Below are 48502 nucleotides of genomic sequence, written 5' to 3' on the forward strand. Positions count from 1 at the left end.
AAAGGAAGCCCCCCTTCTTCCTCATGTAGTCAGGTACGCGCCTAAGCGGGAGGTCCTGTATGTGGAGCGGGTCCTTGCCAAGTATGGTTTCACTAATTCCTCTCTTGGGTATGTCCATCTATCGATTCACCTCACGAAGACGGGGGGGTTCCCAGGTCAGTGACCGTTGTGGTTGTCGTACCCACCGGAAACGGAGTGCCGCCACTCAGGTCTGAGGGCTTGCCGTATATTGTTGGCCCAACCATTGATTTCACGTAAAGGGTATCACTCACAGGGTCCCACTCAAGCACTACGTTGGGCAAAGGCTTGGCCGTGGGCCCGGTCACCACGCAAAGCCGTGCAGTGGGTCGTATGTGCTACCGTGGCAGTTGCAGTGTATCAGGCCGTTCTTGTATGTGTTCACCAGGCCGGGGGGGTGTCCCGGGATGGGCGTACCCGGTGTGTAATAATGTATGATTGGTGGCACGCAGCCGAGGTGCTCGCAGATTGCACTTGATGCAACGATGTTCTGGTCTGGCCCCCACGCCGTGCTGACATGAACTTCGCACCCGTCGCAGGTATGGTCACCTCCGTGCTCTCGATCTTTATGGGCTTCCCGCTGGCATCTGCCAGCTTAAGCAGGAAATTTGGCTCACCCTGGAGCGGGTAATCAAAGACGAATATGCTGGGTGAGTTTGTCGGGAAGTCTGCTGTCTTCAGAGGTACAGGGATGGAGCTGGTTGAATTCGGAGGCACCCAGTAGAGCTGCATCGTCGGGAACGAGGTTATGCCAGCCACCGGTGTCTTCACGTTCTGCAGCACTGCCTTAACAGCTCCGCCTGCCGCTGCAATCACGGATACAGCAACCATTACCTTGAGAAAATTCCTCTTGCCCTCGTCAACAGGTTCATCATCCGACGGCATCGTCTAGAGATTGTAACACTACTTATAATAATTTTCCAGATTGTGCCTTGCCCGACTATGGAGCGCAACGGGGGGGGCAGGCCAGGGCTGGAGCACTTTCTCCCCCCCTCCTATCACAGGCAAAGGTATTTTAAAAGCATAACTATGCAGCATCCAGGTAAAGGGCCTGTAGTCTAGTGGTCATGATGTCGCCCTTACAAGGCGGAGGTCACCGGTTCGAACCCGGTCAGGCCCATTGGGTTCACTGGTCTCAGTTTCTAATCAAAGGTACCGAACCTTCCAGGTGGCTTGGCGAAGAAGAGGTTCTCCATAACTGAATCCCTAGGCAGTGAGCTTATCCTGTCATCCAGTTCCCTAAGGAACCTGTCCCTGGTGGCTCTATCCACATCCAGGCCGAGGTTCTGCATCATCCTCATGAGACCACCAACGGCCACCTGGTAGCCGTAAAAGTAATGCAGTGCCCTTCCGACCCTCTTCCTTATCTTCTTCAGGTAGGCCTCTCCGGCAAGCATAGTACCGCCCAGGACACTCACGTCTCCGCTTCCTTGCACCCCCCCGGAGGAGTGCAGTAGCGACGCTATGTATCCAGAGGCCTCCTCGAGCACCTTGTCAGCCTCCCTGTTCCCCCCCATCCTGGCGATGTCCACAAGGCCCGGGGGCAAGAGCAGCTATCCTTCTCTTAGAAAAGTTCCTCTGGGCCTCCGATATGGCGTCCCTCAGTGGCAGGCCATAGTGGCCCTCGACGAGCCTCACGAAGTCCCGGCTCTCCATTATCCCGTCTGCCTCCCTGGTCGCCAGGTTAAGTGCCCTCAGGCCGAACCAGTACCCGGAGGCCTCGTCACCGCACAGCCAGCCCCCCCAACCTGCGAGCCTTTTGAGCTCCCCATCCTTTTGCACAAAGCAGACGCTGCCTGTGCCACCGGCGAAGACAAAACCGTCGCTGCTCATGTTGGCCAGGAAGTACGCGGCTGACCCGTCATTCTCGACAATGAAAGGCCTTCCTCCTGAGACCCTGCTGCATATCCTTTTCCCTGTCTCCGTGTCCTTCTGGGAATCACCAACACCCGCGAGGCCGAAATAAAAATGCCTGACCGGATTCGAACTAATACCGGCCATTTCCAGGGCCTTTAATATGTTCTGTACTGCAACCTCTTCCGGAACGCTCGTGAAGTTAGACGGCCCGGATACGCCGCATGAGACTATGCTGTCCTCAGATTCGTCATAGAGAATGGCAACGGTTTTTGTGGCCCCCGCCATCCACAGAAACAAGCATGGGGGGGTGGGTAAGGTATAGTGTTTATTGATTTTTTCACTTCTGGACAACGAGGCTCACATGGGTCAGTGCATTCAGGTTCGTGTACTCATTCTCAACCACAATGGTCAGGTTGTACGTCCCGTTGGAGGCAAAGGCGTAAGCCTCAGGGTTGACACTGAAAGTGAGTATGTACGAGTAGCTGTCTGGAGCCCTCAGTGGGACCGAGGAGGACTTGGGGGGGTAGATCGTTGTGGATGTGGACGATGTCAGGTTTATCAGCTGAGTCACGGTGAAGTTTCCTGAGCCGTTTGCCTGCGCCTCTATCGCTGGCGGAAGGTCGTAGATGTAAACTGTTGCGTCGGTGGTCGTGAAGTTGACCGTTATGTTGAAAGTGTCCTTGTAGTCTGTGCTGTTGATCGTGATATTGGTGGGGGCTAACTGCAGTGATGTTGAGCACTTGCTGCTGTGAGCTGTAGTTGATGGCTGAGGCAGCGGCATGCCCTATTCCTATACCCACGGCCACCACAACAATAGCCAGAATGGCAGCCAACCATCCCTTCAATCACACCACCTCAGCGTCTCATTCGGAATGCGGCCCTGCATCGTGATCTGGACATGATTGAAAAAGTGGTTAAAAAATTTCTCCACCCCCCCGCATCTCACATAGGCTTCCTGATCACGTGGAAAGAATCCTTCTTCTTCACGAAGTCTGCGATTGCATGGGCAGCCGCCACCGCCTCGACGCCGCCGGATATGTATATGAGCGGAATCACCAGGGCGTTGTACCACCACTCTATCCTCATGTGCTTCGTGACGTACCTGTTGATCCTGAAGCCTTCCAGGTACATCCACAGCTGGTACGCCATAGTGAACGCCCACAGAGGCACGAGCCACGGTATGTCAGGCACAACCTGGACACCGAACAGCATGGAGGCCACAACCACTATGACCGCATACTGGAAAGGACTCACAGCGTAGGATATTGTGTAGAGCACCATGGGTATCTTGACCTTGGGCCTCAGCTTGTTCGAGAATACAAGCTGCAGGAAACCGGAGTACCAGCGCCTCCTCTGTTTTATGAAGTCGTAGATCGTTGGAGGCGAGGCCCCCGTAGACAAAGGAGTTGAGGAACTTGCTCTTTCCAGGGTATAACTGTGAGAATACCAGGCCAAAGTAAGAGTCTTCGAGCCTGTTGACACCGAAGTCCCACCCGATCCTGTTCTCCACAGACGACCTCACAAGGAGGTGTTCACCGTGCAGTCCGGCCAGGGGCCTACCCAGTATGCCGGTGAAGAAGTGGAACCTGGTCAGGTCGTCAGAGGGCCTTATAGAATCAGCGACCCTTGCTATCCATGACTTTGAGAGGTCGTATGGGAAGCTCAGGACACCCTGTGCCAGGTGATAACTTACTCCGTCGTCCTCGCTTATGAACTGCGCTATGGACTTTATGGTATCTGCCCCCCCAACAGCGGTGTCGTCGTCGAGGTGGTATATGAACACATCGTCCCTGGCCAGCCCCCCCTCTCTTTCCCTTACAATCCTTGCGTATTCCAGTGCCCTGGCCTTATTCTTTGCCCCCCCGTTCCTGCACCTGAACCCTGAAGGCACGGTGACAAGGTTGATCGAATCCCCCCCGAAAGTCCTGAGGAGCGTCGGAATTCCCTCTGATCCCTCATCCACGACCACATCGATCCTGAACCTATCCAGGTGGAGCGGCGCGAATGTGAGGATCGACTGTATCACCCTGGAAAGTGCGGGGAGCACATCCATGCTCCCGACGGATGGTATGGTGAACACCACCAGTTTCGAGACCCTACCTTCGAACCTCGGTGTGGCATAGCGGCTCGCACCGAATGCCCCCCCCACGGTTCCTATGACAGCGGCAGGGAAGTAGAGGGACCATATGAACCCTACAAAGTAGCTCCCCCCCTACCTATGAAAGCGTGCTGAACGGAGTAGTAGAGCACAGGGACACTTACCAGGAAGATTATGAGGAGGTGTAGCATGTTCCCCCCCTTCTTGAAGTCCCTGTTCCCTCTCCTTCTATTACCAAACATCTCTCCGGTCGATGTCTTTGATTCGGAGGTTATTAATAACAATTTATGCCTAGGTGGTGATATAATCCAAACTGTGTATATGTCACGATAAATTATTTTTAGTTTAATTTTTATACATTTCCCGAGGTTACCACAGCCCTTCTCCTGTTTTTACACATTGAAAAAGTATTTTATTGGGAAGAATTACAGGCTAGATCGAGTTGCAACCGGACTGGGATACATATTTCATGAGGATGGCCTTCTTGGCCGCATCCAGGTCAAACTGTGTGCGGAGGAAGGTCGGGGGGGCAGTGATCGTGAAGGACCGGAACGTTCTGGCCACAGGGTACAACGGGCCGCCATCAGGGTCTGCCCACTGCGATGTTGCTGGGTGTGTCAGGAACATAATGGACATAAAATCGGGGGGGGAGCGGCATGAGCTCTGCCGCGGACTGCATGCAGAGCAGAACGCGATAATACAGGCTGCGGTGCATGGGGGGGTGAGCATAAAGGATGCCGTGATATATGTCACCACGCATCCCTGCGTGGTATGTGCGAAGATGCTCATCAACGCCCACATCAGGGAGATCGTTTACGCTGAGGGGGGGTACCCTGACGACCTCTCGGAGCTCATGCTGATAGAGAGCGATATGTCGACCAGGCAGTTCAGCCTTCCAAAGAGTGAAGTGCGTGCCATGCTGGGTGAGATCCCTCCAGAACTGAGTGGTGAGGACTGATGGGGGGGATAGTCGTTGAGGTTGTGAACCTGATCCTCTCGATAATCCAGACGATAGGATACCCGGGGGGGATATTTGGCCTGATGCTGCTCGAGGGCATGCTGCTCCCGATACCCTCGGAGGTTGTGATGCTATTCGGAGGCTACCTGGTGGTTTCGGGCGGGCTGCCCGCTTACATGAACGTGCCGGCCTTTGCCCTGCTTGTCCTTGCGGGTACTCTGGGCAACCTGGTGGGAGCCTACATAGCCTATGCCATCGGGAGGTACGGCGGGATACCTCTGATAATGAAGTTCGGAAAATACGTGGCGCTGGACGAGAAATCTGTAAGGAGGACGGAGGAGTGGTTCAGGAAGTACGGGCCTGCGTCTGTTTTCTTCACAAGGCTCGTGCCGGTGTTCAGGACATTCATATCCATACCTGCGGGAATAGGTGAGATGGATCTGAAGAAGTTCCTCGGGCTGAGCTTTGCCGGTTCACTCATCTGGGACATAGTGCTGGTATACCTGGGCATGAAGCTCGGGAGGAGCTGGGAAGTGGCTGTGAACTTCTTTGACAAGTACACATACGTTGCTGTGGTGGCAGCTGTCCTTGTGATACTCTATATAGCCTACACCAAGTACAGGTCTCTGAGGAGGGGTGCTGGAAACTAGTTCCAGTACCTTAAACAATGCTTCACCCGCTACTTTCTTCGCAGGAGTACCTGCTCCTCGCAGTTCCCTGGTATGTGAAACCAAAGCAACAGCGCACTTACTTCCTTTCCTGGCTTGCACCATCGTAGGTGGCTGCCACCCTGCAATTCCGAACCGGGCTTGCATGCCCGTGGTGCCCGGAAGGGAGACGCTATAATGGGCCAACCCTGCGCTTTCCACCGGTCAATTAGCTACATTGCTATTTTTAGATCACGCCGAGGAGGCACATCAGGCAATTGGTGCCAAAATGTGGGTTTTTAAAATATGTTTTAGGGGACAATGAAGGAAAGCAGAAAGATTACGAAACCTATCCCGGCCATCACCTCAACGGTCAGTTCAGTTATGTGTGCAAACTTGAGGAGCAGGCCTGCGAGCTCTATGACAAAGAGGCCCGTGAAGAATAGTGGGTATCTTGCCCTGCTGTTCATTATGCTCTTCATTCACCTCACCTCAGTGTATCAGGATTATGTTGGGGAACATGTGGACGCCCAGTGCCCTTATGTAAAGGTCCACGAATATCAGGAGCGAAAGGCTCGTCCAGGCCAGTGCCTCGTGGTGCCTGTTGAGGGCTGACTGGAACCTGAAGAATCCCCCCCACCTTGCGGAGCTCCTCGGCTGGGACTGGTTGAACACGCAACCGAAGCACTCAGCCCCCCCTCCTGCAGTCACGTGCCTGAGAGAGTGGCAAGAGAACGTGTAGAGTGTGACGAAGATCGCGTTTATTAGCAGTATGATTGAGCCGAGGGACAGCTCTGCGAAGCCCTTGTAGGTTATCGATACGTAGACGTCGTAGAAGAAGAATGGTATTATGGGCCATGAGGCGTACATGAAATACCTGTGCACGTTCTCAACCCTGAAGAACCTGGTCTCCCCCCCGTTGTACTTCCTCTTTGTGTTCTCGTGCCTCACGTCTGCCCTGCAGGCCATGGGGTGGCTGAATATGTGCCTGTGGTAGTCCTTCCTGTAAGCGTAGCATGTGAGCCTGAAGAGACCCACAATGGGGGGAGCACCAGAACGGTTGGGGAATAGAAGGGATCGATGAGGCCATCAGTCTCCCTTACGGGGGGGAACTGCGTGAGCAGGTAAATGGCCAGTATGACGACAAGGATAAAGGACCATATCCTCCAGTTGGGCTCCCTGAATTCGGCAGGTATCAGGCTCGTGTCGTGGGTTTCAGCGTTTATCGTCACCACGCTTTCCTTTCCCTCTTTGTTGGCTATCATGCTACAGTCTCACCTCTCTTCTTCATCAACCTCCTCTTTATGGCGTGCATGAGGGGGTCATACTGCAGGTCCACTGCCCTCTCCTTCTCTGGTATTATTGCATTGTCGGTGATATGTATGTGCTCAGGGCACACCTCCTGGCAGCACTTTGTTATGTTGCAGTACCCCAGGCCTCCCTCCTCGTTCAGGAACTTCGCCCTGTTCACTATGTCAAGTGGGTGCATGTCAAGGGATGCCGCCTTCACTATGTGCCTGGGGGGGCCGAAGTAGCCGGACTTGTGCTCCCTCACCACGTGGCAGACGTCCTGGCACAGGAAGCACTCTATGCACTTCTTGAACTCCTTTGCCCTCTCCACGTTGATCTGCTGTATCCTCCACACATCCTGGTGCTTCTTTCCCTCGGCCTCAGGGTTCATTAATTCCTTCCTGACGGTGAACTTCGGTATCTTGCTCATTATCCTGTAGTTCTCGTCCACGTCTGTAACGAGGTCTCTTATCACGGGAAACGCCCTCATGGGAGCAACGGTTATCCTGTCTCCGAGTGTGTCGATCCTGGTCTTGCACATGAGGGCGGGCCTGTTGTTGATCTCCGCAGAGCACGAGCCACACCTGGCCGCCTTGCAGTTCCACCTTATGGCCAGCGTTGTGTCTATCTTCTCCTGGACGTACCTGACAGCATCGAGGACAACCATCCCCCCCTCAACCGTTGGCACCTTGTAGTCCACGAACCTGCCCTCTTTGTCCTTTTCAGGGTCGAACCTGAAAATGGACAGCGTCACCTCTCTGTCCGCCATTACTGGTACACCTCCGGCTTCACCAGCTTCTTCAGCTCCTCTGGCATTTCAGGAACCGGCACAGTGTCCATCTTCATGGTATCGCCCTCCTTCCACAGGATTATGTTCTTGAGCCAGTTCCTGTCCTTCTTCGGGTAGTCCTTCCTGGTGTGTGCGCCGCGGCTCTCTGTCCTCATTATTGCGCTCCTCACTATGGCCTCGGCAGCTATGAGCATGTTGCCTAACTCCAGGGCCGTGAAGAGACCGTGGTTGTACTTGCGCCCGCCTGGCACAGAGACCTTCTTGTACTCCTCCTTGAGCTCCAGTATCTTCTGGAGGGCACTTTCCAGGTCCGGCCCATTCCTCACTATGCCGACCTTGTTGGACATGGTCTCCGTGAGCTCGTCCACCAGGAGGTACGGGTTCACGCCTCCGGGCTTTAGGTAGGAGAGGACCCTGTTGATCTCCTCCTGCACCTCAGAGTCTTCTATTTCTGCAATCTTCTTGTCGCTTGCATACTTGGCCGCAGCCTCTCCGCTCCTTTTCCCGAAGACAAGGATATCGGCCAGTGAATTACCGCCGAGCCTGTTTGCCCCCCCGTGCAGCCCGCATGCGACCTCTCCGGCAGCAAAGAGGCCAGGCACGTTGGTTGCGGTTGTGTCCGGGTCGACCCTTACACCCCCCCATCTGGTAGTGCACCGTCGGCGCTACCTCCATCTTCTCCTTCGTTATGTCGACGCCGGCAAAGTCCAGGAACTGCTGGTACATTCCTGGGAGCTTCTGCTTTATGAACGCAGCGCCCTTGTAGGATATGTCCAGGTAGACGCCGCCGTGGGGGGGTGTCCCCCCTGCCCTCGATGATCTCGTTGTAATTTGCCCTGGCCACCACATCCCTGGCGTCCAGCTCTTTCTTCTCAGGCGAGTACCTGAGCATGAACCTCTCTCCCTTGGAGTTGTAGAGGATACCACCCTCTCCCCCTGACACCCTCTGTGACCAGCAGTCCCCTAACGCCAGGGGGGGGATAGACCATGCCTGTCGGGTGGAACTGTATCATCTCCATGTCCTGGAGTATGGCGCCTGCGTTGTAGGCCAGACCTATGCCATCGCCTGTGGACTCCCAGGAGTTGGAGGTGACCTTGTAGACCCTGCCACAGCCGCCCGTGGCCAGTATTGTGGCCTTGGCCCTGAAGAGTATGAACTCCCCCCCTGTGTGCATCTCTATTCCTATCGCTCCCACCACAGCATTGTCCTTCTTCACAAGCTTCGTTATGTATATCTCGTCAAGCGCGGTGACGTCCCTGTGCAGTATCTGATCTTCCAGTGTCCTGAGCATCTCCAGGCCAGTCTTGTCACCCACGTGGCATAGCCTTCTCTTGCTGTGGCCTCCAAAGGCCCTTTGCAGTATCCTGCCATCAGGGTCCTGTCGAAGAGCGCCCCCCCGTAGCTCTCCAGCTCGTAGACCCTATCTGGCGCCTCCTTTGCCAGGATCTCTGCCATCCTCCAGTTCGACAGGTACACGCCCTCCTCTATTATGTCTGCGAAGTGCACCTGCCAGTTGTCGTCTGGATCGACGTTGCCCAGCGCAGCGGCAATGCCCCCCCCTCTGCCATCACCGTGTGGGCCTTGCCCAGCAGGGACTTGGACACCATTATGACCTTTGCGCCCATCTCACTGGCGGCAAGCGCTGCCCTCATTCCAGCGCCACCGGCACCTATTACAAGGACATCACAGTCCATCTTCTTGTAGTCCATAAAAAAGACCTCCAGCAACACACATCCGACCCGTCACCGGATGGATTGACCGGAACCCAAGGTGGGATCCATTCCAGGATCCGGATCCTGACTGTATCATTGACTGGTGGGTATCCCCCTATTTTTTAAAAAGTTTTCATGGACGGACATACGGGGGGGTACATAAACATGAGAAATGTTTATATAGTGGTAGGCAATATCAGGTTGGTAACTGAAGGTTACAACTGGAGGTGGTAAAGATGGTTGGAAGGAGGAACAGGGACATGGACGACTGGGACGACGACTTCTTCGACGACTTCTTCAGCGACTTCGGCATCGACATAAACAAGATAAATGAGAGGATGAAGAGGATATGGGACAGGCTGCTCAGGGACCCGGATGTCAGGACTTACGGCCCCCCCTATGTGTACGGCTTCACGTACAAGGTAGGGCCAGACGGCAGGCCTGTGTTCGAGGAGTTCGGCAACCTCCCGGGGATGAGGGTACCTGGCTAGGCCAGCCAGTTGAGAAGGACGTCAGGGAGCCTATAACTGACCTGAACGTGGACAGGGACAAGGTCTATGTGACTTACGAGCTGCCCGGGGGGGTAGCCAAGGAGAACATCAAGCTCAATGTGACGGAGAACAACATAACGCTCGATGTCAGGGAGGGCCCGAGGAAGTACTTCAAGAGCATGGACTTCGACTTCAAGCTGAAGCCCAACACTGCCAGGGCAAAGTTCACCAACGGCATACTGGACGTGACTGTGGAGAAGGAAGGCGGCTCCACAGGCAGCGGCAGGACAGTGACCATAGAGTGATCCTGTATGATCGGTGACGGCGTGGACGACTTCATAGCCGCACTGGAGAACGAGACCAGGAGGCAGATAATAAAGCGCCTCCTGGAAACAGAGTCATACGCGCTCGAGATCAGCAGGATCGTTGGTGTGTCACAGCAGGCAATAATGAAGCATTTCGACATCCTGGAGAGGGCCAACCTGGTGATACCCGTGGGCGTAGTCCCAAGCCCCCTCGGGTGCCCCCAGGAAGGTCTACAGGCCCACCGGGTTTTCAACCCTCGTCATCGATTACTCCAGGAGCTTCTTCGATATGAAGCGCTATCCACTGGAAAACGGAGAGGAGGTGGAGGGGGGGGAAGCATAGACGAACTCCTGGAGAGGCTCAGGGACGTGAACAGCAGGCTTGACAGCCTCATGAAGGAGAGGGAGAAGCTGATATCCCTCAAGGACTCGATAATCAGGAGGGCAAAAAGGCTGATAGAGGAGGATTTCCCAGATCCCTTCACCCGTGAAGTCCTGACCACATACATCTCCAGCATGGACGCCGAAACTGCTGCACAGGAGCTGGGGGGGTTGCCCGTGGAGATCGTGAGGAGCATGGTGGGCCAGTATCTTGGCAAGCACTCAGACTGACTGGCAGAAGGCTGAAAGCATCTCCTCTTCGCTGAAGTCCAGGCTGGCTAATATGGCTATGCTCACCGGGCTCCTGAACCCGATCTCCGTTTGCAGGAGGTCGCTGATCTTCCCACAGACAACCTTCTCCCACGGCTGGCCGAGGCCGGATAGGACGCATGCCATGGTCCCTTCGTTAGGGTTATCGTAGTTTCTTCTCTGTGCCATGGCCAGGAGTGTCCTGAGCGCTGTGTGAGGGTCCAGGTTCTCCCTGTTGCGGTCCAGGTCCAGCAGAAGGAGTGTGTGGAGGCCATTCTCAAGGTTCCTCCTGACCTTGTCCGCAACACTCAGGGGGGGAAAGAACCTCTCGTCGGTGAAGGGCATTGAGACCGGCGGGCCCACCTTGTAAGAAAGCAGGCCGAGCCTCCCGTGCCAGGTGTTCAGGATCGATGCGTTTTCTAGAACCTCTACATCCACGCCCGCCCTTACCGCGCTCATCCTGACCTGGTTGTGTGTGGTCGCTGACAGTGCGTCTCCTGGGACTAGGAGGCACACAAGCCTGTTTCTGCTCATCTCTATGAGCCATCCGTGCTCCTCAAGTTCTGTCCTTCCGCAGAGCCTCACCTCCTTGCCCGTGAGCTCCCTGATCCTTTCAACAGTCCCAGGGGGGGTATGAAGGAGGTGTATGTATCAAGGAGCACTTCGTCTGCTCTCCTAAGCCTCTCCACTTCCAGGAGGGTCAGTGAATCGGCCCCCCCTGAGGCCCATGCCCATTATGCAGAGCGTCAATCTGTGCTCAGTTCCTCCTCTATCCTTATGAGTTCGTTCAGCTTTGCCAGCCTCTCGCCTCCGATCGTGCCCGACTTGATGAACCTGGAGCTGAACGCCACCCCCCCCAGGTGTGCTATGAAGTCGTCTGTGGTCTCGCCGCTCCTGTGTGATATGGTGTTGAGCATTCCAGCCCTTGTTGCCAGCTTCACGGATTCCACTGTATCGGAGAGAGTGCCGATCTGGTTCACCTTTATCAGCACGCCGTTGGTGGCCTTCTTCTCTATGCCTTCCGCAATCCTCCTCGGGTTTGTGGTGTAGAGGTCATCACCCACGACAAGGGCAGAGCCGCCGACCTTTTTTGTTATTTCAGCAAAGCCCTCAAAGTCCCTCTCGTCCATTGGGTCCTCTATGTAGTAGAAGCCGTATTCCCTTGCGAGCGAAACAGCGAAGTCTATCTGCTCGTCCCTGCTCAGCTTCCTGTCCCTGTAAACGTAGTGCTTCCCATCAAAGAACTCGCTGGCGGCCAGGTCTGTCCCTGTCAGGATCCTGACGCCGCGCTCCTTCGAGACCTCATCCACGCTCTCCCTCAGTATTTCCATGGCCTTCTCGTCGGTGATGCTTGCAGTCCAGGCCTTTTCGTCCCCCCCGAGACCAACACTGCACCCCCCCGGCAGCTCCTGGCTCAGCTTCTCCCCCCCTACCCTCCTGTGCACCATCGCGTTCGTGATCATGGATTCGAGGGTGCTCCCACCCTGGGCAGAGACCAGGAACTCCTGTATGGTAGTGCCGTTCCTGGTGTGCTTGCCACCACCTATGACGTTTCCAAGCGGGCTGGGCGGCCTCCCGTATGCCGTCCCCCCCCTACGTACCTGTAGAGCGGGATACCGAGGTACGAGGAAGCCAGCTTTGCCGCACATATTGATAGGGCAGTGGAGACGTTTCCGCCCATGTTGCTGAAGTTCTCAGTCCCATCTATCTCGTGGAGGAGGGAATCGAAGCCCCCCCTCTGGTCCAGGGCATTGAAGCCGAGTATGTAGTTCTTCACCCTCCTGTTGAAGAAATCGAACGCTTCATCTATGCCTGACTTTGAGAAAGCCACAACCTCGGTCTCACCGGTGCTTGCGCCCGAGGGGGGGCCGATGCGGTTGCCCTTACCTTCCCGGAAACAAGCTCTGCCTCCACCGTGAGGTTTCCCCCCCTGGAATCAAGTATCTTCCTCAACCTGGCCTGCTCGATGGGTAGCGATGGCATGGCGGAATATCTCCTCACACTGTTTAACTTTACCGTAAAGGCATGAGTGCGTGGCACAGCACCATATACCTGCATGCCTCTGGCAGCCCAGACATCTCCCATTGCATACAGTGACACCAGGGTGCCGAAACACCACTCTGAATATTCCTTACCTTGCCCCCCCGCCATCCAGTATAGAGGCGATCCTGTCCATGTCACTACTGGTAACCTGGAACTCACCCTGCCTGTGAGAAACCCACTTGGATGCCACGTAGTTCCCCAGGAGGACCGAGGACTGGAGCTTGCCCCCCCTCTGCAGGCCCAGGTGGAATCCGGCACGGAAGGCGTCACCCGCGCCCACGGTGTCGAAGGGCCTTTCCACCGGAAATGCCCCAATATGTTCCCTCCGCCCGTCAGAGAGTATGGTCGCACCCCTATCGCCCTCGGTCACTATCACTGAGGTGACCTCCCTTGAGATCTCATCCTCGCTCATGCCAGATATACGCACCATGTGTGCGAGCTCGGCCCTGTTCACGAGCACGAAGGTCGAAAGCCCCCAGGAATTCCCTGACGGTGTCCCTGTCGTAGCCGTACGATATCTCCTGCGAAGGGTCGAATATTATGGCCTTGCCACTCCAATTCCTCGCTATCTTCAGGTACTCCGCTGGGGGGGACCGGTTGTGAAGTGCAGGTATGCCTCCCCCACCTTCACTGTACCTGGGTGCCAGTTTGCCATTCCGCCCTGGTATATGTAGGCCACCTGCTTCTTACCGTCAGACGCTATGGTGCAGACGGGCCACTCACCGTCTGAGGCATCGACCCTTAGCTCCACACAGTCCCCCCCACCTTCTCCTTAAGCCTCCCCCCCAGGACGCTGGACGAGCATGAAGAATATACTGTGGCCCTCAGGCCTATCCTCGAAGCTGCTATGGCAAAATTCCCTGCGGTGCCACCAACGGTCTCCCTAACACTGACCACCGGGACTGAACCCTCGTCAGGATGAAGCCAACGCTCAGGACCCTGTCCAGGTTCACATGGCCGAAGTAAGCCACACTCATACCTGGAGATTCATCTCTGCCCTACATATCTTTGCAAATGCTTCCCTGTCCCTCTCCCTTGCGTCCTCCGGTATCTCAGCAATGGGCCTCAGGCACGGAAACTCCCTCAGGGCCTCTTCCCTCGAGGCATCGGTGAACACAACAGCCCTATCACCTGGTGGCCTAGCGGCTTCAAGGGCCACCCTTGCCTGCCTCTCGCCGGTCAGGAGTGCACAGAACAGTGCGTGCCTGTTCTTAATACGCGTGTTCTGGAACCTCGGGAGCAGGGAGAAAGCCACTTCGAGGTGGAACCTCGAGACGACGATGCCGGGATTCAGAAAAATTGTGAAGTGATTCAGTGAACCGGATCTCTGGACGAGATCCTCAAACCTGCACCCGGAGATGTCTGCCAGGAACGAATCAGGCAACGTTACCTCCAGCCCTGGCCTTCTTGTTGGGCATGACCGCCTTCGTCCCCCCCTCGGCCACGGGCCCGCCCATCTTTGACAGGAGCTCTGTTTTCGCAGGGCAGTCGACAAGGGCGTTCTCCAGGACCTCCCTGATGGTCGTTACTGGCACGATCTCTATCCTGTCTTTGTGCGCGTGGTCAAGTACTATATCTCCAAAGTTGGAAGCAGGCACGATGACCTTCTTGAGGCCAGCGTCTATGGCAGCCTCCACCTTGGCTGTCACGCCACCCACAGGGAGCACCTGGCCCCCCCTCACGCTGAGAGAACCTGTCATTGCAACGCTCTGGTCCACCGGAATGTTCTCCATGGCAGATATGACTGCAGTTGCGATGGAGACGCTTGCGGAGTCACCCTCAACACCCTCATAGGTGCCCACGAACTGTATGTGCACGTCCATATTGGTTATGTCCTTGCTGCTGCCGCTTATCTTCTTGAACACAGCAGAAACGTTCTGCACGGCCTCCTTTGCAATCTCTCCCAGTTTGCCTGTGGCTATGACCTCACCCCCCCTGCCCTTCTGAATAGCCGGCGTGACCTCTGCCACTATGGGCATGACTATGCCTGAGAAGTCGGAGAGGCCATTGTTGGCACCAACAACGGCCAGACCGTTAACCGTGCCGACTGCCGATCCCTCGGTGAGGAATGTCTTGTACTGCTTCTTGACCTCTATGGACTTGTCAGCAACCTGCTGCTCCAGGGGGCTTGCTGAGGCGCTTTGCCTTATGACATGGTCTGCTGTCACGATGTCCGCCTTTTCGCTCACCGCTATGTCGCCTGCCACCCTGACAAGCCGCCGAGCTCCCTGAGCCTCAGTGTGAGCTTGCCTTTCCTGCCTGAACGCCTCTGTGCCTCCTTAATGACTTCCACAATGGCGCCGGTGTCGAAGTGCGGTATCTTCTTGTCCTTAACCACCTCCTGGGCAATGAACTGCACCAGCTTCCTCCTGTTCTCGTCTGTATCGTCCATGACGGAGTTCATGTAAACTTCGTATCCGTAGCCCCCCCTGATCCTTGACCTCAGTGCTGGGTGCATACCCTGTATGGCATCAAGGTTGCCTGCAGCCACCAGGATGAAATCGCATGGCACAGGCTCAGTCTGCACCATGGCTCCAGCACTCCTCTCGCTCTGGCCAGATATGGGGAACTTCTTCTCCTGCATTGCAGTGAGGAGCGCCTGCTGGCTCTCTGGCCTCAGCAGGTTTATCTCGTCTATGAACAGCACGCCCTTGTGGGCCTTGTGGATGTTGCCAGCCTCAACCCTCTCGTGTGCCGGCGTTTCCAGGCCACCGGACTGGAACGGGTCGTGCCTGACGTCACCCAGCAGCGCACCGGAGTGCGCTCCTGTCGAATCTACAAACGGGGGGGGCTTGTCGTTGGGGGGGGTGTGCGATACCAGGAGCTTCGGTATCATTGCCCTCTCTGTCCTCATGGCGGGGGGGTTGAAGGCCAGAGCCATCCAGAGTATCGCGGCCGCTATGATGGCGAAGAATAGTATTGTCCAGTTGCTTATCACTATGGATATGATCAGGCCCAGGAACACCACAGAGAAGATGAGGAACAGAACTCCCCCCCTGGACCTGTCCTTCTTTTCCCTCTCCGCCTTTATCTGGTACTGCCTAACAACCTCCTTGCCCTTGCCTGCAGGGAGTGTCTTTATTTTTGGCCTGTTGGAATCCTCAGGGTTTGGAAATACGAGTATATCTTCAAGCTCCTCCTTGGGGAGGAAATCAACCATTGACTGCGCAAGCATTGATTTCCCTGTACCAGGCTCACCTATGAGCAGGACGTGCCTCTTCTGTATGGCAGCCTTCTTGACGACCTCACCTGCCTCGTCCTGCCCGATTACCTGGTCGAAAAGGATCTTCGGAACCTGAACATCCTTCGTGGACTTGATGTTCAGCTTCTTGATCCATTCCTCAACGCTTTCTAGTTCTTCGTCCACAGTACACCATTAAAAATTAGTAATTAAGCCTTTGTATCAAAAATTCTCCCTTTTTCTAGCCTATTTCGACTGCGAATACCTTCCTGTTGTTGAACATGGTCTTGAGCGCCTTTATGTCCTCTATGAGGTCCGGGTTCACTTTGAAGTACCTGAAGCCGTTCTTGGACTGTTCAACCACCACAAGGCCAAGGCCCACAAGGGACTCCTCTCCGGTGTACCTGACTCCCAGTCCCTCTAGGCACCCCCCCTTGACGTTCGAAGGATCGGACCTCACTGCCCTGGATATCTCTGATAGGTATGACCTGTAAGGGTATATGGAGAGGAGGTAGAATAGGACTTTTCTCCTGAGTTCACTGCGGTTCAGTGAACGTATTACGTTTCCATCGGCTACAAGTTCCATAAAGTTCAAACCGGGAGGTTATATATAAATCTTCCCATGGCACCTATTACATGTGGTGTTTCTTGCACACCCACTAGCTGTATCACATACATAGTACCTCTTTATCCTCACTATACATCAGGTCAGCATGGGATTCAGCATAGGTCATCAGCTCAGGCTGACCCTCTTTGGTGAGTCTCACGGCCCAGCCATAGGGTTCGTGCTGGATGGCCTTCCAGCAGGCCTTAAGATCAGCAAAGAAGAGACTGCTGCCTGGATGGAGAGGAGGAGGCCGGCGCAGTCCATATTCACAACCCAGAGGAGGGAGAGGGACGATGTGATTTTCCTCTCTGGCCTGAGGGAGGATCATACAAACGGTGGTGCGGTATCCGGCGTGATATACAACCAGGACGTGATCAGTAAGCACTACGATGAGATCAGGGACAACCCGAGACCAGGCCACGGCGATCTCACCATGTTCCTGAAGTACGGGGAGTGGAGGCCATACGAGGGGGGCGGCTTCCTCTCTGGACGGATGACAGCACCCATCGTTGCTGCCGGGTCAATATGCCTCCAGGTGCTAAACAGAGCCGGCATAGAGATAGTGTCGTGGATAGAGCAGATAGGAGAGGTACGCTGCGATCACGGGCCTCCCCAGGGACAGGACGGCGCTTATGCCTTTGATACGAGGATGCCGGACGGGGGGGAGTGCGATGCCAGGGCCTCACTCCTCCTGAGGGACACGCTATCTGAGGGTGACAGCCTGGGTGCAAGGATAGCCACGGAGGTCAGGGGGGGCGTGCCCGCTGGAGTGGGCGATCCAATATTCGATTCTGTGGAGGGCGAGATCGCAAGGTTCATGTTCTCAATACCTGGCCTGAAGGGCATCGAGTTTGGCCGGGGGGGCTTCGGGTTTGCGGGCTCCAAAGGCAGCGAGGTGGTGGACGAGATCTTCCTGGAGGATGGAATCTTCCGGACGAGATCGAACAACAATGGGGGCATACTGGGTGGCATAACCAACGGCATGCCCATCAGGTTCGATGTTGTGATGAAGCCCACATCCTCCATAAGGAAGCCCCCTCAGGACGGTGAACCTCAAGACCGGTGAGGAGAAGACACTCAGGGTCGTGGGCAGGCACGACCCGTGCATAGGGATAAGGGCTGTACCGGTTGTCCAGACGGCAACGGCAATAGTGCTCCTAGACATCCTCCTCCGGGACCTAGGGCCAGGGTTCCTCAGGGCCTTAGAAGAAGGGCACGAGGAACCTGAAGATTAGGAGTGAGGCTAACACGCTGCTGGGCACGGTGATCATTATGTTTACCTTTGCCCTCTGGAGTGAGTAGAAAACTATGGACTTCAGGCTGTTGAAGGTGTTTTCGTCGCCCATCCTCACCTTCACTTCGGAAGATCCGGCCACGAACCTGCACTTCTCCAGGTTGGACGATGCCGTCCTTATGGCCTCCAGTATGCTCTCCACCACATCCTCAACCCTGTCCCTCATGCCCAGGGGGTTCATGTCAAGAGTGCTCGCGTTCACTATGTGGTTGTCGGTGGTGTAGACCTCTACGCTGTCAAGGCCAGAGCACCTTGCCCTCACGGCCTCTATTGCTCCTTCACTATGTTGTTGGAATCTGTCAGGACGTAAGCGTTGCTCCGCCCACCTGTCCTTATGACCAGGGCCTGGATGCCCATCTTTCCCATGGCGCTGAACTTGGGGGAAACCCTGCAGTACCCCCCCACCTCGGCTTCATACTTAGGCTGCAGCCTCTTGATCTCCCTCTCCAGGGGGCTTCAGGACGCTGCTGCAATCCTCCAGTTCACGGGCCCCCCCTGTGAATAGTTGTTCTGCGCGTCAATCACAGCACTATCAGATAGTCCGGCCTTCTTCAGGTGCGACATGATCTTGAGGCCCTCTTTCAGGGATACGTCATCGAACGGCTCCCTCTCTGGTACCAGGGCCACCATCCCGAAGTCCCCCCCGAACCTTTGCATCGCAACAGTGTACTTCCCGGCGCTGATCTTCTTGAACCTGGAAACGTTCCTGATCTCCACAGAGTTCTGGAGTGCCTCGCGCACGCCCATGGCTATGCTGTCTATGTCCTCCTCTCCTGCACAGTTGTTGCTGTTCGTGGTGGTGGTGTGAAAGACCATCAGGTCGGTGCCTATGTCAGGCAGCTTTTCCTGCAACCTCCTCGGGAGGTCGCTAGAACCGAGTATGCCGAACGGCCCAGGGTGCACGTAAGGGAACACAAGGGTGACCTTTGGCTCCCCCCCGCTCTCCCTGAGGACCTGGAGCACCTTCACGGGCACCTTTCTCCAGCTCCTGTAGAGACGCTCCATGAACCTCTGGCCCACGGTCTGGTCCTTGTCTGGCCTGTAGTTCAGGAAGAAGTTGATTATCTTTATGGGGCTCTCGTTGTACTTCTGCTTGAAAGCCCTCACCGAGGCCCTTGCAAAGAGCACCCCCACCGACGACGTAAATTATGGAGGAGAGCAGGAAGGGGATGACAGTTATCAGGTCACGGTAAACCAGGACCATGGTGAATATGGCGGCATATGTGTAGTTCAGGCTAGGTATTATTGCCTCAGTGTTCTCTCTGAATAGTAGGTGTAGAACATCAGCGATCTCAGGAGGGCCACAGACGAGATGGAGAGCATGAAAGCGTACTCGGGGATCCTTATGAAGCCCGTCCCGTAGACGGCCCAGAAGAATATGTTCCATATGATGAGCGACAGGAAGTTCAGGGCAAATACCCTCCTGGCGGGGAACTCGAACTTCGTGATCCTGGCGAAGGCTATGTCTCCAAGGTTCACTATGACGTAGGAAAGGAGTATGACATCAACAGTGAAGACAAGGTTGCCCAGTGCATGGTAGTCAAGGGCCATTATTGCAGCCGCCGGTGCTGGATAGTAATACCACTGTGGCGATCTCCTTATGTATTTGGAAAGCTCCTCGAAGTTGCGGTGGTGCGCCTGCCTGTCCCTCAATGCAAGACGCATGCTGGGAGTTCTAAAATACTTTTCTACGGGGGGGCGGGGGGGCAGGAGGCCCTTCACTGCGTCAGTATAGGAAGCTCATTTCGTCTTTTGACGAATAGAGGAATATATTGAGAGGAGGCTCTCTATGTGGGCTTCGCTGGAAAAGTTACTCTCAACGAATTGCCTTGCTCCTTCCGAGAGCTGCATGTACGAGGATGGGTTCTCCAGCAGCGCCTGATCCTTCCAGCGGTCTCAGGCGGTTCAGTATGCAGGATCGTGCAGTCCCCCCCTGACCCCCCCGTGAAATCAAGGAGTGGGAAGCCCGGTGTCACCACGGCTGGCAGGCCGGTCGCCATGGCCTCCAGCACGGATATGCCGAACGTGTCAGATGTGGACGGATAGACGAAGAAGTAGCTCTCTCGGAGTATCCTCTGCTTTTCCTCCTCGCTCACGTAGCCCAGGAACTCTATCTCTGCCTCTTTGTATTCAGGCACACTCTCTTTCAGCCTCTCCTCCTCAGGCCCCCCCGTGCCCGCTATCATGAGCCTCGTGCCCCCCCCACACTCCTTCCCAGCTCCCGGGCTATTTCCACCGCCCTCCATACGCCCTTGTCTACAGTCAGCCTCCCGATATAAGCCAGAAAGGCCTAACGCTTTCCCTCCTGCACCATGTGAATCTTGAAAGGTCTGTGAACAGCGGAAGGACACGGACGTTGCCGGCACCATTGGAACGCAGCAGTTCGGCCGCCTTCGGGCTCGGTGCCAGGACAGCATCGCACCTCCTGTAGAGGTACATGTTGTAGCGCCATGAGATCCTGAAGAGCGTCTCCTTCATGGGCAGGCTCACGGCATCCATCATCTTAGAGAAGTCCGTGTGGAACGTTGCTACAATGGGCCTCCTTAGCTCCCTTGCCAGCCTGTACCCGAGCGTCCCCCCCATGTAGAAAGGGTCGTGGATGTGTATCACGTCGGGGTTCACATCCTTCATCTTCTTGTAGAGGATGAACGGGAAGAAGTTCACGGGCCAGCGGTACTGCCTGTACCAGAACATGGGCACCGAGAGTGGCCTCACAACGTTCCTCTCAAGCTGGCCCGTAAGTGTGAAGACGAAGACCTCGTGCCCCCTGGCCTCGAGGCCCCTCTTCACCTCGTGCAGGTAATGGGATACGCCGTCAGGCGTTGGGTAGTATGTTTCCGTGAAGAACGCGATCCTCATCTCATATCTCCGTTACCCTTAACATCCTGAAAAGCCCGTAACCGTAGAGTACCTTCGTGAAGCCATTGAACCCCCCCGGGAGCCCGGCGTACTCCGAATCGATCCTGAGCTGGGGCGTGGAGAGGAGCTTCTGGAGGGTCGAGATCACCAGGACGTTGGGCCAGGTGACCTTCTCCATTACCCTCCTGCTGATCTGCCTGTTCCCCCCCTGCCGAGAATGAACCCCCCCTGCCCGCCTATGGGTGAGAGTATGGCCACGCTCTCCCTCCTTGATACCTCGTTGAAGATCCGCTCCTCCGTTGCATCCCTGACTACGACCCTCCCACCTAGCACTATGTCCACACCGAACTCATTAGTCTCTTCGCCTAGTGCCCTGACCAGCGACTTGCACGTCCTTCCTGTACCGACAACGTATGCAACGCCATCCCTCATGTTGTCAATTATGTATTCCACTATGTCTGAGGAGTCCGGGCTCCCCCCCATGTCGAACTTCGGGCACGCGACGACGCCACCCGAGCCCGGGACAAGGGCCTTTCCGTAGTTCACGAGCCTCAGGCTCCCCCCCCTGCTCATCGATATTTCATCTGCATCCACCACATCGGCCTCCTCCAAAGATATCTGTGAGCTGCTGCCAAAACTGTCCAGCACAGCTGCCGCAGCTTCCGGGCTCGAGGCGAAGACCCCCCCGCTGTACATCTTCATCCCTGCCGGTACGCCCAACACAGGTATGTTCCTGTCCACCACTCCGGTAACATCCCTTGCTGTCCCGTCCCCGCCAACGAAAACGATGATGTCAGCATCCTCCTCCAGCGCCTTTCTGCAGAATTCCTCGGTGTCCCTTGCACTCGTTGGGCTGCCCGGGGGGGAGTGTATGACCTCGTAATCGCTCAGGCCGCACTCAACTATCTCTTGCTCCCCCCCCATGGGCCCGAGCACGTGAGGAGGTGGGGCCTCGACCTGAGGCTCCTGAGGAACGTCAATGCTCTGGTGTGGGCGTAATTGCCCACCTGCTCCCTCATTGTATCGGAACCCCTTAACGACCTGTACAGGCCAGAGCCAGCCACAGGGTTCACAAGGAAGCCCACGCGCATGCACCAACATGGAAAACCACTAACTTATTGTTTCCACTGTTCAGTAAGGAGTGATATCCACCGCTGCCAGTGCGCCCACCATGGTGGAGTTGAAGGCCACCACGTACATCATCCCGGGGTCGCTGAGGGCCTTCAGGTGCATGACAATCGAATCGCCAGCGCCGAGCTTCACCTGGCCTGAGAAGAACATGTGCGTCCCGTTCATGTCAATGGTCAGGTTGTCCGGCATGCCCACCTGGTAGTACATGCCGCTTGGGGGGGCAACGATCATCAGGGAGAGGGTGTAGTTCATCCCACCCGCGTTCTCCAGCGTCATGTTCGTGTCTGTCCCGACTGATGCCTCTTCTGAAAGGGGGGTTTCTGCCGTTGAACAGTATTTCCGGGGGGGTCAGGTTCACCACAATGACCCTGACGCTGCACGCCACCGAGTAGGAGCCGGAATACACACCGATGGAGTATGAGTATTCGCCGGGGGGGTGCGTTGTTGGCGGGAGGCCCAGGCTCAGCGTATAACTAGCTTCGCCCCCCGGGCTCTATCGGGCTCCCACCGCCGTATACGTACATGGGAACACTCGGGCTCACGGAGAACGCGGGCACTATGGGCGCATCCCCAAGGTTGAAGACCGTCACGTTGTAGGAGGCGTTTCCTCCCATGCCGTACGCCATGACGTAGTACTCTTCATTTATGGTCACCCTGAACTGCGTGCTGCCCCCATGGTAGGGCAGTGGTACTATTCCGAGCACTATGAGCACGAGGACTACTACGACAGCTGCATCCCGTAGCCTGGGCAGTGGGGGGGAGACGTTGTTCAGTGACGTCGGGCCCCCTGATTCCGAACACTATTGCGAAGACAGCCAGCAGTATCCAGAACGGGTAGTAAAGGCCAAGCACGACCAGCAGGGCCACCGAGATGTAAGAGAGGTAAACGGACTTCCTGCCGAGTACGGCCGAGAATATCAGGCCGCCGTCAAGGTAGCCGAGGGGGGGAGCGCGTTGAACGCGGTGACAACGATGCCTACCCACCCCCCCGCAAAGCCCAGGATGTTCGGCGCGCTCCCAAGGGGGGAGGAAGTGGTCCAGTATCCCGGTATAGAGGAGGGGGAAAAGTAGTTTCCTGAAGGGCGTGTTTATTGCCCTTGAGTAGTCGATCTGCGGGAGGCCCTTCAGTGTGGAAATGGAAATGAAGAAGAGGGCGATGATGAAACCGGAGAGGAGTGATGAAAGGCCGGAATAGAGCATTACCTTCCTTGACGGGTATGGCCTGTTGGGCGCGTTCACGCTGCCAAGGGTGCCCAGGGTTATGGGGTCAGGTATGAAGATGGAGAGCCCGTACTCCATGCCGTTCATCTTAAGTATCATGGCCTTGGGTATTTCCCTGGCCAGGAGGAAGGTCAGGACAGGTATGAAGAAGAAGATGAGGGCATTCTGGAGGTTGCCCGCGAATGTGCTTGCCTCGTAAGTTGCGCTTGAATAGCTGTAACCGGAATATATGACAGTTGCCAGCGTGGCAGCCAGAAGGATGTACCTGTAAGGGAAGGCCCTGCTGTCCCAGGTCTTCCTCACTATGGTGATTTCAGATCCGCCTGCGGTGGTGAATGCCACGTAACCCTGTTTCTCCAGCTCCCGGACGAGGGAAGTAAAGTGCTCCTCGCCATAGAGGTCGAAGTTCGATACCCTGAAGACGAGGAAGTCGCCGTCCCTCTCTGCACCCTCGACCTCGTAGTACTTCGAGACCCTTGACTGTATCTGCCTTACTTCCTCCTCGTCAAACATTTATTTTGCTATTTAGCGTTAAACTTGCTTATTAACTTTTCAGGGTATTCCTGCGAAACTGCTTCTGCGTACCTCTGCCCTTCTCTGAGTACTTTGAGGCCTTCGACCTGGAGAACGCCGGCGCAGCTGAGCGTGGACGAGGTGCAGACCACCCTGTATTCCCTCCCGTCCCTGTAAAGCATTATCACGCCTGGCACCTTCCTGGAGTTCACCACGGTGGGTATCTTCTTCAGGAGCACGGGTATGTTGGGCACCTCTATGACCCTGAAGCCCCCCCTCCATCCATGCCCTCCAGGTACCTCTCGGCAACAGCACTTGCCAGGCTCTCGACCTCCTTTTCCAGGCCTATCTTCTCCCCCCCCAGCAACCTTGAAACTGCCTCGCTTACGCTGCCCTGTGGCTTCAGCTCCAGCCTTATCCTCTCCATCTCCGCGTGCTCCTTCTGGAAGTGGTCAAGCGCGGCGGGGGGGCCGGCAACGAAAGTGAGCCTCTGGACGCCCTCCTGTATGGTCTCCGTACCTATGATCTTTACCATGCCGATCTGGCCTGTGGAACTCAGGTGCGTGCCCCCCCCGCACCCCTCGGCATCGAGGTCCTCTATCTCAACAACCCTTATTTTGGGCCCCTCTGGTATGCCGCCCTCAAAGAGCCTGAACCCGTACTTGGACAGGCCCTGTTCCATTCCATGTTCGTTACAATTATCTTCCTGTCCTCAGCGATGACACGCATGCACTCCTTCTCGATCCTCCTGATCTCTTCTTCCGTTATCTTGGAATAGTGTGTAATGTCCAGCCTGCTGCTCTCGACGTTCTTCTGCACGCCGCTCTGCCAGACGTGTTCACCGAGGACCTTTCTCAGTACGCCAAGGAGCAGGTGGGTTGCGGAATGGTGAACGGATAGGTACCAGCGCCTCTCACCGTCGACGTGGCCCATTATCCTTGCCCTTTCCGGTATTGGCTCCTCAAGCACGTGTACTATGCATCGCCAACCTTCTTCACATGCATGACCCTTATGTTCCTGCCACCGTACGTGAAGTAACCGGTATCGCAGGGCTGCCCACCCCCCTCAGGGTAAAAGGCAGTCTGGTTCGTTATGATCTCGTTTCCCCCCCTGGAGAAGAGGACAAGTGCGTTGAAATCACGGATTGACCCGTCGTCGTAGTAGAGTGGCCTCGTCTTTATGTCAGGGTAATCCTCCCTCCTCTTCTCCACCCTGGCTTAACTTCGTGCCTCTTCAGCACCATGAGGGTGAAGTTCTCGGGCACGGTGACCTTGACACCGTTTTCCTCCGCTATGGCCTGCACAAGCTCGGGCGGTATACCGTGAGAATCGTATAGAGTGATCAGGTCTTCCTGCCCTATGCCCTTGCCCCCCCTGGATATGAGCCTGCGCACCTCATTTGTGCCAGACCTCACGGTCTCCCTGTACCTCTCAGCCTCCCGCTCCAGCACCACCCTGACGAAGCCCTCCGGGAAATTGGCCACAATGGTGCTGAACTTCATGGCCTGCATCTTCACAATGTCGAAGAGCTGGAGCTTGCACCCGAGCTCCTCCAGGGCCCTCAGGGACCTCCTTATGAGGAGCCTGGCAAGGTAGCCGACCTTCGTGTTTGAAGGTATGACGTAATCGGAAAACATGAAGAACAGCGTCCTTGCGTGGTCTGCCACAATGAAGGCGTCCTTGGTATATTTGTAGAGGTGGAGGTTCTCCTCCGTTGCATCGCTTCCCAGGGCCTCCCTGACAGACGATGTGCCGTACTCATCCCTGCCGGCGAGGTGCTTCACTATCTTCTCCAGGTATTCATCACCCAGCCTCCTCTTGCCAGATGCCTCAAGGATGGCGTCTACAACGTCGCCGTAGAGTGCGTGGTATACGGTCGGAGTCCCCTGGGAGAGCCATGCCAGCCTCTCCAGGCCATAGCCCGTGTCCACTATGTTCATCTCCATGTGCGAATACCTGGTGCCCTCAATCTCTATGTCACCGTTCGGGTCCTCCCTGAGGTCCATGAACACCAGTGTGGCGACCTCGAGCCCCCTGACAAACACCTCGACTGCAGCGCCAGCATTGCCGCCTCCGGACCACGGTTTCTCCTTGTACGTGATTATCTTGCCGTCTATACCGAGCACCTCGGTGAGGAACCTGTGGCAGTATTCCACTGTCTCGCTCCTCCAGTACACGTACCGGCCAGGCCTGTTGAAGGCGTCGTGACACATCATCTCGAAGCTTGTCAGGTGCCTGCCCGTGGCACCCACGCTCTCAACGTCGTTCATCCTCACGCAGGGCTGCGACATGACTATGGGGTTCCCGGGCGGCTCAACCCTGCCTGATGTGACGTGGGGGGGCTGGAAGTCGTATATGGAGGCGTTGACCAGCAGGACGTCATCCCTCCACCTTGGTACTATGGGGGGGTAAGGCTTCAGTACCTTGTGGGTGCTGCTGAAGAAGTTTATGAAGCGTCCCTCATCTCGTCCACGGTGTACCTGTATTTTGTGGGCGGGTTTCCTATGAACTCGTACTCTGAGCACGGAGGGTCACCGCACCTCTCCCTTCCTGCGTCAAGCGTCCAGAAGTAGGAACCGCAGCTGGTGCACTTCTTCCTCATGAAGCCATTCCTTGTGAAGAACTCAAGTTCAAGTGGCCCCGTTTCCTGGGTCATCCGTTGCATATAGGTAGACACTATTTAACGCTATTTTATCTCCTGAGGTGCATCAGGTAGTTGTTCCTGGCGTTCGGGGGGGACAGGTCTATGACATTCAAGACCTTCCAGCCGGAACCTTCGAACTCAGTTATGGCCCTTTCCAGTACCCTCTGGGGGGGCTTCTCCCTGGAGTTGATGGATGTGGCCTTGAGGATGAATATGGCCTCCCGTACGGAATCGAAGTGGTCAGCGTTCCACATGAATATCTGTACCTGGTTCCTCTGTGATATGTCCTGGTAGATTAAGTCCGGAGCCTCCAGGAAGAACGAGTACCTCTCTGGGAAAGACGCGTCGTCCAGCACGGGGGGGTATATGTTGCTCCTCCTCTCTGCTAGCCTGAGTAGCCTGCTGAACGGCTCCAGCGCCACCTCCACTGCGAATATCCTTGACCTGGGGGGGTAGATGTCTGACAGGTGGCTCACAGTTGTGCCAGTGGATGCCCCCCCAAGGTACAGCATCTCGCCCAGGCCTGCAGGCAGGCCCCTGAAACCCTTCAGTATCGCGGTGGCCAGCTTGCTCCTCCTTGCCACCCACTCCCTCATGAGTCTGGATCCGGACCTCCTGAAGGTCTCGCCGTATACGGGCACGGAATCGCTTGTGACGGTGAAAAGCCTGCTGCCAGACCTGATTATGTTTCCGTTCGTCTGTGAACCCCCCCTCTGGAAAGCTGATTAACCTGTAGGTATTATTCTTAGCGGTACCGATGGAATGCGAGATGTGTGGCAGGAAGGTCGAACGCACCAGGAAGGTCAGGGTGGACGCAGCCATCCTGAACGTGTGCGATGCCTGCGCCAGGTTCGGGACTCCACTGGAAGATAACAGGCCGAGGGCCCAGGTGAAGCAGGAGATCGTGGTCAGGGTGCCACAGAAGCCCCCTGAATCTCTTAAGCCAAGGGAGGTGAGGAAGGCCCAGAGGAAGGTGGATGACGTTGAGCGGTTCACGATCGTTGAGGACTATGCAAGGCTGATACAGCAGGCAAGGAACAGGCTCTCCATGACGCAGGAGGACCTGGCCAAGAAGATACTGGAGAGGAAGAATGTGCTTGCGAGCGTGGAGAGGGGCGACCTGATGCCTGACCTGAAGATGGCCAGGAAGCTGGAAAGGGTGCTGGGCATAAAACTGATCGAGGAGGAGTAACCGTCAAAAAGTCTAAAAAACCTGAGTTTGGCGGAATCTAGACTTGACGCGACGGAAAAACGTTAAATATCATTCTTCGGTTATTAACACCAGGTAAGGGAAGTGAAGATAGAGGTCGGGCAGAGGTTTGATCTCGAGATAGACAGGGAGGACGTGGAGGGAGAGAACCCGGGGGGGCCCATAATAGCGACCTGGTACCACATGGGCACTCCGATATATGTTGAGCTCAGCGTCAACAAGTCTCTCCTGAGGGCCCTGAGGGACTTCTTCAGGAAGTACGGGAGGAAGAGCGCGATAGTTTCCATCGCCAGGGTATCAAGGTACAGGTATGAGGTCACGCCCACCGTTGTGCTTCTGAACAGGCAGGGAAACGACGTGAGGCAGATGAAGTTCTAGGGCCATTCACGTCTTCGCAGTTTCTCCCACTTCCATCTAAATGTATGTTTTCGTCACAATCCTTAAATAATGGCTTTGAGTTAATAATATCGGTCATTCATGGGACGCAAAAAGGACTTCAAGGATGACCTAGAAGAAGATGAGGAGCTGGACCTAGACGAGATGGCTTTTGGAGAAAGCAGGGAAAGGAGGAAGGCTTCAAGGAACGACCCTCGTTCTGTCCCTAGGAAATAGAGTTGCCTCCCTTATGTTGGGCAGGTCAAGGAGGATCATGACGAGCCTCTCGAGGCCGAGGCCCCCAGCCTGCGTGTGGAGGCATTCCGTACCTGAAAGCCTTTATGTAAAACTCGAAGTCAGTCGGGTTCAGGCCCTTGGCCCTGAACCTCTGTTCAAGCATTTTTGGGTCGTGCACCCTCTGTGCCCCCCTGACGTTATCTCCTTTTCCCTGAACTGGAGGTCGAAGGAGTTCGTTATCTCAGGCCTCTCCGGGTCAGGCATAGTGTAGAAGGGGGCGGAGGCTTGAGGGCCATTTTGTTATGAAATAGAAGCCGCCCATCCTGTCACCCAGGAGCCTGAGCTGCTCCGGTGACAGGTCTTCTCCGAAGTTCACGTTTATCCCGTCCCTGGAAAGTTCCTCGAGGCACCTCTCGTACGTTATCCTGGGAAACGGTACCCTGGCCTCAGGCATCCTCAGGGACAGCGCCTCCAGTTCACCGCCGAGGTCCTCCTTCACCTGCTTTATTCCCTGTCCTATGGCGTTCTCCAGTATTCCCATCACGTCCTCATGGTCTGCGAAGCTCACCTCGATATCGACGCTCGTGAACTCGTTCAGGTGCCTTGGAGTGTTGTGCTCCTCCGCCCTGAAGGCGGGCCCCCACCTCAAACACCCTGTCAAGTCCCGCTGACATTAGGATCTCCTTGTACAGTTGCGGTGACTGGTTCAGGTACGCCTTCTTCTCAAAGTACTGCACCGGAAAGAGTTCTGCCCCGCCCTCTGTGGCGGCTGCAACTATCTTGGGGGGGCTGTGCACCTCAACGAAGCCCTGCTCCTTCAGGAACTTCCTTATGCCCCCCCAGAGCATGGAGCTCTCGACCCTGAATATCATGGCCTTCTCCGGCTTCCGGAGGTCTATGAACCTGTTGTTCAGCCTGGTCTCGAAGTCTGCCTCCACAGGGTCGTCAACTCCCATGGGCAGGGGGTGCATCGGACCTGTTAAGAATATTTATGCTGTAAGCGTCTATTTCGGCCCCCCCAAGCCTGCTCTTGGGCTCCTCCACGATAGCGCCGGAGACGCTTATTACGCTTTCCCTGGCAAGGTCGGACACAGCATCCCTTAGTTTCTGATCCTTCACATTGACCTGGAGCCTGCCGGTGCTGTCCCTCAAAACTATGAAGGTGACGTTCTTGAGGTTCCTTATGTCCTGCGCCCAGCCGGCAACAGTTACCTCCCTGCCATTCGCTCTGCCTCTGAGAATGTCCCCCCCGATGTAGGTTCTCTGCATCGGGAGATTATGCCAAGCTCATAATAAAACTGTTCCTGGAAGTCGGTACGGTTTCCGCATATTTTTATGTGCTCAAATAATTTAGTCATGTATGTCTCGCTACATTCTGGGCTTCGATGTGGGCGGTACGAAGATCAGCGCGGTGATCGGAGATGAAGGCGGCAACATAATAGCAAAGGTTTCCAGACCCACGGTGCGACACCTGGGCAAGAAGAGGCTAATACAGCAGATGATAGAGATGGGCCACTCCGTGATGGAGAAGGCCGGTTCAGCTGACGTTTCAAAGATAGGCATTATATTCGCAGGCCTGGTGGACAGTGAGAAGGGGATAGTCAAGGTGTCCCCCCCCAACATCCTGGGCCTCAACAACTTTGCAATAACCAGGCCACTGAGCGACGAGTTCGGCGTGGAGGCGGTGCTTGAGAACGACGCAACTGCCGCCACCATCGCGGAGCGGGTTTACGGCTCCGGAAGAAATGTCGACAACTTCGTCTACCTGACCCTCAGCACAGGGATAGGTGGTGGGGGCTTTCGTTAACGGGCGCCTGATGAGGGGGGGGCACATGGAATGGCAGGTGAGATGGGCCACATGGTGATAATGTCCAACGGCCCGGTCTGCGGGTGCGGGAGGAGGGGGGGCTGCCTGGAGGCAATAGCAGGGGGGGGAAGGGGGGGTATCGCCAGGAGGGTGGCTGAGAATATAAGTGCAGTGAGGGACTCGGAACTCTTCTCGAAGGTAAAGCCAAACGAGATAGATGCGCGGACCGTTTTCGAATACAAGAAGAAGGGGGGACATGTTCGCCCAGCTCATCGTCGAGGAGACGATCTACTACCTGGCTGTGGGCATCGTCAACATAGTGAACATCCTGGATCCTGAACTGGTAATAATAGGAGGGGGAATAGCTAACGCGGGCAGAGAGCTCTTCCAGCCACTGAGGGCAGCAGTAAACCAGGAGTTCAAGAGCATGTACAGGCAGGTGAAGATCGTCAGGGGGGGCATGAAGAACGGTCACGACATAGCGCCCATAGCAGTGCCCGTGTACCTTGAGGGTCTGGAGGCAAAGGCCAGCGGATAGACCTGAACTTGTCTAGCCTGGCCATCTCCACTGGGTATCCAAACCTCTTACCCTGTCACGGATCCATAATTTTCAGTGGGGGGGAGGGAAGCCCAGCTGGGCTTCATAGTGTAGGCTTGGCACACCGCGTTGTTGCTTCAGGCTCCAAAAAGCGCCGATGGTATGTATCTATAGCTGTGTGCAGTGTTGGTGTCTAGAAACTGATATAATTGATTGCACAGATACCGAAAAAAAATAGGAGTAACAGTTCTATTTCTTGATGAAAGACAGATGTGGCATCTACATAGGTGTTGCACTGGTGGCATTTGTTCTGCCAGCCTCTTTTAGTTTAACGGCAGTATCCAGCACAGGCACTCACGCAGAGAGGACAGCAGACTCTGCCCCCCCGACCCCCCCAATAATGTATTATTCCATTAATCATCCGGAAAAGTACGGGAATATTTACGTCCAGTACTGGGCTTACCTGGGGCCACACGGTGAACATGTCTACTGGTACGGTATAGTTCACGTTACCGCTGAAAACGGCGCAGTCCTAGACGGAGGTTATCCTTTCTGGAATGAGTATGATGTAATCGGATCACATAGCACTGGAACCATTGACTTCACTTCACCGGATGCTTCTGTGGGCAGCCCCCAGAGCATATATGCCTTTACCCCCCCTGAAAACACGATCAGCAGCGGTTCGGCAGAAACTGTTACCTTTGGTTTTTCAGCATCAGCAGGTTATGCGGGCGTCAGTGCTGGCGGTACAATTCAGTGGCAAGTCAACTATCCTGAATTCGAGGAGGTCGCCACCTCTCTGACGGCGACAGATGGCGCATGGGCATTCTATGACAACCAGGCCTTGAATGGTCCCAACCCAACTGCAGCATCCTTCTCTGCAGGAGTGGCGGTTCCGGTGGTAAAATACAATGCGCAGAGTATAGACAGTTCCTGCTCGATGACAGCCCTGCTTTCGGAGTGGGGCGGCCTGTGGATCACAGCTCATACCTATTCAGTGACCAAATACTTATTTACAGAATACATCAGTTGAAGCGGGGGGGTTGGTGCAGGTTTGAGCGATGAGGCTTCCAGAAGGAAGAGAATCATAGTCATCCTCATAGTCGTTATAGTGGTATATGCGTCTATTTACCTTTACATCCGCATTCAGCAGGACAGGATTTACAATGTGGATATCACAGTGAAACCAGGTAGTCTCGTCGTAAAGCAGGGAGAGGAGCTACCGTTCTACATAAATTCCAATGGTGCCGGTGTACCATTCGATGTTAACGCATACACGTACCTGAGCGGCCTTAGGCTTGATTACCTTGGCCTGAATGACAGTGGAAGTGCCAGTGGCTCTCAGTGCTTTGCCCTTGTCAAATTCAACCTGAGCGGCTCCGACCCTGATGTTACGGCATACTGGAACGGTACAATTGTGTACCTGACGAACAGTGGCCCGAGGTATTACCTGGCGCCGGCAGGATACTATCTCATCGGCCAGATAGTGGAGAGCTCCCCCCCAGACACTCGTGGTAATGTGTTCATGAACTTCACAGTACCGCATGAGACGATTTTCGTATCAGGCCTGTACCTGAACTATTACCTCAACCTGACAAACGACACGCTTGGCTCACGCTCACCCCCATTGGCACTAATTCTTCGGGAAACTTCAGCGCCACGATAGTTTCAGATAACAATGGAACAGCTTCAGCCACCAATGTAGGAATAGGGGGTTCTGAGCAAGACATACATAAAGTTCGAGTACATCATGCAATCACCGGAGGACTCAATCAAAGTGATGGTTCGCATTGGCCATGGAACTCTATACACGGCCATTGGAAATTACGGTGGTCCCATTGCCCAGGATTAGTGTGGAAAACCTGACAAAGACATACGGGCATTTCCGAAGGTTCAATGCCCTTTCTGGCTGCTCCCTGACAATAGACACTCCTGGCTTGTACTCCGTTGTGGGCCCCAACGGAGCTGGCAAGACGACTCTGCTGAAGATAATTGCAGGCCTGATAAGGCCGACGGGAGGCAGCGTGACGGTCCAGGGGGGGAGCACATTCTACGTTCCGGAAAACGCGGCATTCTATGACAACCTAACGGCTCTCGAGCACTTTCAGCTCATCGAAGACTCCTTGGGATCCCATAGCACCTCAATGAAGCCAGAGGATGTCCTGGACCTCATGGGCTTCCGCGCGAAAGGAAGGTCTCAGGATACTCAAAGGGGGGGATGAAGCGCAGGCTCGACATAGGCATGTCACTGGTCGCAGATCGGGACATAATGCTACTCGACGAGCCCTTTGAGGGCCTTGACCCCCCCTCCTTTTCCGAGGCCCTCTCAGCGGACCTTAAGAGGCTGAACGATGGGTCCCGGATCATAATACTGAGCAGCCACGACCTGGCAAGGGTGGAGGACCTCTCTGACGTGATCATCTTCCTCAAGAGGGGGGGCTCCATAGTGACTACGGTGGAAAGGGGGGGAAAGGCGGACAGGGTCACTATAAAGGTACCTGGTGGCCCTAATGTCGAAGATTTCCTGGGAAGCCTGGGGGGGTTCAATATGAAGTGCGCGGGGGGGATGGGATCATCGTGACTGCCGGAAGGGAAAGGTCGCAGGACCTTCTGAGGCAGCTCATTGCAAAGGGAATAGAGGTGGAGGAGATGAAGTCCCCAAGCCTGCTTGAGACGTACCGCAGGATAATGGAGGGAGAGCGGTAATGTACATGATGGCAGTTCTTGCGCACCTACGGAAGGACCTCAGGATCAGCATCAGTCTAACATGTATATAGCCATTATATCACTTTGGAGCTTTGTATCCCTGGTGATGGCCCTGTACATCATTGATAGCAGCAGGCACCTCACCTTCTCAGACCTCGTGGCATACCGTTTCATTGATAACCTGATGGATATGTCAGTTTTCCTCTTTCTGATTCCGGCCATCCTCATTCCCGTTGAACAGGAATCAGGGATGATCGATGTATACAGGGGGGGTGCACCTCCCGTTCAGTGTCATCTTCACATCGAAGCTGGTATCCTGCCTGGTGTATTTCCTGACCCTTGTTCTATCCTCCATTGCTATGTTTTCGATTGCCTACGCCGTTTCCAGGGCCTCAACAGTGACTCTGGCAGTGTTCGGAAGGGGGGGTCCTGGCCTTACTGACTGCCATCCCCCCCTCCTGATATTCATCTTCCTTCCAGCCTTTGGCTACATATCGGCTCTCTCATATGCCTCCTCCAGGAGGTGGGTACCGATACTCTTCTCAGCGCTTATGTTCTTTATGCTGTTGTTTGCCGTCAAGAATATCGACCTGTTCTATGAGGGATACGACTCCATCGGCAACTCCGCTATGTTTCACGTCCCCACCTTCTATTATCCCTTGCTCGTATCGTTCCCGGCATCATCCATCGGCATCCTGGCGGAGGCTTACGGCCTACCGACCGTTAACGAGAAAGACCTTGGGCAGACAACGGTAATAGCAACACCATTCTTTCATGCCTTCCTGGGCGAGAGCGGCTATGCCTCTGGATACTCGCCTTCTTCATAATTTTCATATCTGTGAGTTACCTGGTGGGGGGGAGGTTGAAGTATCAGTATGGATAGCGCGCCATAGCTGTGGCCATAGCGGTTGTGGTGGTTATCGCTCTGTTCGTTTACTTCCACGGTGGTAGGCCTGCACACTCCAGCGAGACCATTGGAAAAAACCCCCCCACAAGCACTCTCACAATTGTGGCAGACTTCAACATCACCGTGCCCGATTTCAACTACACTTTTTCCCTGCAAGAGAATGCCTCCGAGATCTTCCTGAGTGCCTACTCCAACGGTACCATGGGCACCATCAAGGTCTTCAGCCCCCAGGGATACCAGGATATCACTGTGGAGGTGGGACCTGGGAACGATTCTTCCTACGAAGATGCTGCATTTTCCGATCCCCCCCCTTACGTGAACCTCACAGCGGAACATGGCGTTTAGTGGCTTCCCTGAGCGAGGTGAAGTCGGTACATGTCGTGATCTATGCAGCCTTTCTATGAAAATTCCCTGCATTCAAGTATCACCGATGTCCTCACATCACCGGTCGTGAAAGGGAGGATCTAATGGCAGACGCCAGAAAAGTACATCCTCTTGTCATGCTGCTGCCACTGTGGTTATTGTTCAGACAATGGTACTTAGCTCACTGTGCAGTAGGGTCGAGACAGGGTTTGCCACAGGGTTATCACGCGTAGGGTCCTAAACATTGCCCAAGCCTGTGATGCCAATTCTGGTACATCTCCACCATCCTTTCCAAGCATCAATGGAGCCCATCATGGATCTTAAATCAAGCCGTCAGTTCAATTCAGCTGCCATTATCTGGAAGATCTTTACGGCACAGTCTTTCGATGGTACTAAATTTCTGTTCTTGATCCACATCCCTGAACTCATTGTCCGTTGGTTCCATTATTTTAGTTAGGCTTACCGGTCTTCTTATGGTTCTTGGCATTCTTAGTGTTTCAGTATTGAAGGGGGGGCGCCCTACCTCATGCTGTATATGACCTTATGGTATCTGGAGCACCGCTTATCACCGAACTATTGAATTCTTCTCAGTGTATCTCTATTTGGTGCTGAGAGAGACATCCCTGAGAGCTGCTTCCTACGTCCACTTCCTTTCCGTCACGGACATGTATCTGGGGTTCGGAAATCTTGTATGCACCTTTTGTGAATAGTGGCTTGAAAACCTGTCCCTGGGTATATCCACCCCCCCGATGCTAGGTAGCCAATCTGCTATTAATAGAGGGGCTTCTTCAACCCACCTCGGATCGATCGGGACGACATCTGCGCATGCCAGGTGATACCCATTCGTAACACCCACTGAGCCTTTCTTCCGCTCTCCCAGGGGATGCCTTTATCTCCTCCCTTTAACATGCTTCCCATGAATACGCTGACTGTCGTTCGTACCACCTCAGATACATTTTCTTTAGACTGCCCATCAATCATTGACTCTCCCTGTCCGCTCGAGGTGTATTCTTGCACTTTTCTGGGATTTTCAAGGCCCCTCCCATGGTCACCTACCACAGGATCCTTTACACTATGGGGCTCGCACACCTCTAACGTCTTGGTGAAGGACGAAACTAAAGGAGAACATCGCCCTTCAGGGGGGGTGGGAGGAGGTCAGTTAATTCAGAGTTGCTGTTCAATGCTGCCTAACGGGGGGGTTTCCTGGACCTGGGAACATGTGCATCCTTACCTCCCACTTGGTCAATTACTTTAGTTCTATCTTTGGTGCGCACCCTGTGCCGCAATACAACCAAGTAGCTGAGACCAAACACCCATACAAATATCTCAATTCCTATATACCTTAACAGGTAATGACCATAATCCAGTGGTGAAAGCCAAACACTAGTTCCTACCGTGGTCATGTAGAAGCCAAGCGTCCGGACGAGAGTTGTGTTTGCGGAATGGTAAAGTGTGTCTAGGAAATCCGAATTTCCAGAGGCCTGCATGATTACGAGGACGTTTGAGTTTCCGGTTGAGGCGTACTGGTACTCATTGGGAGATCTTAAGGACCCTCCCGTTAGGTATGAACGTGGAACCCCAGAAATATTGAAATTGTAAATTGAGACTGAAACGGGTGAGATCGTTCCTATCTCCCTCGAATATCTTAACAAGGTGGAATTGTTTCCGGAGTAACCTATTGAAAATGAAAACCGGCTAGGGCCAATCACAGATCCAATGAGGCCACCCGGAAGCGGTACAATGGACCCTCTCTCAAGCGAATCGTTGTTCAGAATGGTCCTTACGAATCCGTTTGAAAGTGGATACGTTTCAACAGTATGTTGAACGTACCTAACTATGCCAGGAACAAACATCTGGTCAACGATTTGGACATTCACCTCTTTTCCCTGAATTTTCAGATAAAGTATGCCGGTGGAACTCATTGGAACTGTTGTATTGGAGATGTTAGAGTTGAGAACTTCAGCAGACGGACAGCTGAATTGATAAAGATAAAAAGCACCATCACTGTATGGATCGGAAGTCATTCCAGCTCTTTCTTAAAGTTCATTGGCAAGAGGAGCCGTGGACAGGACTACCGTCAATATAGCTAAAAGAGTCAAAAACAGAAATGAAAATCTCCTGAACCTCATGGGGGGGCACCTAGTCCTTAACTACTTCTGTAACCTGCTTTATTAGTTCCTGCCAGTCCACAACCACATTTCCATTATGCCACATCTCTCCATATACTTGTCCATTTGAATATAATTCCATTGGAATTTGCGCATGTGATTCCCAGTACATGTCAATGAAATACTGCGTTTGGAAAGTCAGACAAATCTGGAGAACTTGTGAACTTACAGTTACACCATTCACGGTTATGTTAGCCCACGAAACCTCAGTCGGCGTTATCTTGTATACTGTATCTGGAATGACCACAAACGGGTTCTGAGCTACGGTAAAGTCCCAAGTCCCTCCTATAAGTTCCTGAAGGTTGGTGTTAGCTGTCGTAGCCTCTGCCGTTACTGTCCATGTAGAGCTGGGGGGGTGAAGTAATAATGATTCCCGATTTGATAGTATCCATAATTAGCGCTCATTTGAAGCCATCCGCCGCCGGCGAAATAGCCAACGAAAGGAATGTTATCTCCCCCCCAACTCTAAATGTACTTCATGCTGTGACCCACAGAAGATACTGAGCCACCACCGCCTGGACCAGGCGCTATCATTATTGGTTGAAATCCTGTGGCCACTGAAACATCGTTTGTCAATGGCGCATTGTTGGCATGCGTAACTTTATCGCCAATCATTTTATTTAGACCAAGCATGACAACGGAGGCCAGACTTACCAAAAAAAGCACTGAACAGTAAATCGCCTACTTCCACATTGTCATTATTTTTCTTAATATTCCGCAATCTCATCATTAATCGAAGTTATACTCATATATCATATATAAATATTAAGTCTGATTTGGGTTATTGCAGGAATCGCAGTTAGGATATCATTTCAAACCGGGCTTAATTCATCTGTCGATCAAATTGACATTTATCTCCCAGTGTGGACTTAGAATGTCACAGCTCTCTAAAATTTTCAGACAAATGCTGAGGATTGTCAGGCTGACTATGTTGTTGCATATATATCAGGCGCAGTTGCCTGCAGACCAATGTCAAGGCCCAAGTCTGGAGGTGGGAAAGGGGGAGAGGACGAGCTGCTAAAACATGGGGGCGCCATATCTATTGCAGGTTAACTCATTCTTTAGAGAACGATGATTTCCATCACCTTCTAGACCTGCTCCCTGTTGTTATCTTTGGTGCCATTATACTGCTGTAAGTAATTGGCTTTAACCTACCTGTGGTATCTAACTCCCTTTACTGACCTAATGGGGTGTCGGTGGGGGGGCCGTAACGTTTCTGTTTGGGATCAGGGCCATCAATCAACCCGTCTTTCTCTCTATAGGATCATACTGATAGTACTGATAGCAGTTTGTCGCCACGAATTTTCCTCAGGAAATAGATTATTCTTACTCTCACTGTGGATTCCAGTAACTACATCACAAACCGTCTGGTACTCTCGGATACTTTAGCTAAGCCAGACAAAGTGTTTGCCATCTACTCCCTGGCCGACCGAAGAAGCATTCTTGTATTCTCCAAGGCATCTCTTCGATCTCTCCAGGTTCAGCAAAAATCGCCTACGCGAACTGCAAAGCGGATCGTTAACACGGCATTAAATACCACATCAGTTGTTATTGAAATGGCATCATGGGTGCCTGAGAAATACCTCCATATATAATGTTAGAAACTCTAAAGGGGGCCGAGGAAGCAGGAGAAGCCGCCGACGGGGTTCGGACCCGCGACCTCGTGCTTACCAAGCACGCGCTCTACCAGGCTGAGCTACGACGGCACCTGATTCACCACCGTAAGGTGTTTGAAGTATTTATTTGTTAGAGTCACCGGTGGCCAATACCACCTGCATTTCCTGCACCTCAAACCCCCCCTCTGGCCACAGTGAAGGTATGGCCAGAAATCCTTGCACACCATGTCCCACGGGCACACCTTAACAGGCCCAGCCTGAAAAACTCCTGGCACTTTCCTCAGAAACTGCAACACAGGCCCAGTGGCAGGAACGTGCCTTCGGAGCACCCCGCTCACTTTGCCGATCTGTTGCTCCGCTGACATGGAAATCGCTTTATCCCCGATAGAAGATGTAAGGGCAATGATCCCCGCCAGCGAGCAGGATACGGAACTTGACCCGAAAGTCGTGATGGAGACCTGGGATAGGTTCTTCCTGAAGTACGGCTACAGGGATCAGATATCGAAGATAGGAAGCGAATATCCCGACACTAAGACGCTCTACGTTTCCTACAGGCACATCTCCGAGTTCGATTCAAACTTCTCGTCCCTCATCCTGGAGTACCCTGAGGTGGTGCTCTCTCTCGGTGAGCAGCTCATCAGGGAAGAGTACATTTCGCCCGGCAAGAAGGTGAAGAACAGGAGGTTCAACATAAGGCTGACCGAGATAAACCTGAGGGAGACGCTCCACGAGATCAGGGACCTCAGGGCCTCGCACGTCGGGAAGCTGGTCAGCGTCACGGGCATAGTGAGGAAGAACACTGAGGTTATGCCCAGGCTCTACTACGCCTCGTTCCAGTGCTCGAACTGTGGCCATGTCATGAGGATAAGGCAGGAGAGGGGGGGCAGGCTGGAGGAACCACAGGTGTGTGAGGGCTGTGGCGAGGACAGGCACAAGGTCAGGTTCAGGCTTGACCTGAGCGATTCGGAGTTCGTGGACAGCCAGAAGATCGAGATCCAGGAGAACCCGGAGACACTAGAGGGTGGAGCACAGCCGCAGAGGATCACGATCATCCTCGAGGACGACATAACGGGAAAGATCTTTCCGGGCGACAGGGTCACCGTGGACGGTATCCTGAAGGCGGAGCAGAAGAGGGCGGGGAACACCCTGCTCACGGAATTCTACACCTACATCTACGCCATCAACTACAGGAAAGAGAGCAAGGAAGTGGAGGACATCCACATAACAGAAGAGGACGAGCAGAAGATAAAGGAGATGGCAAGGGACCCGAACATAATAGAGAAGCTTGCGAAGTCCATCGCCCCCCCGACGATCTATGGCCTCGAGATGGTGAAGACATGCCTTGTCCTCCAGATGTTCGGTGGGGGGGTGAGGAAGACCATGAAGGACGGTACCACCATGAGGGGTGACATACACATCCTGATGGTGGGTGACCCGGGGACAGCAAAGTCCCAGCTCCTCAAGTACATGACAGAGATCTCGCCGAGGAGCGTCTTTGCCTTCGGGAGGGGGGGGTCCAGCGCAGCTGGCCTCACCGCAGCCGCTGTCAGGGACGAGTTCGGTGAAGGGAGGTGGACCCTGGAGGCAGGTGCGCTCGTCCTGGCCGACAACGGCTTTGCCGCAATAGACGAACTGGACAAGATGGATGAGAAGGACACGGCAGCCATGCACGAGGCCATGGAACAGCAGACCGTGACCATTTCCAAGGCGGGTATAATGGCGACCCTGAAGTCGAGGTGCAGTATCCTTGGCGCTGCGAACCCGAAGTTCGGCAGGTACGACCCGAACAGGACAATTGTAGATCAGATAAACTTCCCCCCCGCCCCCCCTCCTCTCGAGGTTCGACGTGATCTTCAAGATCATAGACAGGCCGGACAGGAACACGGACGAGAAGCTGGCTGACCATGTCCTGAGGGCCCACAGGGTGGGAGAGATATACAGGAGCCTGGAGCAGTCAGAGCAGATCGATATGGAGATACCGGAGGAGGAGGGTTTCAAGCCGCCATTCGACAAGGAGATGATCAGGAAGTACGTTGCCTATGCGAAATCGCACATAGTCCCGAGGCTTTCAGACGAGGCAATAGAGCTACTGAGGGAAGAATATGTCAAAACGAGGACGCAGGCCGCTGATTCGATACCCATAACTGCCAGGCAGCTCGAATCAACAATAAGGCTTGCGGAGGCGGCTGCCAAGGCCAGGCTCTCGCCCATAGTAACTGCGCAGGACGCCATGCTGGCGAAGAAGATCGTTGACTTTTACCTCCGGGACGTCTCGGCAAGCAACGGCCAGGTGGACATCGACATATTGCTTAGCGGAACGACGAGCAGGCAGAGGAACGAACTTGAGATGGTCTACGATGCAATAAAGGAGATCAAGTCCCAGAAGAGGGTTGTCGAGGTGGAGGACGTAGTGGCACTCTGCGTATCCAGGGGGGGGATGCAGAGGGAGAAGGTGGAGCAGTCCATTATAAAACTTAAGAACATGGGCCAGATATATGAACCGTCCTACAACAGGCTCGATGTGATAGGTAGAGGCTGATGCCAAACAGGATAACGATGAAGATGAGGCATGTCCACGGTGAGGTGCTCCTTGCAGCTGCGGACTCCGAGCTGGTCGGGAAGGAGTTCAGGGAGGGCAGGCTGCACATCAGGGTAGACCCGAACTTCTACGGAGAGATCAAGGTCTCGGAGGAGATGTTCATAACGTCGCTTGGAATGTGCACAATAGCCAACCTAGTTGGAAAGAGGGTGGTCGGCATAGCCATAGAGAAGGAGTTCGTTGACCCTGAAAACGTGATCTATATCGATGGCATACCGCACGCGCAGTACGCGAAAATGGAAGAATGAAGCGATGGACACTGCTGGCAAGAGGGAACAGGTCAGGAAGGTATTCGAATCGATTTCATCGAAGTACGACCTGATTGATACATTGATAAGCTTTGCACAGGACCAGAGGTGGAGGAGGAAGGCTGTATCCCTCCTTGGCATAGGAGGGAACGAAAGGGTCGTGGACTGCGGCGCCGGCACAGGAAAGGTGACAAGGATGATCAGGGAGGCCTGCCCCGGTTGCCAGGTCTACGCTGTGGACATAACCGAGGGCATGCTATCCAGGGCCAACATACCCGGTGTGAGGTTCATCCTGGCGCCCGCGGAGAATATACCCATAGAGGACAGCTCCATTGATGCAGTGATATCAGCATTCCTCACCAGGAATTTGGAGAGCCTGGAAGGCTATTTCTCTGAGGCGTTCAGGATCCTGAGGCCCGGAGGGCGGTTCGTTAATCTGGACATATTCAACCCCACTGATGGGGGGGCTATGAGGATCCTCTTCCCGCCTTACTTCTACCGCATCGTGCCCGCCATAGGCGACTTGCTCACATCATCCTCTTCCTATTCTTACCTGGCCAGGAGCGTGAGGGGGGGATTCAGGCGGCCGGAAGAGATCGCTGGCATGATATCCTCAGCGGGTTTCAGGAAAGTCGAAACTGTGAGGCTGGCCATGGGCACGGTCTGGATCCACAGGGCCTTCAAGTGAGCACTCCTTTTATACGTTGTCGGAGTACCGAAACCATGTCCGTCAGGACAGTATCCAGGCAGGAACTCTGGGACTTGATGAAGTCCGGCAATGTTGTAGTGGTAAACGTCCTGTCCAGGGTGTCTTACGAGGACATGCACATACCGGGGGGGAGCATATCGATTCCTTTCGACGAACTTGAGAACGGCGGCTGGAGGAAGCTGGACAAATCGAAGCTCATAATCACATACTGCCATAACAGCAACTGTGGCGCATCAAAGCGAGCAGCCGAGCTCATTGCGAGCCATGGCTACAAAGTGGCAGCATATGAGGGCGGGATAAAGGAGTGGTATGAGTCGGGCATGCCTGTGGAGGGGAGGCTTGCAGGAAATAGTAACGCAGAAAGGAACTGAGGGAAACTATGTCATATTAGGAGTTGTATTAATTAATATCTTTTCCCTAGGGAATGGACACGCCACTTGGGCTGTGCGAAGGATGTGGAGCTTGCTATATCAAAAACCTCATTTCTTGGGAGTTTCACTGGTTCCATTGCCATCCCGGTTAAGCAGGCTTCGGCATGAAGTGCTCGTACCCCCCCTGCTGCGTGATCCTCCTCCACGAACCGTTCTCGAATATAATGTTGTCACCGTCCCACGTCTCTCCTATGAACGTTACGCTAATGCCCTCGTCCTCCATGGCCTGGGCGAACTCCCTGTACCTGGCCTGTGGGACTGTGAAGAGGAGCTCATACTCCCCCCCACCGAAGTTGCAGGCGATCTCTGTCCTTGTGAGTCCTGATATGAAGGACGCCTTATCCACGTGCTTGCCGGCAGGTATGTCGTCCCCCCCAACTATCTTGAAGCCAATCCCATAGTCGTGCTTCACCTGCGCGATTGATGAGAACAGCCCGTCTGAGAGGTCCATCATGAACTGCGCCCCCCCGTGCTCGGCGATCTTCAGCGCCTCCTTCACCCTGGGCTCTGCAGAGAAGAGCAGTTTCAGCCCGAGGCTCCTGGAATAGCCGTGCTTGTAGAAGATGTAACCGGAGGCTTGTTCCCCAAGGGTGTTGGTGACGGCCACAAGCTGCCCCTTCCTTATCCTTGACCTCAGCGTCGTCAGGGACTTCCTCTGCCTGCCTATGATGGTGCCAGAGAAGACGTTGCTCTGGCCCTGCTTTAGGTCACCGCCGAGCAGTTCCGTGTGGAAGCGCCTGAGCTGCCTGGACATGGATTCCTCGAACCTCTCCAGGTAGTCCATGTCAACGTCTTCCCTCAGGGTGTAGGCTGTGACGAAGTAGAGCGGAATGCCGGCCATTGCCGCTATGTCACTCAGGTTCACGGTTGCAAAGAACCTGCCCGCCATTTCTGGAGTCGTCCCGTCTGGAAAGTGGCCAGACTCGTTGAGGCTATCGGTGGAGATGAGGAGGTAATCCCTCCCGGCCGGCACAACGGCACAGTCATCCTTGCTCTGCCCCTTCACGTACCTGGAGAATATCCTGTCTATGATGCCCCCTTTCCCCCCAGAGATGAAAGTGCCACCATAGAATCACAACCAGACTGAGGACCTGGCCACCCTGCTTGATAGGAGCCTGAAGTCCACCTGCTCCAGCTGGCTTGCCTCCATCCTTATCTCCCTCCAGTACTTCTCCGGGCACCTCTCCATGTACCGTTCCAGGGCGCTGAAGTCCTGTTCGAGGGAACACCTGTATATCAGCGAAAGAAGTTCCCTACTGTCCTCGTCGTTGTGTGCCCCCCCCTCTCCTTGTTCCCAGCCGTGGGGGGGTACGAGATCACCTGCGTACCGGACTTACGGGTGGAAAGGAGCACCCTGGCGACGCTCCATAGCCTTGGCGGCCTGTACAGCCCACGGGAATAAAGGAACTCCACGAACGTGTTCCTCTGGATGTTCATGGGGTTCACTGATACGTCGTTGCTGTAGGGTGCCGCATCCTGCACGGACTTTATGCAGTCCTGCACTGCCGATTCCTCGTCCATCATGGGAGGCTTCAGGAGCAGGTAGGTTCTGACCTCAAGGCCCAGGGACCTTGCCCTAAGGGCTGCGTCCACGAACTTCCTGAAGCTTGATCCCTTGTTCACAGATCTCCTTATAACCTCATCGCTGGAGCTTTCAAGGCCTATGGCCACCCTTGTGGGCACCCCCCCTGAGGAGATTATCTCACGGAGGTTCTCCTCCCTTATGTATTCTGTCCTGGACTCCACTAGCAGTTTGTCCAGTTTGGCCGCAACGGTATCAACGAAGTACTGCCTCACTGGGGGGGGAGGCACTTCCATGGGGGGGTCAAGGAAGGAGCCGGATGTGAATACCTTGAGGACGCTCACACCACCCAGGGAATTGGCTAGGTAGTCTACCTGCCGCATCAGGTCTTCTTCGGTCACAGTGGGCGATGTGTCGTTGAAGTAACCACACATCGAGCATGACGAGAACCTGTACCAGGAGCAGCCCCTGGTCCTGAATATCACAACCGCTGTGTCCTCCGGAAAGCCCCTGAGCCTGTCCTTCTCCCTCCATATGGACACCGGCCTCTGGTTGTCCCTGTTCCTGTGGCCTTCAGGCATCAGGGATTTTATGAACGCAGCGTAGTCTCTCTCAACCACAGTACGGTGAGTTAACCTGCCCTATTAAGTGTTTTCAGCGCACAACAGTTGCAGGGCATGGCGAGGTTTAAAGATGTGTAGCCATATTACCCATGTATATGCTATCAAGACGCATATCATCGGTCAGGGGATCGGCGACCATATCGCTGTCAAACAGGGCATCCTTAATGGAGAGGCAGGGCAAGAGGGTGCTCAACTTCGGTGTAGGGGGGGAGCCAGACTTCACAACGCCAGAAGGGATCATAGAGGGCGCTTTCCAGTGGGCAAGGAAGGGGGGGAAGACACATTACACACCGTCGGCGGGCATATTCGAACTCAGGGAAGCCATAGCCCAGGACTACGTGGAGAGGGGGGGCTTTGATGTTAAGCCAGAGAACATACTGGTGACTCCCACAAAGTTCGCGATTAACCTTGCGGTCTTCTCGACAATGGATCCCGGAGACGAGATCCTGATACCGGAACCCTATTACCTGTCATATTACGATATAGCGGCCATAAATGGCATCAAGCCCGTGCCCGTAAGGACCGGCGAAGACTTCAGTTTCGACTTCGACCTGATGCAGGAGTACGTCGGCCCGAGGACCAGAGGCGTGATAATAAGCAACCCGTCCAACCCCACCGGGCGTGTCTACGGCAGGGACGAGATCAAGGGGGGGCTCGTGGACTTCTGCGAGGACAACGGGATGCTCCTTCTCTCCGACGAGATCTACAGGTCCCTCGTATACGAGGGCCAGCCAGCCTCCCCCCCGCTCTCCTTTACAGGCCTCGACAGGGCCATAGTGATGGACGGCTTCTCAAAGAGCTACGCGATGACAGGCTGGAGGATCGGTTACCTGGTGGCAGACAGGCAGGTGATCGAGGGGGGGGCCAACAGGCTGCAGCAGCAGACGATAACGTGTGCCCCCCCTTCGGTCGCACAGTACGCCGCTCTCGAAGCGTTGAAGGACAAACAGAGCCCTGTGGAGATGAGGGAGAGGTTCAGGAAGAGGAGGGACCTCGTGCTCAGGGAACTGGGAAAGAGCTCCAGGCTCAAAATCGTAAAGCCGCAGGGCGCGTTCTACGTGTTCCCTGAGTTCTCGGACGCGAGGTCCTCGGAGAAGTTCTGCGAGGACTTACTGGAGGAGAAGGGCGTGATAGTGACACCAGGGAGTGCCTTCGGAGAGCAGGGGGGGGAGAAACACTTCAGGCTCTCGTTCGCCACGTCCGAGAGCGTTATAGAGGAAGGATGCAGGATGATAGTCGACTTCCTGGAAGGGAGCTGAGCATGAAGCGGATAGGCTGGAAGGGCAACTTCCATACCCGTTGGGCCCCGGACCTGGATCCAGTTGCAACGATCGAGAACGGGGGGGAGACCTTCGAGGTGGAAATACCAGATTCTTCCACAGGCCAGGCCTTCCCGGGCATGTCGCCAGAGGACATGGCCACAATGGACCAGTCCATCCTGGACGCGGCTGTTGGCCCATTCCTTGTGGAGGGTGCATCCCCCCCGGGGGGACGCCATATGTGTCGAGATCCTGGACATTAAAACCGCTGACTGGGGCTGGACAGCGATCATAAGGGACTTCGGCCTTCTTAAGAACAGGTTCGAGGAGGCGGTGCTGACATGGGACATAGGGGGGAGAGCGCTGTGGCCAGGGGGTGCCCTGAGCGGTATAAGGGTACAGGTGGAGCCCTTCCTGGGCATAATTGGGGTTGCGCCGGCCAGTGGTGAGTTCCCGATGATACCCCCCCGCAGGCATTCGGAGGCAACATGGACAACAGGCTCAACTGTACCGGTTCTAAGGTATACCTGCCTGTCTTCAGGCCCGGCGCTCTCCTCTCCCTCGGCGACCCACACGCTGCGCAGGGTGACGGGGAGGTGTGCGGCACGGCGATAGAGACCTCTGCCAGGGTGAGGCTCAGGGTGAGCGTTGTCAAGGGGATGGCCATAAGTTCACCCCCCCTCACGGTATCTCCGCAGAGGAGGCAGGAGGCATACGTGTGCACCACCGGGATCGGCGGGGGGGACCTCCACAGGGCAGCCCAGGACGCCGTGCTGTCAATGATAGGCCTGATATCATCTTCTGGCATACCTGGGCCAGAGGCATACATGCTGTGCAGCGTGGCGGGCAACCTAAGGGTGTCGGAGATCGTGGACGAGCCAAACTACGTGGTCTCAATGTGCATGCCATCAGGCATAATGGGAAGCATATTGCCAGGCGGTGGGGGGGAAGGTGCAGATTGAGGGTGACTACGAGGAAATCCTGTCATACTACGCCAACCTCTTCAGCATAAAGAAGCAGAGGGAGATCCAGGTGGACGAGTACACGTTCAATTACCTCGGCTGCAGGATCCTGGACACCGATGGAAAGGAGGTTGAGATGCTTTTCCCACCAAGGGAACTCTCTGACAGGGTCATCGAGATCAGGTTCAGTGTCAGGAGCCTAGGCGGCGTCGAGCCACTGGTCAGTGTGACCTGGGACAGGATAAGGGTGGAGCCGGAGCCGGACCAGAGGGAACTCCGGAGGTTCCTGGACAGGCTGGACACGTCCACATTCCGCTTCTTCTGAAATGTACAGGAAGGGCTACCTCGTAGCGCGGAACCGCATACCGACCAGTGGACCCCTGTTCCTGGGAAGGACAGCGAACGGCATCCAAGTCTGTGCTACAGGTGAGATGCTTGACACACACTGGGCGGTGCTGGGGAGGACGGGGGGGAGCGGAAAGACCACGATCCTCAAGCACGTGTGCGAGGGCCTTGTCAGGGGGTGGCCATAACCTTGTTGTCATAGACCCTCACATGGACCTGGGCTCATTCTGCCTCTCCCTCCTTCCGGAGAGGACACTCTACATATCGCCCCCCCGCCCTGTTGAGGTTGGCGGTGTGCAGAAGGCCCTGGCAATGCCGGTGATCGGGAGCTCCAGGGACCCGGAACTCCAGTCGTCTCTCCTGAAGGACGTGATCGTGTCGTCCCAGGACGGTGTCTGGGGGGGGCCAAGGCTGCAGGTCATAATGCGTGTGCTCCTCTCTAGGTTCATCCAGGCCGGCAGCACAGACCTCGCCGCCTTTGCGAAGACCCTGCTGGACAGGAACGCCCTCATCAGGGCGGTCGGGGGGGACACGGAGGAACCGCTCCTTGCACAGTTCATCAGGGAAATAACGCAGGACTGGAAATCATGGAGGGAGTACTCTTCTTCAACCCTCAACAGGCTCATACCAATAGTGAGCGACAGGGGGGGCATGCTGCACATAGTCTCTGGCAGGCCAGGCTACGACATGGGCCAAATGCTGTGGAGAGGTTCTGTGTTCGTTGTAGACACCTCCATGATACCGAGAGACACTGCCAGGGTACTGGCTGGCCTCGTCCTCCTTAGCATATTCTCACACTGTGCCTCTGAGAGGCCAGGGAGGAAGACGTTCGTCGTTGTCGACGAGGCCCACTCGGTGAGCCAGAGCGTCCTCGAGACCCTGCTCAGGGAGGGCAGGAAGTTCAACCTCCACCTGATACTCTCGACCCAGTTCATAAGGCGGGACGAGCCCCTTTACGCCTCTGTTGTGAACAACTGCCGGACCTTTGTCCTCTTCTCCCTTTCAGGGCCGGAGGCAGCAGCGGTATCAGGTGCCACAGGCATCTCTGGCCTGGAACCTGTACTCTCCTCCATGCCTTCCCTCACTGCACTCCTCTACTCAACCGCAGGCCCTGAACCGGTGGGCCCGGTCACATTTTCCACAGCTCCAGTTCATGGAGCGAACCTTGCTGTGGACGCCATCAGGCGGAGCGTGGAGCTCTACGGAACCCCCCGCTCGCCTCACCTGGCAGTGACGGGCCCAGCCTTCATGAATACATGGTAAGGGCCCTTTCATCGATCCTCTCCGCAAAGGGCATCCCATGGAATATAGGAAGGAGTGTGCGCGGGCGCATTCCTGACCTGACATTCGACCTTGATGGGAGGGAGTTTGTTGTGGAAGTGGAGGTCAGCGACCTTGACAGGAAGTCAAGGGTCGTGGGAAAGATGGCCTCCTATGCAGGCAGGGATGTAGTTTTCCTGTGTGACACTGGTAGGGTGCAGGACCTGTGCAGCATACTGGAGAGGCCGGTGGAGGTGAGGGAGAAATCTGGCCTCTGGCTCGAGATACCTGCTGTCCTCGAAGGGCGCGAGATCAGGTTTAGGGACCT

60 protein-coding genes, 2 tRNA genes and 10 pseudogenes (1 of these 72 cut by a window edge) are annotated in these 48502 nt (G+C 54.9%); 27 read left to right on the top strand and 45 right to left on the bottom strand.

The genetic code is table 11. The features are described 5' to 3' along the window. Together JCM13583_RS01500 and JCM13583_RS01505 are read right to left on the bottom strand one after the other, a co-directional pair. Positions 1–118, bottom strand: partial view of a hypothetical protein gene (locus JCM13583_RS01500; RefSeq protein WP_075056405.1) — the beginning only. The gene continues 173 nt to the left of window position 1, outside the view; 118 of the gene's 291 nt are visible here — the first part of the coding sequence; it begins with the start codon at positions 116–118; its stop codon lies beyond the left edge, outside the window. A gap of 13 nt (positions 119–131) precedes the next feature. Next, positions 132–903: pseudogene (locus tag JCM13583_RS01505) on the bottom strand (Rieske 2Fe-2S domain-containing protein). Positions 904–1065: 162 nt separating this feature from the next. Here JCM13583_RS01505 and JCM13583_RS01510 point away from each other — a divergent pair. Continuing rightward, positions 1066–1138 (top strand) — tRNA-Val (locus JCM13583_RS01510). A gap of 22 nt (positions 1139–1160) precedes the next feature. Here the strand turns inward: JCM13583_RS01510 and JCM13583_RS01515 are convergent. From JCM13583_RS01515 to JCM13583_RS01530, 4 genes are all read right to left on the bottom strand, one after another. Next, positions 1161–1550 (bottom strand): hypothetical protein, encoded by a 390-nt coding sequence (locus JCM13583_RS01515; RefSeq protein WP_075056406.1) that lies wholly within the window; start codon positions 1548–1550, stop codon positions 1161–1163. Further along, complete coding sequence (locus JCM13583_RS01520; RefSeq protein WP_075056407.1) at positions 1513–2160, bottom strand: hypothetical protein; 648 nt, start codon at positions 2158–2160, stop codon at positions 1513–1515. The genes JCM13583_RS01515 and JCM13583_RS01520 overlap by 38 nt, the downstream gene beginning before the upstream one ends. 52 nt (positions 2161–2212) lie before the next feature. Then, positions 2213–2656, bottom strand: a complete 444-nt coding sequence (locus JCM13583_RS01525) for a hypothetical protein (RefSeq protein ID WP_075056408.1) — start codon at positions 2654–2656, stop codon at positions 2213–2215. Positions 2657–2817: 161 nt separating this feature from the next. After that, complete coding sequence (locus tag JCM13583_RS01530) at positions 2818–3357, bottom strand: hypothetical protein (RefSeq protein ID WP_171823334.1); 540 nt, start codon at positions 3355–3357, stop codon at positions 2818–2820. Here JCM13583_RS01530 and JCM13583_RS13535 point away from each other — a divergent pair. Then, positions 3351–3560 carry a hypothetical protein gene (locus JCM13583_RS13535; protein ID WP_075056410.1) on the top strand — a complete coding sequence of 70 codons (210 nt, stop codon included), beginning with the start codon at positions 3351–3353 and terminating at the stop codon, positions 3558–3560. The genes JCM13583_RS01530 and JCM13583_RS13535 overlap by 7 nt on opposite strands. A 69-nt stretch (positions 3561–3629) precedes the next feature. After that, a complete protein-coding gene (locus tag JCM13583_RS13540) occupies positions 3630–3998 on the top strand; it encodes a hypothetical protein (protein WP_171823335.1) in 369 nt (122 codons plus the stop codon). Positions 3999–4068: 70 nt separating this feature from the next. Here the strand turns inward: JCM13583_RS13540 and JCM13583_RS13545 are convergent, their stop codons facing one another. Next, a complete protein-coding gene (locus JCM13583_RS13545; RefSeq protein ID WP_171823336.1) occupies positions 4069–4215 on the bottom strand; it encodes a hypothetical protein in 147 nt (48 codons plus the stop codon). 200 nt (positions 4216–4415) lie between these two features. Here JCM13583_RS13545 and JCM13583_RS01545 point away from each other — a divergent pair, with 200 nt between their 5' ends. Then, positions 4416–4931, top strand: coding sequence for a cytidine/deoxycytidylate deaminase family protein (locus JCM13583_RS01545; RefSeq protein WP_075056412.1), 516 nt, complete (start codon positions 4416–4418; stop codon positions 4929–4931). Beyond that, positions 4931–5581: a DedA family protein gene (locus tag JCM13583_RS01550; RefSeq protein WP_162509181.1), complete on the top strand. Its 651-nt coding sequence runs from the start codon at positions 4931–4933 to the stop codon at positions 5579–5581. Before JCM13583_RS01545 ends, JCM13583_RS01550 begins: the two co-directional genes overlap by 1 nt. Positions 5582–5889: 308 nt before the next feature. Here JCM13583_RS01550 and JCM13583_RS13550 read toward each other — a convergent pair whose 3' ends face one another. The 6 genes and pseudogenes from JCM13583_RS13550 to JCM13583_RS11795 all read right to left on the bottom strand — a co-directional run bounded on the left by JCM13583_RS13550 (position 5890) and on the right by JCM13583_RS11795 (position 9368). Next, positions 5890–6060: a hypothetical protein gene (locus JCM13583_RS13550; protein ID WP_171823337.1), complete on the bottom strand. Its 171-nt coding sequence runs from the start codon at positions 6058–6060 to the stop codon at positions 5890–5892. A 10-nt stretch (positions 6061–6070) separates the two neighbouring features. After that, positions 6071–6547, bottom strand: coding sequence for a hypothetical protein (locus tag JCM13583_RS01555; RefSeq protein WP_075056414.1), 477 nt, complete (start codon positions 6545–6547; stop codon positions 6071–6073). After that, positions 6526–6843 (bottom strand): hypothetical protein, encoded by a 318-nt coding sequence (locus JCM13583_RS01560; RefSeq protein WP_075056415.1) that lies wholly within the window; start codon positions 6841–6843, stop codon positions 6526–6528. Before JCM13583_RS01560 ends, JCM13583_RS01555 begins: the two co-directional genes overlap by 22 nt. Then, positions 6840–7637 (bottom strand): succinate dehydrogenase/fumarate reductase iron-sulfur subunit, encoded by a 798-nt coding sequence (locus JCM13583_RS01565; RefSeq protein WP_075056416.1) that lies wholly within the window; start codon positions 7635–7637, stop codon positions 6840–6842. The genes JCM13583_RS01560 and JCM13583_RS01565 overlap by 4 nt, the downstream gene beginning before the upstream one ends. After that, a complete protein-coding gene (locus JCM13583_RS11790; protein ID WP_162509182.1) occupies positions 7637–8260 on the bottom strand; it encodes an FAD-binding protein in 624 nt (207 codons plus the stop codon). Before JCM13583_RS11790 ends, JCM13583_RS01565 begins: the two co-directional genes overlap by 1 nt. Before the next feature lie 29 nt (positions 8261–8289). Further along, positions 8290–9368 (bottom strand): annotated as a pseudogene (locus JCM13583_RS11795) (FAD-binding protein). A 239-nt stretch (positions 9369–9607) separates the two neighbouring features. Between JCM13583_RS11795 and JCM13583_RS01575 the strand changes: the two are divergent. Continuing rightward, positions 9608–10167 (top strand): annotated as a pseudogene (locus tag JCM13583_RS01575) (Hsp20/alpha crystallin family protein). A gap of 6 nt (positions 10168–10173) precedes the next feature. Further along, positions 10174–10779, top strand: a complete 606-nt coding sequence (locus JCM13583_RS01580; protein ID WP_075056417.1) for a helix-turn-helix domain-containing protein — start codon at positions 10174–10176, stop codon at positions 10777–10779. Here the strand turns inward: JCM13583_RS01580 and dph5 are convergent. From dph5 to JCM13583_RS01615, 8 genes and pseudogenes are all read right to left on the bottom strand, one after another. Continuing rightward, complete coding sequence (dph5, locus tag JCM13583_RS01585; RefSeq protein ID WP_171823338.1) at positions 10771–11382, bottom strand: diphthine synthase; 612 nt, start codon at positions 11380–11382, stop codon at positions 10771–10773. The two genes, JCM13583_RS01580 and dph5, sit on opposite strands and share 9 nt — an antisense overlap. A 161-nt stretch (positions 11383–11543) precedes the next feature. Further along, a pseudogene (gene eno / locus JCM13583_RS01590) lies at positions 11544–12780 on the bottom strand (phosphopyruvate hydratase). Between the two features lie 148 nt (positions 12781–12928). Then, positions 12929–13300: a hypothetical protein gene (locus tag JCM13583_RS01595; RefSeq protein ID WP_075056418.1), complete on the bottom strand. Its 372-nt coding sequence runs from the start codon at positions 13298–13300 to the stop codon at positions 12929–12931. A gap of 111 nt (positions 13301–13411) precedes the next feature. Then, complete coding sequence (locus JCM13583_RS01600; RefSeq protein ID WP_075056419.1) at positions 13412–13591, bottom strand: hypothetical protein; 180 nt, start codon at positions 13589–13591, stop codon at positions 13412–13414. Next, a complete protein-coding gene (locus JCM13583_RS13555; RefSeq protein WP_171823339.1) occupies positions 13582–13737 on the bottom strand; it encodes a hypothetical protein in 156 nt (51 codons plus the stop codon). The genes JCM13583_RS01600 and JCM13583_RS13555 overlap by 10 nt, the downstream gene beginning before the upstream one ends. Before the next feature lie 76 nt (positions 13738–13813). Continuing rightward, complete coding sequence (locus JCM13583_RS01605; protein ID WP_075056420.1) at positions 13814–14224, bottom strand: hypothetical protein; 411 nt, start codon at positions 14222–14224, stop codon at positions 13814–13816. Further along, a pseudogene (gene lonB, locus JCM13583_RS01610) lies at positions 14217–16207 on the bottom strand (ATP-dependent protease LonB). The gene JCM13583_RS01605 and the pseudogene lonB overlap by 8 nt, the downstream one beginning before the upstream one ends. A 55-nt stretch (positions 16208–16262) precedes the next feature. Further along, positions 16263–16607 (bottom strand): archaellum operon transcriptional activator EarA family protein, encoded by a 345-nt coding sequence (locus tag JCM13583_RS01615; RefSeq protein WP_075056421.1) that lies wholly within the window; start codon positions 16605–16607, stop codon positions 16263–16265. 127 nt (positions 16608–16734) lie between these two features. Between JCM13583_RS01615 and aroC the strand changes: the two are divergent. Then, positions 16735–17863 (top strand): annotated as a pseudogene (aroC, locus tag JCM13583_RS01620) (chorismate synthase). Here the strand turns inward: aroC and JCM13583_RS01625 are convergent. The 19 genes from JCM13583_RS01625 to JCM13583_RS01705 form a co-directional block, all read right to left on the bottom strand. Further along, complete coding sequence (locus tag JCM13583_RS01625) at positions 17831–18184, bottom strand: DUF2070 family protein (RefSeq protein WP_075056422.1); 354 nt, start codon at positions 18182–18184, stop codon at positions 17831–17833. The pseudogene aroC and the gene JCM13583_RS01625 overlap by 33 nt on opposite strands. A gap of 5 nt (positions 18185–18189) precedes the next feature. Further along, positions 18190–18327, bottom strand: coding sequence for a DUF2070 family protein (locus tag JCM13583_RS01630; protein ID WP_171823340.1), 138 nt, complete (start codon positions 18325–18327; stop codon positions 18190–18192). A 51-nt stretch (positions 18328–18378) separates the two neighbouring features. Continuing rightward, the gene (locus JCM13583_RS01635) at positions 18379–19050 is read right to left on the bottom strand and encodes a DUF2070 family protein (RefSeq protein ID WP_171823341.1); all 672 of its coding nucleotides are present in this window, start codon (positions 19048–19050) and stop codon (positions 18379–18381) included. A 114-nt stretch (positions 19051–19164) separates the two neighbouring features. Beyond that, complete coding sequence (locus JCM13583_RS01640) at positions 19165–19575, bottom strand: DUF2070 family protein (RefSeq protein ID WP_075056424.1); 411 nt, start codon at positions 19573–19575, stop codon at positions 19165–19167. A 134-nt stretch (positions 19576–19709) separates the two neighbouring features. Beyond that, the gene (locus tag JCM13583_RS01645; protein WP_075056425.1) at positions 19710–20168 is read right to left on the bottom strand and encodes a glycosyltransferase family 4 protein; all 459 of its coding nucleotides are present in this window, start codon (positions 20166–20168) and stop codon (positions 19710–19712) included. 16 nt (positions 20169–20184) lie between these two features. After that, entirely contained in the window at positions 20185–20781 is a 597-nt protein-coding gene (locus JCM13583_RS01650) for a glycosyltransferase (RefSeq protein WP_075056426.1), read from the bottom strand. Position 20782: 1 nt separating this feature from the next. Further along, entirely contained in the window at positions 20783–20959 is a 177-nt protein-coding gene (locus JCM13583_RS13560; protein WP_171823342.1) for a hypothetical protein, read from the bottom strand. Continuing rightward, a complete protein-coding gene (locus JCM13583_RS01655) occupies positions 20959–21717 on the bottom strand; it encodes an NAD(+)/NADH kinase (protein ID WP_171823343.1) in 759 nt (252 codons plus the stop codon). Before JCM13583_RS01655 ends, JCM13583_RS13560 begins: the two co-directional genes overlap by 1 nt. Continuing rightward, entirely contained in the window at positions 21684–21872 is a 189-nt protein-coding gene (locus tag JCM13583_RS13565) for a hypothetical protein (protein ID WP_075056428.1), read from the bottom strand. The genes JCM13583_RS01655 and JCM13583_RS13565 overlap by 34 nt, the downstream gene beginning before the upstream one ends. A 40-nt stretch (positions 21873–21912) precedes the next feature. After that, complete coding sequence (locus tag JCM13583_RS01665; RefSeq protein ID WP_075056429.1) at positions 21913–22188, bottom strand: hypothetical protein; 276 nt, start codon at positions 22186–22188, stop codon at positions 21913–21915. A gap of 197 nt (positions 22189–22385) precedes the next feature. Beyond that, positions 22386–22565, bottom strand: coding sequence for a hypothetical protein (locus tag JCM13583_RS01670; RefSeq protein ID WP_075056430.1), 180 nt, complete (start codon positions 22563–22565; stop codon positions 22386–22388). Then, positions 22552–23646, bottom strand: a complete 1095-nt coding sequence (locus JCM13583_RS01675; RefSeq protein WP_075056431.1) for a hypothetical protein — start codon at positions 23644–23646, stop codon at positions 22552–22554. Before JCM13583_RS01675 ends, JCM13583_RS01670 begins: the two co-directional genes overlap by 14 nt. 8 nt (positions 23647–23654) lie before the next feature. Beyond that, positions 23655–23900, bottom strand: a complete 246-nt coding sequence (locus tag JCM13583_RS01680) for a hypothetical protein (protein ID WP_075056432.1) — start codon at positions 23898–23900, stop codon at positions 23655–23657. Positions 23901–23902: 2 nt separating this feature from the next. After that, positions 23903–24328, bottom strand: coding sequence for a hypothetical protein (locus JCM13583_RS01685; protein WP_075056433.1), 426 nt, complete (start codon positions 24326–24328; stop codon positions 23903–23905). Continuing rightward, positions 24259–24615 carry a hypothetical protein gene (locus JCM13583_RS01690; RefSeq protein ID WP_075056434.1) on the bottom strand — a complete coding sequence of 119 codons (357 nt, stop codon included), beginning with the start codon at positions 24613–24615 and terminating at the stop codon, positions 24259–24261. The genes JCM13583_RS01685 and JCM13583_RS01690 overlap by 70 nt, the downstream gene beginning before the upstream one ends. Positions 24616–24620: 5 nt before the next feature. Further along, a complete protein-coding gene (locus JCM13583_RS01695) occupies positions 24621–24857 on the bottom strand; it encodes a hypothetical protein (RefSeq protein ID WP_075056435.1) in 237 nt (78 codons plus the stop codon). Then, entirely contained in the window at positions 24824–26170 is a 1347-nt protein-coding gene (locus JCM13583_RS01700) for a hypothetical protein (RefSeq protein WP_075056436.1), read from the bottom strand. Before JCM13583_RS01700 ends, JCM13583_RS01695 begins: the two co-directional genes overlap by 34 nt. Further along, positions 26092–26301: a hypothetical protein gene (locus JCM13583_RS11800; protein ID WP_162509190.1), complete on the bottom strand. Its 210-nt coding sequence runs from the start codon at positions 26299–26301 to the stop codon at positions 26092–26094. The genes JCM13583_RS01700 and JCM13583_RS11800 overlap by 79 nt, the downstream gene beginning before the upstream one ends. 35 nt (positions 26302–26336) lie before the next feature. After that, positions 26337–26975, bottom strand: a complete 639-nt coding sequence (locus JCM13583_RS01705) for a fibrillarin-like rRNA/tRNA 2'-O-methyltransferase (RefSeq protein WP_075056437.1) — start codon at positions 26973–26975, stop codon at positions 26337–26339. Between the two features lie 71 nt (positions 26976–27046). Between JCM13583_RS01705 and JCM13583_RS01710 the strand changes: the two genes are divergently transcribed. Beyond that, positions 27047–27481, top strand: a complete 435-nt coding sequence (locus tag JCM13583_RS01710) for a multiprotein bridging factor aMBF1 (RefSeq protein ID WP_075056438.1) — start codon at positions 27047–27049, stop codon at positions 27479–27481. A gap of 102 nt (positions 27482–27583) precedes the next feature. Further along, positions 27584–27877, top strand: a complete 294-nt coding sequence (locus JCM13583_RS01715) for a hypothetical protein (protein WP_075056439.1) — start codon at positions 27584–27586, stop codon at positions 27875–27877. 198 nt (positions 27878–28075) lie between these two features. Here JCM13583_RS01715 and aspS read toward each other — a convergent pair. Further along, positions 28076–29380, bottom strand: a pseudogene (aspS, locus tag JCM13583_RS01720) (aspartate--tRNA(Asn) ligase). 91 nt (positions 29381–29471) lie between these two features. Here aspS and JCM13583_RS01725 point away from each other — a divergent pair. The 7 genes and pseudogenes from JCM13583_RS01725 to JCM13583_RS01755 all read left to right on the top strand — a co-directional run bounded on the left by JCM13583_RS01725 (position 29472) and on the right by JCM13583_RS01755 (position 34414). Beyond that, positions 29472–30456 (top strand): annotated as a pseudogene (locus JCM13583_RS01725) (ROK family protein). Positions 30457–30712: 256 nt separating this feature from the next. Further along, complete coding sequence (locus JCM13583_RS01730; RefSeq protein ID WP_162509191.1) at positions 30713–31489, top strand: hypothetical protein; 777 nt, start codon at positions 30713–30715, stop codon at positions 31487–31489. A 21-nt stretch (positions 31490–31510) separates the two neighbouring features. Continuing rightward, positions 31511–32122 (top strand): hypothetical protein, encoded by a 612-nt coding sequence (locus JCM13583_RS01735; protein ID WP_075056441.1) that lies wholly within the window; start codon positions 31511–31513, stop codon positions 32120–32122. 187 nt (positions 32123–32309) lie between these two features. Beyond that, entirely contained in the window at positions 32310–32678 is a 369-nt protein-coding gene (locus JCM13583_RS01740) for an ATP-binding cassette domain-containing protein (RefSeq protein ID WP_075056442.1), read from the top strand. Then, positions 32675–33037 carry a hypothetical protein gene (locus JCM13583_RS01745; protein WP_075056443.1) on the top strand — a complete coding sequence of 121 codons (363 nt, stop codon included), beginning with the start codon at positions 32675–32677 and terminating at the stop codon, positions 33035–33037. The genes JCM13583_RS01740 and JCM13583_RS01745 overlap by 4 nt, the downstream gene beginning before the upstream one ends. Positions 33038–33434: 397 nt before the next feature. Next, the gene (locus JCM13583_RS01750; RefSeq protein ID WP_162509193.1) at positions 33435–33989 is read left to right on the top strand and encodes a hypothetical protein; all 555 of its coding nucleotides are present in this window, start codon (positions 33435–33437) and stop codon (positions 33987–33989) included. Positions 33990–34057: 68 nt separating this feature from the next. Continuing rightward, positions 34058–34414, top strand: a complete 357-nt coding sequence (locus JCM13583_RS01755; protein WP_075056445.1) for a hypothetical protein — start codon at positions 34058–34060, stop codon at positions 34412–34414. 1205 nt (positions 34415–35619) lie between these two features. Here JCM13583_RS01755 and JCM13583_RS11805 read toward each other — a convergent pair. Together JCM13583_RS11805 and JCM13583_RS01775 are read right to left on the bottom strand one after the other, a co-directional pair. Further along, the gene (locus tag JCM13583_RS11805; RefSeq protein ID WP_162509194.1) at positions 35620–36456 is read right to left on the bottom strand and encodes a hypothetical protein; all 837 of its coding nucleotides are present in this window, start codon (positions 36454–36456) and stop codon (positions 35620–35622) included. A 1776-nt stretch (positions 36457–38232) separates the two neighbouring features. After that, a tRNA-Thr gene (locus tag JCM13583_RS01775) sits at positions 38233–38306 on the bottom strand. 360 nt (positions 38307–38666) lie between these two features. Between JCM13583_RS01775 and JCM13583_RS01780 the strand changes: the two are divergent. The 4 genes and pseudogenes from JCM13583_RS01780 to JCM13583_RS01795 all read left to right on the top strand — a co-directional run bounded on the left by JCM13583_RS01780 (position 38667) and on the right by JCM13583_RS01795 (position 42143). After that, positions 38667–40755, top strand: a pseudogene (locus JCM13583_RS01780) (minichromosome maintenance protein MCM). A gap of 17 nt (positions 40756–40772) precedes the next feature. Next, complete coding sequence (locus tag JCM13583_RS01785) at positions 40773–41063, top strand: DUF424 family protein (protein ID WP_162509206.1); 291 nt, start codon at positions 40773–40775, stop codon at positions 41061–41063. A gap of 4 nt (positions 41064–41067) precedes the next feature. Then, positions 41068–41751, top strand: coding sequence for a class I SAM-dependent methyltransferase (locus JCM13583_RS01790; RefSeq protein ID WP_075056450.1), 684 nt, complete (start codon positions 41068–41070; stop codon positions 41749–41751). A gap of 35 nt (positions 41752–41786) precedes the next feature. After that, on the top strand, positions 41787–42143 hold the full coding sequence (locus tag JCM13583_RS01795) for a hypothetical protein (RefSeq protein ID WP_075056451.1): 357 nt from the start codon (positions 41787–41789) through the stop codon (positions 42141–42143). A gap of 148 nt (positions 42144–42291) precedes the next feature. Here JCM13583_RS01795 and thiL read toward each other — a convergent pair whose 3' ends face one another. Beyond that, on the bottom strand, positions 42292–43224 hold the full coding sequence (gene thiL / locus JCM13583_RS01800; RefSeq protein WP_162509196.1) for a thiamine-phosphate kinase: 933 nt from the start codon (positions 43222–43224) through the stop codon (positions 42292–42294). A 215-nt stretch (positions 43225–43439) separates the two neighbouring features. Next, complete coding sequence (locus tag JCM13583_RS01805) at positions 43440–44345, bottom strand: archaeosine biosynthesis radical SAM protein RaSEA (protein WP_162509197.1); 906 nt, start codon at positions 44343–44345, stop codon at positions 43440–43442. 98 nt (positions 44346–44443) lie between these two features. Between JCM13583_RS01805 and JCM13583_RS01810 the strand changes: the two genes are divergently transcribed. From JCM13583_RS01810 to JCM13583_RS01835, 6 genes and pseudogenes are all read left to right on the top strand, one after another. Further along, positions 44444–45607, top strand: coding sequence for a pyridoxal phosphate-dependent aminotransferase (locus JCM13583_RS01810; RefSeq protein WP_075056453.1), 1164 nt, complete (start codon positions 44444–44446; stop codon positions 45605–45607). A 2-nt stretch (positions 45608–45609) separates the two neighbouring features. After that, positions 45610–46569: pseudogene (locus JCM13583_RS01815) on the top strand (acetamidase/formamidase family protein). Continuing rightward, positions 46559–46894, top strand: a complete 336-nt coding sequence (locus JCM13583_RS01820) for a hypothetical protein (RefSeq protein ID WP_162509198.1) — start codon at positions 46559–46561, stop codon at positions 46892–46894. Before JCM13583_RS01815 ends, JCM13583_RS01820 begins: the two are co-directional and overlap by 11 nt. A gap of 1 nt (position 46895) precedes the next feature. Continuing rightward, entirely contained in the window at positions 46896–47102 is a 207-nt protein-coding gene (locus JCM13583_RS01825) for a hypothetical protein (RefSeq protein ID WP_075056455.1), read from the top strand. Next, the gene (locus JCM13583_RS01830; protein WP_171823344.1) at positions 47083–48177 is read left to right on the top strand and encodes an ATP-binding protein; all 1095 of its coding nucleotides are present in this window, start codon (positions 47083–47085) and stop codon (positions 48175–48177) included. The genes JCM13583_RS01825 and JCM13583_RS01830 overlap by 20 nt, the downstream gene beginning before the upstream one ends. Further along, the coding region (locus JCM13583_RS01835) for a hypothetical protein (protein ID WP_162509199.1) at positions 48171–48502 on the top strand (332 nt) is incomplete at its 3' end. The genes JCM13583_RS01830 and JCM13583_RS01835, both read left to right, overlap by 7 nt.

Source organism: Thermogymnomonas acidicola JCM 13583, assembly GCF_001316105.1.
GTDB classification, from domain to species: Archaea; Thermoplasmatota; Thermoplasmata; order Thermoplasmatales; family Thermoplasmataceae; genus Thermogymnomonas; species Thermogymnomonas acidicola.

What these genes read in the sequence shown, in the direction of transcription:
- JCM13583_RS01650 (WP_075056426.1), bottom strand. Translation starts at nt 20,781, where the DNA reads ATGAGGATCGCGTTCTTCACGGAAACATACTACCCAACGCCTGACGGC.
- JCM13583_RS01795 (WP_075056451.1), top strand. Translation starts at nt 41,787, where the DNA reads ATGTCCGTCAGGACAGTATCCAGGCAGGAACTCTGGGACTTGATGAAG.
- JCM13583_RS13545 (WP_171823336.1), bottom strand. Translation starts at nt 4,215, where the DNA reads ATGTTTGGTAATAGAAGGAGAGGGAACAGGGACTTCAAGAAGGGGGGG.
- JCM13583_RS01675 (WP_075056431.1), bottom strand. Translation starts at nt 23,646, where the DNA reads ATGTTTGACGAGGAGGAAGTAAGGCAGATACAGTCAAGGGTCTCGAAG.
- JCM13583_RS01645 (WP_075056425.1), bottom strand. Translation starts at nt 20,168, where the DNA reads ATGGAGGGCGGTGGAAATAGCCCGGGAGCTGGGAAGGAGTGTGGGGGG.
- JCM13583_RS01520 (WP_075056407.1), bottom strand. Translation starts at nt 2,160, where the DNA reads ATGGCGGGGGCCACAAAAACCGTTGCCATTCTCTATGACGAATCTGAG.
- JCM13583_RS01580 (WP_075056417.1), top strand. Translation starts at nt 10,174, where the DNA reads ATGATCGGTGACGGCGTGGACGACTTCATAGCCGCACTGGAGAACGAG.
- JCM13583_RS01555 (WP_075056414.1), bottom strand. Translation starts at nt 6,547, where the DNA reads ATGGCCTGCAGGGCAGACGTGAGGCACGAGAACACAAAGAGGAAGTAC.
- JCM13583_RS01810 (WP_075056453.1), top strand. Translation starts at nt 44,444, where the DNA reads ATGCTATCAAGACGCATATCATCGGTCAGGGGATCGGCGACCATATCG.
- JCM13583_RS01785 (WP_162509206.1), top strand. Translation starts at nt 40,773, where the DNA reads ATGAAGATGAGGCATGTCCACGGTGAGGTGCTCCTTGCAGCTGCGGAC.
- JCM13583_RS01665 (WP_075056429.1), bottom strand. Translation starts at nt 22,188, where the DNA reads ATGACGCTGGAGAACGCGGGTGGGATGAACTACACCCTCTCCCTGATG.
- JCM13583_RS13550 (WP_171823337.1), bottom strand. Translation starts at nt 6,060, where the DNA reads ATGAAGAGCATAATGAACAGCAGGGCAAGATACCCACTATTCTTCACG.
- JCM13583_RS01550 (WP_162509181.1), top strand. Translation starts at nt 4,931, where the DNA reads ATGGGGGGGATAGTCGTTGAGGTTGTGAACCTGATCCTCTCGATAATC.
- JCM13583_RS01685 (WP_075056433.1), bottom strand. Translation starts at nt 24,328, where the DNA reads ATGGAACAGGGCCTGTCCAAGTACGGGTTCAGGCTCTTTGAGGGCGGC.
- JCM13583_RS11805 (WP_162509194.1), bottom strand. Translation starts at nt 36,456, where the DNA reads ATGACTTCCGATCCATACAGTGATGGTGCTTTTTATCTTTATCAATTC.
- JCM13583_RS01560 (WP_075056415.1), bottom strand. Translation starts at nt 6,843, where the DNA reads ATGATAGCCAACAAAGAGGGAAAGGAAAGCGTGGTGACGATAAACGCT.
- JCM13583_RS01615 (WP_075056421.1), bottom strand. Translation starts at nt 16,607, where the DNA reads ATGGAACTTGTAGCCGATGGAAACGTAATACGTTCACTGAACCGCAGT.
- JCM13583_RS01565 (WP_075056416.1), bottom strand. Translation starts at nt 7,637, where the DNA reads ATGGCGGACAGAGAGGTGACGCTGTCCATTTTCAGGTTCGACCCTGAA.
- JCM13583_RS01790 (WP_075056450.1), top strand. Translation starts at nt 41,068, where the DNA reads ATGGACACTGCTGGCAAGAGGGAACAGGTCAGGAAGGTATTCGAATCG.
- JCM13583_RS01525 (WP_075056408.1), bottom strand. Translation starts at nt 2,656, where the DNA reads ATGCCGCTGCCTCAGCCATCAACTACAGCTCACAGCAGCAAGTGCTCA.
- JCM13583_RS01710 (WP_075056438.1), top strand. Translation starts at nt 27,047, where the DNA reads ATGGAATGCGAGATGTGTGGCAGGAAGGTCGAACGCACCAGGAAGGTC.
- JCM13583_RS13565 (WP_075056428.1), bottom strand. Translation starts at nt 21,872, where the DNA reads ATGCGCGTGGGCTTCCTTGTGAACCCTGTGGCTGGCTCTGGCCTGTAC.
- JCM13583_RS01825 (WP_075056455.1), top strand. Translation starts at nt 46,896, where the DNA reads ATGTACAGGAAGGGCTACCTCGTAGCGCGGAACCGCATACCGACCAGT.
- JCM13583_RS11800 (WP_162509190.1), bottom strand. Translation starts at nt 26,301, where the DNA reads ATGACCCAGGAAACGGGGCCACTTGAACTTGAGTTCTTCACAAGGAAT.
- JCM13583_RS13560 (WP_171823342.1), bottom strand. Translation starts at nt 20,959, where the DNA reads ATGGAGAAGGTCACCTGGCCCAACGTCCTGGTGATCTCGACCCTCCAG.
- JCM13583_RS01745 (WP_075056443.1), top strand. Translation starts at nt 32,675, where the DNA reads ATGAAGCGCAGGCTCGACATAGGCATGTCACTGGTCGCAGATCGGGAC.